The following is a 57671-nucleotide window of genomic DNA, read 5'->3' as shown; positions in this document are numbered from 1 at the left end:
CCGGCCGGTGGACCTCCCACCCGCGGTACGGCCGCCAGTTCGAGGTGTGGAACTACACGACGGTGCTGCCCGCGACCATCGTCGGCATCGAGCGCTACCTCGGCTCCGGCCTGGTCAAGGGCATCGGCCCGCGGCTGGCCGAGCGCATCGTGGCGCACTTCGGCGTGGACACGCTGCGGATCATCGAGGAGGAGCCGCAGCGCCTGATCGAGGTGCCGAAACTGGGCCCGAAGCGCACCAAGCTGATCGCCGCGGCCTGGCTGGAGCAGCAGGCGATCAAAGAGGTCATGATCTTCCTGCAGGGCGTGGGCGTGTCCACCTCGCTCGCGGTGCGCATCTACAAGCAGTACGGCGACGGCTCGATCACCGTCGTCCGCGAGGAGCCGTACCGGCTGGCCGCCGACGTGTGGGGGATCGGCTTCCGCACCGCCGACACCATCGCCCGCGCGGTCGGCATCGCGTACGACAGCCCGCAGCGCGTCAAGGCCGGCCTGCAGCACACCCTCAGCGAGGCCGCCGACAACGGCCACTGCTTCCTGCCCGCCCCGAACCTCACCACCGCCGCCGCGAAGATCCTCGCCGTCACCGACAAGGACGGCAACGACCTGGGCGTGCCCGCCGACCTCATCACGACCTGCCTGCGCGAGTTGATCGACGAGGAGGGCGTGGTCCGCGAGGACGTGCCCGGCGCCGACGGACCGGTGCCCGCGATCTACCTGGTGCCGTTCCACCGCGCCGAGCGTGGTCTCGCCGGCAGCCTGCTGAGCCTGCTCAACACCTCGCGGGACCGGCTGGCCGCGTTCGACGGCGTCGACTGGACCAAGGCCCTGGCCTGGTTGAAGGCCCGCACCGGCCACGAGCTGGCCCCCGAGCAGGAGCAGGCGGTGCGGCTCGCGCTCACCGAGCGGGTCGCGGTGCTCACCGGCGGTCCGGGCTGCGGCAAGAGCTTCACCGTACGCTCGATCGTCGAGCTGGCCCGCGCCAAGCGCGCGAAGATCGTGCTGGCCGCGCCGACCGGCCGCGCCGCGAAACGGCTCGCCGAGCTGACCGGCCACGAGGCCACCACCGTGCACCGGCTGCTGAAACTCCAGCCCGGCGGCGACCCCAGCTACGACCGGGACAACCCGCTGGACGCGGACCTGGTCGTCGTCGACGAGGCCTCCATGCTCGACCTGATCCTCGCCAACAAGCTGGTCAAGGCCGTCGCGCCCGGGGCGCACCTGCTGCTGGTCGGCGACGTCGACCAGCTGCCCTCGGTCGGGGCCGGCGAGGTGCTGCGGGACCTGCTCAACGCCGACGTCGTGCCCCGCGTACGGCTGACCCAGATCTTCCGCCAGGCGCAGCAGTCCGGTGTCGTGGTCAACGCGCACCGCGTCAACGCCGGGGAGTTCCCGCAGCTCAAAGGCTTCCCCGATTTCTTCTTCTTCGAGTGCGACGACAGCGAGGCGACCGCGCCCCTGGTCGTGGACCTGGTGTCGCAGCGCATCCCGAAGAAGTTCGGCCTCGACGCGCGCCGCGACATCCAGGTGCTCACCCCGATGCACCGTGGCCCGGCCGGCGCGGGCAACCTCAACCAGCTGCTCCAGCAGGCGCTGACCCCGGCGGTCGAGGGCCGGCCCGAGCGCCGCTACGGCGGGCGGGTCTACCGGGTCGGCGACAAGGTCACCCAGATCCGCAACAACTACGACAAGGGCGCGGCCGGGGTGTTCAACGGCACCGTCGGCGTGGTCACCGGCATGGCCCCCGACGACCACAAGCTGATCGTGCGCACCGACGAGGACGAGGACGTCGAGTACGGCTTCGACGAGCTCGACGAGCTGGTCCACGCGTACGCCATCAGCATCCACCGCTCGCAGGGCTCGGAGTATCCGGCCGTGGTCGTGCCGCTGACCACCAGCGCCTGGATGATGCTGCAGCGCAACCTGCTCTACACCGCGATCACCCGGGCCAAGAAGCTGGTCGTGCTCGCCGGTTCCACCCGGGCGCTCGCGGTCGCCGTACGCACCCTCGGCGCGGGCCGCCGCCACACCGCCCTCGACCACCGCCTCATCCCACCCTCCTGACCCAGCGACGATCTTGGCCGCCGAACGGGCATGGCGCGACCGGCATGGCGCGATTGGCACGACGCGACTGGCGCGGCGCGGCACGGCCCGACCCCCGGGCCTGGGCGTGTCCCGTGAGCCCGGCGGCGGGTACGCCGATGGCGAACGGGTGTGCGAATCGTGCGCCGGGTCGGGGATGCTGACGCCCATGCGACTGCTCGTACTCGGCGGCAATGTCTTCCTCGGGCGTGCGGTGGCCGCCCACGCGCTGGCCTCCGGCCACGACGTCACCTGCGTCACCCGTGGTGTGTCCGGCGCGATCCCGGCCGGAGCCACGGCCGTGACCGCCGACCGCGACGACCCCAACGGCCTGGCCGGCCTCGACGGCGACTTCGACGCCGTGATCGACGTGGCCCGGCGGCCCAGCCACGTCCGCCACGCCGCCGCCGCGCTCGGCGCGCGCATCCCGCACTGGGTGTACGTCTCCAGCTGCTCCGTCTACGCCGACCAGGGCACCCCCGGCCAGCGCGCCGCGCAGGCCCCGCTCCTCGCGCCGCTGCCCCTGGAGACCGACGACGCGACCGGGGAGAACTACGGCCCGGCCAAGGTCTCCTGCGAGCAGGCGCTGCTCGACGCCGTCGGGCCCGAGCGCGCGATGCTGTGCCGGGCCGGGCTCATCGTCGGTCCCGAGGACCCGACGGGGCGCTTCGACTACTGGGTGTCCCGGCTGGCCGAGGGCGGCGAAGTGCTGGCCCCGGGCACTCCTGCCGACCCGGTGCAGTGGATCGACGTGCGCGACCTGGCCGCCTGGCTGGTACAGGCCGCCGAGCAGCGGCTGGCCGGCGTGTACGACGGCATCGGCGCGCCGGTCGGCCGGGGGGCGATGCTCGCCGGCATCGCGGAGGGGGTCGGCACCACACCCCGGCTGACCTGGGTCGACCAGGAGTTCCTCACCGAGCAGGGGGTTGAGACGTGGGCGGGCGAGCGCTCGCTGCCGATGTGGCTGCCCCTGCCGGAGTGGGCCGGTTTCCTGTCCCGCGACGTCAGCGACGCGCTCGCGGCAGGCCTGTCGCCGCGCCCGGTCGGCGACACCGCCCGCGACACCCTCGCCTGGCTTGCCACCGGCCCGACCCGCAAACCCTGGGCCGGCATCACCCGTGACGACGAGTCCGCCCTCCTCGCCACCTGGAAATCCACCCACCCCGCCTGACCCACCCGACGCCTAGGGTTCCTGGTCTCGGGTTCCGGGTTCCGCAGCCCGGCGCGGCCCGGCACGGCCCGGGGCGGGGCGGTGTCAGGGGCGGGGCTGGGCTTGGCGTTGGGGTTTGGTGCGTTGCCAGGCTTCGAAGGGGTCCTGGGCCTGAGCGATGGAGATCTTGCCGACGGGCACGGTCCACTTGTGCTGTGGGTCCTCGAACAGGTCGTACAGCTCGACCTGCGGGAATCCGGCCGCGGCGGCCTCGTGGCGGTCGACGGCGTACACGATGCGGCCGACGTCGGCCCACAGCGCCGCGGTCAGGCACATCGGGCACGGCTCACAGGTGGAGACCAGCACCGCCCCGGGCAGGCGGAAGTGCAGGGCCTGCCGGCACGCGGCGCGGATGGCCACGATCTCGGAGTGCGCGGTGGGGTCCAGGTCGCGGATGACCCGGTTCACGCCGCGGCCGATGACCTCGCCGCTGCGTACGATGATCGACGCGAAGGGCCCGCCGCCGCCCGATTCCACGTTGGCGACAGCGAACTTCACCGCGAGGGCCAGCCATTTCTCGGCTTCCTCGCCCGACATGTCCACGCTGGCCAGGGGCTCCGTCGCCACGGGTCCAGCGTAAGGCGCGAGGCCGCGCGCGGCAGTCGCTCTGGACACACAACCCCTGTTAATTCGGCAGAAAAGAGGGTAAGTCGGCTTAAAACAAGCCGGGGACCGTGATTCTCCCCTCAGCACGGGATGGGGCGGATGCTGCCGTCGAGTGCTTACCCTGAAACTTAACTTTTGGTAAGACAAGCTCCCGATAAAGCGAGGGAAGTCGTGGCGGATGTGAACCTGGAAACCCCGGGTGGACACCTCTCCCTGGAAGTGCAGCCGGCCGTCGAGGGCCCGTCCGGGCTCGACATCGGCAAGGTGCTGAAGGAAACCGGATACGTCACGTACGACCCGGGCTTCGTCAACACCGCCGCCTGCACCTCCGCGATCACGTACATCGACGGTGACGAGGGCATTCTCCGTTACCGCGGGTACCCGATCGAGCAGCTGGCCGAGCACTCCACCTTCCTGGAGGTCTCGTACCTGCTGATGTACGGAGAGCTGCCCACCGCTGTGCAGCTGTCGGAGTTCACCGAGCGGGTGCGCATGCACACGCTGCTGCACGAGGACATGAAGCGGTTCTTCGAGGGCTTCCCGCGTGACGCCCACCCGATGGCCGTGCTGTCCGCCGCGGTGAGCGCCCTGGGCACCTTCTACCAGGACAGCCAGGACCCGTTCGACAACGAGCAGGTCGAGATCTCGACCGTGCGCATGCTGGCCAAGCTGCCGACCATCGCGTCGTACGCGTACAAGAAGTCCATCGGCCAGCCGATGCTCTACCCGGACAACTCCCTCGGGTACGTGGAGAACTTCCTGCGGATGACCTTCGGCGTGCCGGCCACCGGCTACGAGGTCGACCCGGTCTTCGCCAAGGCGCTGGACCTGCTGCTCATCCTGCACGCCGACCACGAGCAGAACTGCTCCACGTCGACGGTGCGCCTGGTCGGCTCGGCCCAGGCCAGCCTGTTCGCCTCGGTGTCCTCCGGCGTGAACGCGCTGTCCGGCCCGCTGCACGGCGGCGCCAACGAGGCCGTGCTGTCGATGCTGGAGCGCATCCGCGCCGAGGGCGGCGACGTGCAGGCGTTCGTGAAGAAGGTCAAGGACCGCGAGGACGGCGTACGCCTGATGGGCTTCGGCCACCGGGTGTACAAGAACTACGACCCCCGCGCGGCGATCGTGAAGAACATGGCGCAGGACGTGCTCGGCCGCATGGCCAAGCCGGACCCGCTGCTGGACCTCGCGATGCAGCTCGAGGAGATCGCGCTGGCCGACGACTTCTTCGTGTCGCGCAAGCTCTACCCGAACGTGGACTTCTACACCGGCCTGATCTACAAGGCCATGGGCTTCCCCACGAAGATGTTCACGGTGCTGTTCGCCCTGGGCCGCCTGCCCGGCTGGATCGCCCAGTGGCGCGAGATGATGAGCGACCCGGCCACCAAGATCGGCCGTCCGCGCCAGGTGTACACCGGCGCCCCCGAGCGCGACTTCATCCCGGTCGCCAACCGCTGACCCGCACCACCCCGCTCCACCGAAAGGCGCGCCCGCACCCGCGGGCGCGCCTTCGCTTTGTTGACCATGAAGTCGTTGATCATGAAGTTGTGGCAGGGACACGCCGTCGAGCCGTGCCATAAGTTCATGATCAACGCGGCGAAGGGGGTGGCGGGGCGGGGGTGGGGTGGTAGTTGTGGGGGTATGGGTGGGATTGTGTCGCCGGGGTTTCGGGGGCGGCGGGGGACTGAGGGCGGTGAGGTGCGGCTGCCGCCGGGGCAGTACCTGACCGAGGACTTCCCGGTGCTGACAGCGGGTCCGACGCTGCGGGTGCCCACGGACACGTGGGAGTTCGTGATCGTCACCGAGGCCGGGGAGAAGCACCGGTGGGACTGGCAGCAGCTGATGGCGCTGCCCAGCGAGCGGCCGACGGTCGACCTGCACTGCGTGACCAAGTGGTCGAAGCTGCACACCCGCTGGCAGGGCGTCAGCCTGGACGTGCTGCTGGAGGGCGTGGACACCGCGGCCGACTACGCGATGGTCCACTCGTACGGCGGCTACACCACGAACCTGCCGTACGAGGACCTGCTGCACGGGCAGGCCTGGATCGCGTACAAGTTCGACGGCGAGGACCTGACGCCGGAGCACGGCGGCCCGGCCCGGCTGCTGGTGCCGCACCTCTACCTGTGGAAGTCGGCGAAGTGGGTGCGCGGCATCACGCTGATGGACGAGGACGAGCCGGGCTTCTGGGAGAGCGCCGGCTACCACGACTACGGTGACCCATGGCGCGAGCAGCGGTACCAGGGGGACTGAGCCCGCGGCTGGTCTGGCGGGCGGCCAGGCTGGTCGAGTTCCGGGACGAGACGCCCAGCGCGCGGACCCTGGTGTTCGACGTGCCGGACTGGCCGGGACACCTGCCCGGGCAGCACGTCGACGTGCGGCTGACCGCCGAGGACGGGTACAGCACCGAACGCAGCTACTCCATCGCCACGCCCGCCGACGGCACCCGCGTGGCGCTGACCGTGCAGCTGGTCGAGGACGGGGAGGTCTCGCCGTACCTCACCCAGACCCTGTCCGTCGGGGATGTGATCGAGCTGCGCGGGCCGGTCGGCGGCTGGTTCGTCTGGCGGTCCGCGGACCAGGCGCCGGTGCTGCTGATCGGGGGCGGCTCGGGCATCGTGCCGCTGATGGCGATGATCCGGGCCCGGCGGGCGGCGGGCAGCAAGGCCCTGTTCCGCCTGCTCTACTCGGTGCGCACGCCGGAGGACCGGTACTACGCCGACGAGCTGCGCACCCGGGCGCGCGACGACTTCGGGCTGGACGTCGGCTACGTGTACACCCGCAAGACGCCCGAGGGCTGGCCGCTGCCGCCGCGGCGGCTGGGTGTGGCCGACGTGAACAACGGCGGTTGGCCGCCGGACTTCCAGCCGGCCTGCTTCGTGTGCGGGCCGACCGGCTTCGTCGAGGCGGTCGCCGACATCCTGATCGCGCTGGGCCACGACGCCCGCCGGGTGAAGACCGAGCGCTTCGGCCCGAGCGGCACCTGACGGAGGCTGTGATGGAACTCTTCTCCGACGACTTCACCGACGGCAACGCGCTGGCCGGGCCGCTGCGCGAGATCTTCGCGATGGACATGACCCAGGCCATGGGGCGCTGCGTCAACTGCGGCGACGAGGGGCCGGTGGCGGGCCTGAAGGTGTACACCCACGCGCCCGGCCTGGTCGCCCGCTGCCCGTCCTGCGAAGAGGTGGTCATGCGGCTGGTCCGCAGCCCGAGCAGCGCGTGGCTCGACCTGCGCGGCACGATGTCCCTGCGTATCCCGATGCCCGTGGAGTGACCGTTTCCGCCCCGGCTCGGCGGGTAGATTGCGCATTATGACTATTTTGACCGCAGAGGACGTCGCGCTGCTCAACGAACCCCAGCTCGCCCACGTCGGCGTGGTCGACTTCGACGGCTCGCCGCACGTCACGCCGGTGTGGATCGACACCGACGGGGAGCACATCCTGTTCAACACCGCCAAGGGCCGAGTGAAGTACAACGCGATGGTCCGGGACCCGCGGGTCGGCATCTCCATCGTGGACAAGGCCAACGACTACCGCACGCTGTGGGTGAAGGGCGACGTCGAGTTCATCGAGGAGGGCGCGGACGCGCACATCGACAAGCTCGCGTACAAGTACCTCGGCAAGGACAGCTACCCGTGGCGCAAGGCCGACGAGGTACGCGTGATCGTCAAGGTCACCCCGACCGTCCGGCTCGCCCAGGCCTGACCGTCCCGCAGCTCGGCACCATCGCAGCTCAGCGCCCATCGCGCGAAAGGAAGGGCACCTTCACAACGCATAGCGTTGTGAAGGTGCCCTTCCTTCGTGGCGGAGTGCCGAGGAGGTGGTTCGGTGCCGGGGGGTTGCCGGATGGCTCGGTGGCGGCAAGTCGACAGACGCCCATCCATGGGTGCGGGCGGGTCCGAAGTTCCGGCAACAGACGCGGTCGGCGCGTCTGCCCCTCAGTACCGGAGGACCCGACCATGAGACTCACCCCGCGCCACCTGGTCCGCCACCTGGTCCGCCGCCGGACCGGCGCCGCGCTCGCCGTCGCGGCGTGCCTGGCCGTCTCCGGCGGGCTGTACGCGCTCGGGCCCGGCACGGCCGGCGCGTCCAGCCACCGCGAGGCGCCCCTCATCGCGCTCGACCCCGCCGTCGACGCGACCGACCTGTACGCCTTCGTCAGCCCGGACCGCCCCGGCTTCGTCACGTTCGTGGCGAACTGGGTCCCGTTCCAGGAGCCGAACGGCGGCCCCAACTTCCACCCGTTCGCGACCGACGCGCAGTACCTGATCAATGTGGACAGCGACGGGGACGCGCGGCCCGACGCCCGATTCCGGTGGACGTTCAAGAACGTCGACAAGCGCGGCAACTCCACCTTCCTGCTCAACAGCGGTCCGGTGACCTCACTCGACGACGAGAACCTGCTGTTCAAGCAGACGTACACGCTGGAGTCCTCGTTCAACGGCGAGGCCTTCCGCACCCGGGCCAGCAACGTCGCTGTCGCGCCCTCGCGGGTGGGCCCGGCGTCCATGCCGGACTACGGAGCACTGCGCGAGCAGGCCACCGTCAAGCTGCCCGGCGGCTGGCGCATCTTCGCCGGGCAGGCCGACGACCCGTTCTTCCTGGACCTGCGGGTGTTCGACCTGCTCTACGGCGGCGACCTCAGCGAGACCGGGCAGGACACGCTGGCCGGATACAACGTCAACACGATCGCGCTGGAGGTGCCGTTCAAGGACGTCGCGCTGCGCGGCGACGGCGCCCGCAACCCCGTGATCGGCGTGTGGACCACCACCGAGCGGCCCCGGGTGCGCATCACCGGACGCACCGGCGACCCGCGCAGCGTGGACCGGGTGCAGGTCTCGCGGCTGGGCAACCCGCTGGTCAACGAGGTCGTCGTGCCCGCCGGGCTCAAGGACGCGTTCAACGCCTCCCGGCCCGACGGCGACGCGAAGATCCCGCAGCTGGTCAAGCGGGTCACCGAACCCGAGGTGCCCAAGCTGATCGAGGCGATCTACAACATCCCCGCGCCGGCCACCCCGCGCAACGACCTGGTCGAGATCTTCCTGACCGGGATCACCACCAAGGCCGACGGCCCGATCAAGGCGGACCTCAACTCGCAGCTCAACAACGCCGACGTGAACCCGGCGAAGTTCCGCCCGTCGGAGATGCTGCGGCTGAACCTGTCCGTGCCGGTCACCGCCGACCCGAACCGCCTCGGCGTCATCGGCGGCGACCTGCAGGGCTTCCCGAACGGGCGGCGGCTGGCCGACGACGTCGTCGACATCGAGCTGCAGGCCCTGGTCGGCGCGGCGCAGACCGGCCAGATCGTGGACGCGCTGGCCGCCGGTGACGCGGTCGACGCCAACGAGAACGCCTTCGGTGACACGTTCCCGTACGTCGCCCTGCCCAACGCGGTAGCGGTCAACACGGCCGGCAAGGGCGGCGGCAACCCGACCGCACCGGGCTCGGTCGACGCCTCCCCGGCTTCGGCGTCCTCCGGCGTCGAGGAGGGCATGTCCACCGGCGGCGCCATGGCGATGGTCGGCTCCTCCGTCGCCGGCGGCCTCGGCCTGCTCCTCTTCGCCGGCTGGTGGATGCGCCGCCGCAACCGCACCCCCCACACCCACGGCCCCGACGAGCCCGCCCACACCCACTGAGGAAAGGAAGGGCACCTTCTACAACGCATAGCGTTGTGAAGGTGCCCTTCCCATCGCTGATCTTGCGAAAGGGGAGGTAGACATGTGGCGACGGATCATCGCGGTGGGCGTCACCGCCGCGGCGCTGCTCGGGCTCGGGAGCGCGTTCGGCGCCGGGTCCGAACCGTGGACCGCCGAGGCCGGGTACGCCCAGGGCGACCCGCTGGCCGCGTCGATCGAGCAGGCGCAGGCGCGGCTGCGGGACGTGCCCGGCGACTGGACCACCTGGGCGGCGCTGGGCAGCGCGTACGTCGAGCGGGCCCGGATCACCGGGGACCCCGGCTACTACACCCGGGCCGAGGGCGCGCTGCGCGAGTCGCTGCGCCTGCACCCCGGCCCGTCCGCCGACGTGGCGCTCGCCGGGCTCGGCGCGCTGGCCAACGCGCGGCACGACTTCGCGCGGGCCGAGCGGCTGGCCCGGCAGGCGCTCGCGGGCAACCCGTTCAGCGCCGACGCGTACGGGGTGCTCACCGACGCGCTGACCCAGCTCGGCCGGCCCGCCGAGGCGACGGAGGCGGCGCAGCGCATGCTCGACCTGCGGCCGGGCCTGCCCGCACTGTCCCGGGCGGCGTACGACCTCGAACAGCACGGCCGCGTCGACGAGGCCCGGGCGCTGTGGACGCAGGCGCTCGCCACCGCGATCGCGCCCGCCGACCTGGCCTTCGTCCACCACCAGCTCGGCGACCTGGCCTGGCACGGCGGCGACCTGGTCGCGGCCCGCGCCGCGTACGAGGCCGGGCTGGCCGCGGACGCCGGCTACCTGCCGCTGCGCCATGGGCTCGCCCGCGTCGACGCGGCGAACGGCCGCACCGCCGAGGCGCTGGCCGGGTACGCCGCGCTCACCGCCGCCGCGCCGACCCCGTCCCTGCTGGTCGAGTACGCGCTGCTGCTGCGCTCACTCGGCCGCGCCGCCGAAGCCGAGGCGCAGCTCGCGCTGGCGCAGGCCGCCCTGGACCTGCTCGCGGCCGGGGGAGGCGGGGACGCCCTCGCCGCCGCCGAACTGGCCCTGGCCCGCGGCGACCACGCCAGCGCGGTGCGCCTGGCCACGGACGAGTGGCGGCGGCGCAAGCACACCGACGTCGCCGACACTCTCGCCTGGGCGCTGCACCAGGCCGGACGGCACCGCGAGGCGCTGCCCCTGGCCCGTGCCGCGGCGGCGCTCGGCGCGCGCAGCGCGCTCCACGCGTACCACCTGGGAATGATCGAACTCGCCCTCGGCGACCGCGCCGCCGCCCGCCGCGACCTCGCCCGGGCGCTGCGGTTCAACCCCCACTTCTCCCCGGTCGACGCGCCCGCCGCGGCGCGCGCCCTCGCCTCGGCAGGTGCCTGATGAACCGTTCGATCCGCCGTACGCTGCCGGTCGTGGTGCTGGCCGGAGCCGCGCTCGCGCTGCTGCCCGCCCCCGCGGCGGCGCACCCGCTCGGCAACCTCTCCATCAACCAGTTGGTCGCGCTGACCCTGCGTCCGGACGCCGTCGACGCCACCACGATCCTCGACGTCGCCGAGCTGCCCACGCTGCAGCGGCGCGGCGCGGTCGACACCTCCGGCGACGGCGTCGCCGACGCGCCCGAGCTGCGCGCGCACGCGGCGGCCGCCTGCGACGCCTTCGCCCGGGAGCTGGCGGTACGCGTCGACGACCGTGCCCTGAGCTGGACTGTCCGCTCGGCCGACATGACCCTCGAACCGGGCTCCGCCCGCCTGCCCACCAGCCGGATCACCTGCACCTTGACCGCCCCCGCCCGGCTGGACCGCCCTGCCGTGCTCACCGTCCACAACGGCCACCTCGCCGACCGCGTCGGCTGGCGCGAGATCACCGCCACCGGCGCCGGCGTCGACCTGCCCGGCTCACCCGTGCCCACCCGCAGCACCACCGACGAGCTGCGCGACTACCCCGTCGACCTGCTCGGCTCCCCGCTCGACGTCCGCGACGCCAGCCTGTCCGCCCGTCCCGCCGCAGCCTCACCGGGCTCACCGGCGAACAGCCTCGCCCCGGCAGGCGCACCGGACCTGGGCGCGCCCGCCCGGCCCGACGACCCCGCGCCGCTGCGCTGGGCTGCCTGGGCGCAGCAGCAGGTCCTCGACACCGTCGGCGCCGACCGGCTCACCCCGCTGGTCGGGCTGCTAGCGGTGCTGCTTGCCCTGGTGCTCGGGGCAGGCCACGCGCTGCTCCCCGGGCACGGCAAGACCGTGATGGCGGTATACCTCGCCGGCCGCGCGGGCCGCCCCCGCGACGCGCTGACCGTCGGCGCGACCGTCACCGCCACCCACACCGGCGGCGTCATCGCCCTGGGCCTCCTGCTCACCGCCGTCTCCGGCCTGACCGGCCAGACCGTTCTCGGCTGGCTCGGCCTGGCCAGCGGCACCATCGTGATCACCGTGGGCCTCGCCATGCTGCTGGCCACGGTGCGCCGCAGGCCCACGCACAGCCACTCCCACGAGGTGCATGAACACGGCTCGCATGGGCACGGCTCGCATGGGCACGGCTCGCATGGGCACGGCTCGCATGAACAGGGCTCGCATGGGCACGAGCATGTGCACCGGCACGGTCTGTTCGGCCAGGCGCACTCCCACGACGGCGGCGATGCGGCAGAGGGCACGGGACGCGGGCGATTCGGGTTCGGTGCGATCGGAGTGGCGGCGGGCCTGGTGCCGAGCCCTTCCGCGCTGGTGGTGTTGCTGGGCGCGATCGCACTGGGCCGGACGGGCTTCGGCATCCTGCTCGTGCTCGCCTACGGGCTGGGCATGGCGGGCACGCTCACCGCAGCGGGGCTGCTGCTGCTCAAGGTTCGCGATCGCTGGGCGGGCCGGTTCGACCGGTTCCGTCGGGTCCGCCTGGCCGGGCCGTACGCCGCGAGCGCGATGGTGCTGCTCGTCGGCGTCGGCCTCGCCGCCCGCGCCGCGACGCTGGTGGTCTGATGGCGGCAGCTCACGCATAGCTGGCCGGGCAGGTCGCGGAGCGGAAGCCGCTCGTCTGCTCGGGCGGTTGGCGGTTCTCCGAGTGGAAACCCGGCTCGGCCCGGTGTGATCGGCGATCAGGTGCGGTCTAGGGCCGCAGGTGGAAGTTGTTGCGGCGGGGAAGGCGGGTGGCGTCCACGTAGCTCGGAGGGATGAACTCGGGCCGCCGGTCGTGGCCCAGCCGGACCTGCCAGTCGTCGCGGTGGACGACGCGGTGGTGGTGTCCGCACAGCAGCACCGCGTTGTCGAGGTCGGTGGGGCCGCCGTCGGCCCAGTGCCGGATGTGGTGCCCCTGGCACCAGCGGGGTGGGCGGTCGCAGCCGGGGAACGCGCAGCCCCGGTCGCGGAGCACGAGCGCTCGGCGCAGGGCTCCCGTGATCAGGCGGCGGGTCCGGCCGAGGTCGAGCAGCTGCCCGTCGCCGCCGAGCACGGCGGGAATGACCTGTGCGTCGCAGGCGATGCGCCGGACGGTCTCGGGAGTGAGTGTCGCGCCGTTGTCGAGCAGCCCTGCGCCGGTGCGTGCGGCGAGGCCGTCGTAGTCGACGGTGATCACGAGTTGTGGGCGGTCGCCGCCGTTGTCAGGCAGTTCGCCCGCGGCGAGGACACGGCGGCAGATCTCGGTGAGGGCGTCGGCCCGCCGTTGACCCGCGGTTCGCATGTCATGGGTGTTCTCGGCCGGGCGGTGCCCCGCGGGGTCGAGCGCGCCAGGGCGGGTGAGGGGATCGAGGGCGGCGGTGACCACGGCGGCGGCTTCCGTGTCGAGCCAGCCGGTCACCCGCACTCGCCCGCTCCGGTCGGCGACCAGCGTCAGTATGCGTGTGGCGTGCGCGCGCTCTTCCTGCGCGGCCAGTGCTTCGCGCTCGTGCTCCTCGGCGGTGTCGGGGGCGACGTGGGTGAGGATGCGCTCGCCGAAGCGGCGGAGCACGGACGGTTCGAACTGGGCCGCGAATCCGATCAGTGCGGTTTCGGCCTTCGCGGCCGTCTCCAGACCCACCTCGGCCGGGAGCGCTTCGAGAGCCTGGGCGATGACGGCGGCCTGCTCGGTGTTCACGGTCCCGGCGGCGAGGGCGTCGGCGGTGGTGGGGAGCCGGTCGAGCGTTCTGGCGAGTTCCACGGCCTGTTTGGCGGCGCGTATTCCGATACGCCAGTGTTCGCGCAGCCAGACCGCCGTGCTGGCGGCGCCGTGGGCGACAGGGACGGCGCGGGCGTCGAGTTCGCGGACCAGCGACAGTTCGACGGCCGCCAGCCGTTCCCGCAATCCTCGCGCCGAGTCGAGCGTGGTGATCAGCTCGGAGTCGGTGAACGACCATGCAGGCGAGTCGAAGCAGGTGGCGACCATTCGCCCTGCCTGCGTCAACCTCTCCTGCATGGCTCCATTTTAGAACCGGTGTACGACAGAAATCAGCGAAGATGATCGATCAACTAATGGCCTTCGTGGCGAGGCGGAGGCTGCGGCGGAGCCACGGCGGCAGGTTCGGGTCGGCGTCGGCCTCGTCGAAGGTCAGGTGGACGATTGCGGCGACCTCGTCGGGCGAGGCGGGGAAGGGCTCGGCGTCGGTCGGGAGCGGGGCGGCGAAGACGACGTTGACGACGAGGTCCCCGTCGTCGGTGGTGAACAGGCTGCTCTCGATGTACGTCAGCGGGACGCCGGTGAGGTCGACGCCGATCTCCTCGGCCACCTCGCGCCGCGCGGTCTGCTCCAGGACGTCGGGGATCACGGAGCCGGCCGGCAGGTCGACCTTGCCGCCCACGCCGGCCAGCAGGCCCGCGGCGTGCGCCTCGTGTTCGCTGCGTCTGATGAGCAGCCAGCGGCCGTCGCAGTGGAGGTGGACCTCGACGTTGACGACGAACGCGGGCCGTCCGCCGGGGGTGAGCTGCTCGATCATCCAGGCACTCTATGGCACTTCGACCGGCGCGGCGGGCCCGTGCCGGTCGCGCCTGCGGCGCAGGGCGAAGCCGATCCAGGAGGTCAGCACGACCAGGCCGGCCAGCACCTGCAGCGGCACGGTGAACCGTTCGGGGTAGACCACCCCGGTCAGGTAGGTGTCGATGAAGCCGCGGGACAGGCCCTGCTCACCGGCTTCGCGGCGGGCCCAGTCCTCGACGTACGTCAGGGGGCAGTCGAGGCCGAGGGCGACCGTGGCGAAACCCCAGCCGGCGGCGATCAGGTGGGGCCAGATCAGCCACGGCCGCCACCAGGCGAGGAAACCGCCCGTGACGACGTACACGAGGAACGCGAAGTGCACCACCATGGTGGCGCCGGCGAGCCACTGATAGGCCATGCTCCATTATCTGCCGCTAGGATCGCTCTCGGCGGCAGGGAGGAACTCGGGGAAGAGCCGAGACGGTCCCGCCACTGTGACCGGGGAGCCCGTCCCCACCCCATCGGAGTGATCCGAGGCCACCGCAAGGGAAGGCCCGGGGCCGGGCGTCGATCCGGGAGTCAGGAGACTCCGGCCGCCGCATCGACTCTGCTACCGGGGCGCGGACCCCGACAGGAGGTACGCGGCCATGACGGCTGTCCAAGGTCTGCTGCTGTCCACTGCGGACACCGAGCTGCTCGCCGCCCGGGCGTCGGGTGCGCCCTGGCGCATCGGCAACCCGGCCCGGCTGGACGCCGGGGACGTCCCGGAGCTGCTGCAGGGCGTCGGCTTCGCGGTGGTGCGCCTGCTCGGCGGCCGCCGGACCTGGCCGGACGGGCTCGACGCGATGCTCGCCGCGGGCCTGCCGGTGGTGGTGCTGGGCGGGGAGGCGCTGCCGGACGCCGCGCTGCAGGCCGAGTCGACGGCGCCGGCCGGGGTGGCCGGGGAGGCGCTGGCCTACCTGGTCGAGGGTGGCGCGGACAACCTGCGCGAGCTGCACCGGTTCCTGTCGGACACGCTGCTGATGACCGGCGAGGGCTTCGACGCACCGCAGGCCACTCCCGAGTACGGCGTACGCCCCGGCCCGGCGCGCGAGGCGGGACGCCCGACCGTCGGGATCGTCTACTACCGGGCGCACGAGCTGGCCGGGAACACGGACTTCGTGGACACCTTGGCCCGGGCGCTGCACGACGCGGGCGCGAACGCGCTGCCGGTGTACTGCGGCTCGCTGCGCGGGGTGTCCGACGGGCTGCGTGACCTGCTGCGCGGCTGCGACGCGCTGATCGTGACGGTGCTGGCCGCGGGCGGCACCACCCCGGCGGACGCGAGCGGCGGCGGGGACGACGAGGCCTGGTCGGTGGCGGCGCTGTCCGAGCTGGACGTGCCGGTGCTGCAGGCGCTGTGCCTGACGTCGTCGCGGGCGGTGTGGCAGGACTCGGACGCGGCGCTGAGCCCGATGGACGCGGCGATGCAGGTGGCGATCCCGGAGTTCGACGGCCGCCTGATCACGGTGCCGTTCTCGTTCAAGGAGCCGGGCCCGGACGGCATCGGCGTGTACGCCGCCGACCCGGAGCGGGCGGCCCGGGTCGCGGGTATCGCGGTGCGCCAGGCCCGGCTGCGGCACGTGCCGAACGAGCGCAAGAAGCTCGCGATCGTGCTGTCCAGCTACCCGACCCGGCACTCGCGGGTCGGCAACGCGGTCGGCCTGGACACCCCGGCCAGCGCGGTGGTGCTGCTGCGGGCGCTCCGCGAGGCGGGGTACGACCTCGGGGACGGCTTCCCAGAGGACGGGGACGCGCTGATTCACACACTGATCGCGGCGGGTGGCCACGACGTGGAGTGGCTGACCGAGGAGCAGCTCGCGGCGGCTCCGGCCCGGGTGCCGCTGCGCGAGCACACCCGCTGGCTGGCGGCGCTGCCCGCGAGCCTGCGCGACGGCATCGTGGCGGCGTGGGGCGAGCCGCCGGGCGAGCTGTACGTGGACCGGGGCGAGATCGTGCTGGCCGCGCTGCGTTTCGGCAACGTGCTGCTGATGATCCAGCCGCCGCGCGGCTTCGGGGAGAACCCGGTCGCCATCTACCACGACCCGGACCTCGCGCCGAGCCACCACTACCTGGCCGCGTACCGGTGGCTGGACGAGAGCTTCGGCGCGGACGCGGTGGTGCACCTGGGCAAGCACGGCACCCTGGAGTGGCTGCCGGGCAAGGGGCTCGGCCTGTCGCGCGAGTGCGCGCCGGACGCGGTGCTGGGTGACATCCCGCTGGTGTACCCGTTCATCGTCAACGACCCGGGCGAGGGCACCCAGGCCAAGCGGCGCGGGCACGCGGTGATCGTGGACCACCTGGTGCCGCCGATGGCCCGCGCGGAGACGTACGGCGAGATGGCCAAGCTGGAGCAGCTGCTCGACGAGTACGCCACCGTGCAGGCGCTCGACCCGACGAAGCTGCCCGCCGTACGCGCCCAGATCTGGACCCTGATCCAGGCCGCGCAGCTGCACCACGACCTGCACCAGGCCGACATGCCCGGCGCGGACGACTTCGACGACTTCATCCTGCACGTCGACGGCTACCTGTGCGAGGTCAAGGACTCGCAGATCCGCGACGGCCTGCACATCCTCGGCGGCGCGCCGCAGGGCGAGGCGCGGATCAACCTGGTGCTCGCGGTGCTGCGCGCGAACCAGGTGTGGGGCGGCGTGCGCGGGGCGCTGCCGGGGCTGCGGGCGGCGCTGTGCCGCCGGTACGGGCTGGACGAGCGCGCGCTGCTCGCCGAGCCGGGAGCCGTGGCGGCCGTGCCCGCCGACCTGACCGACGTCGTGGACGGCCCCGCCCGCACCGGGGCGGACGCCGTCGACCTGATCGAGGGCGTGGCCCGGCGGCTGGTGATCGGCAACGAGACGCTGGGCTGGGAGCCGTCGAAGGTCCCGGCGGTGGTCGCCGAGGTGCTGGGCGGGCCGGACGACGCCGTCGAGGCGGTGCTGCTGTTCGCCGCGACCGAGGTGGTGCCGCGGCTGGACGCCACCGTGGACGAGGTGACCGCGGTGCTGAAGGCGCTCGACGGGCGCTACGTCGCGGCGGGGCCGTCCGGCTCGCCGACCCGCGGCCTGGTCAACGTGCTGCCGACCGGGCGCAACTTCTACTCCGTCGACCCGAAGGCGATCCCGTCGCGCAACGCGTGGGACGTCGGGGTGGCGCTGGCGGACTCGCTGCTGGCCCGGCACCGGCAGGACACCGGCGAGTGGCCGCGCACGGTCGGGCTGACGGTGTGGGGCACGTCGGCGATGCGTACCCAGGGTGACGACATCGCCGAGGTGCTGGCCCTGCTGGGCTGCCGCCCGACCTGGGACGACGCGTCGCGGCGGGTGACCGGGTTCGCCGTGGTGCCGCTGTCCGAGCTGGGCCGGCCGCGGGTGGACGTGACGGTGCGCATCTCCGGGTTCTTCCGGGACGCGTTCCCGCATGCGGTCGCGCTGATCGACGACGCGGTGCGGGCGGTGGCCGAGCTGGACGAGGCAGACGAGGACAACTTCGTGCGCGCGCACGCCCGCGCCGACGAGGCCGAGCACGGCGACCGGCGGCGGGCCACCACCCGCATCTTCGGCTCCAAGCCGGGGGCGTACGGGGCCGGCCTGCTCCCGCTGATCGACGCCCGGAACTGGCGCGACGACAAGGACCTGGCCGAGGTGTACGCGGTCTGGGGCGGCTACGCGTACGGCCGGGACCTGGACGGCCGGGCGGCCCGGGAGGACCTGGAACGGGTCTACCGCCGGGTCAGCGTCGCCGCGAAGAACGTGGACACCCGCGAGCACGACATCGTCGACTCCGACGACTACTTCCAGTACCACGGCGGCATGATCGCGATGGTGCGCTCGCTGACCGGCACGTCGCCGACCGCGGTGATAGGCGACTCGCACCTGCCCGACAGCGTGAAGACGCGCACCCTCGGCGAGGAGACCAAGCGCGTGTTCCGGGCCCGGGTGGTCAACCCGCGCTGGATCGCCGCGATGCGCCGGCACGGCTACAAGGGCGCGTTCGAGCTGGCCGCGACCGTGGACTACCTGTTCGGCTACGACGCCACGGCCGGGGTCGTCGACGACTGGATGTACGAGAAGCTGGCGGCGGCGTACGTCTTCGACCCGGAGGTGCGCGAGTTCCTGGAGCGGTCCAACCCGTGGGCGCTGCGCGGCATCAGCGAGCGCCTCATCGAGGCCGCCGACCGGGGCCTGTGGGCCGAACCGGACCCGGCCACCCTGGACGCGTTGCGCCAGGCGTACCTGGAAGCGGAGGGCAGCCTCGAAGGCTGACCGGGCAGTGGCAGGACGTCGGGTGATCGGGTGATTCACGACGGTCCGATGGATCACTACCGTGGCGGCGACGCGTCGCCGAACGGGGAGATCATCCCGGTGCGCCGCGCGGCGCGCAGGCGTAGCGGAAGAGGCGGTGGGATCGTGGCGAAACCCAAGCGAGGCGTCGTCATCGGCGCGTCGGCGCTGGCCCTGATCGGCGCGGTCTTCTTCGTGGTCGCCGCGATCAATGTCGGCGACGAGGTGTACTGCGACGCCAAACCGATGCGGCCGAGCGACGTGTGCCTGGAGGTGGCCGAGGACGGCCGCAAGACCTACAACACCTACCCGGAGCTCAAGGCCGAGCAGGACGCCCTGCGCCCCGTCCTGCTCGGTGCCTTGAGTGGGGTCGGCGGGTTGTTCCTGCTGGCCGCGGGCGGATTCCTCGTGGCGGGTTCGCGCGAGAACAGGAAGGAGCGGGCGCAGATCGAGGCCGCGGCGGCGTGGATGAGGGCAGGCTGACATGACGTGGCTGGTGGAATCCGCGCTCGTCGTTCCCCCCGACGTCACGGTGGCGGCCTCGATGCGCAACCTGGGCAGGCACTGCGAGAGCTATCCGGCCGTGACCCCCAAGCCGCTGCTGGTCTCCTCGGCGATGTTCACGGTGCTGTTCGGGCTGCTCGCCGTCGCCGCGACCTGGGGGGCGACCATCGGTGAAGCGACCGTCTGGAAAGTCGCCATCATCCTGTGGACGCTCACCGCGCCGTGCCTGGTCGGCTTCCTGTGGGTGCTGTTGCGCAGCCCGGCCGTGTCCCGGCGCGCCCGGCAGTTCCGGGTGCACGTGTACGAGCACGGCTGGGTGTGGGCACGCCGGAGCGGCACGGAGGCGTACCGCTGGGACGAGGTGCAGGCGCTGTTCGCCAACCTGGCCGTCTTCACCGCGCCCGTCACCAGCAGGACGCCCTACGGCATCCGGATCACCACGGTCGACGGCCGCCGGGTGGAGATCTGGCACGTGCACGTCGACATGGCCCGGTTCGGGGCAGTGCTGACGGCGCAGGTCACGGACGCCCAGTTGCCCAAGGCGATGGCCTACTTCGACAAGGGCAACCCGATCACCTTCGGCGACCTGACGGTGACCGACGACGGTGTCGCCTACCAGGGGATCCTGATGCCCTGGTCGGAGATCGGCGGCACCGAGATCGTCCACATCGACCAGAGTTACCTGTTCTTCGTGGACAACGCCGGCAGGCAGCGGGGTGCGCGGGTGAACTTCGGCCTGATGGCGAACGGGTACACGTTCATGCGGATGGTCCGGACGATCCTCGCGAGGCGGCGCGCCGGCGGGCACTGAGCCCGTCAGTCGGCGAGCTGCTTGAGGTAGGAGTGCTCGCTGGCGAAGGGCTGGTAGCCGAGCCAGTCGTTGACCGCGATCATCGGCGCGTTGGTGTAGTCGTTGCAGGTGATCGCGGTGTGGATGCCGGCCTGCGCGGCCCGGTGCAGGGCGACCGCCTTGGCGATCTTGGCCAGGCCCCGGCCGCGGTACTCGCGCAGCGTGCAGGTGCCGGTGGAGACGCCCTTGCCGAGTGCGAGGTTGGCCTCCATGAAGGTGGCGCTGGCGGCGACGCCGTCGACGAGCACCACGGTGCCGACGTCGAGCTGCTGGTCGGGGCTGTTCCAGTAGCGGGCCAGCCAGGTGTCGTACGGGACGCCGTCGAAGGACACGTCGCCGGGTTCGTCGACGGAGGCGGCCTGGTCCAGGTCGTACACCGCCTGCGGGCCGGCCTCGCGGAAGCTGACCGCCGTCACGCCGGACGGCAGGGGCGGCACGGGCGGCAGGTGGGCGGTGTCCAGCCGGGCGTAGCGGTCGTGGGCGCCCCGCGTGTAACCGCGTGCCTCGCACCAGCGCTGATCGGCGGGGTCGTCGGTGGCGAAGGTGCGCACCCGCCGGGCGCCGATGGCGCGCAGGTGCTCCTCGACGCGGTCGTGCAGCGCGCTGCCCACGCCCCGGCCACGGTGCTCGGGATGCACCTCGACCTGCAGGTAGCTCGCGCCAGGCTCGGAGGTGGAGATGTTGAACCCGCCGACGGCGCAGCCCACGGCCTGCCCGTCCCGCACGGCCAGCAGCCGCAGCAGCCGGGCCTCGGGGCGGCTGGTGCGCCACCACACCTCCTGCTGCGCCACGCTGGAGATGAACCACGGGAAGGCGGCGTAGCGGATGCGCGCCTGCTCCGGCACGTCCTCGATGGTCATCTCGCGGATCAGCAGGTCACTCGTCACGCTCCCTGTCTAGCAGCGGCGGCAAGCGAATTACCGGTGGCGCCCGCGCCGTTGCGGGCGCCACCGGGGGTCTCTGTCGGGGTCCGGCTAGAGGGTCAGTGTCCAGCTGTTGACGTAGCCGACGTCACCGGAGGCGGCGTCCTGCACCCGCAGCCGCCAGGTGCCGTTGGCCGCCTCGCTCGACAGGTTCACGGTGTAGGTGGTGTCGATGTTGTCGGCGCTGCCGCCCGACCGGTTGTGCAGCGTGTACGCGCTGCCGTCCGGCGCGAGCAGCGACACCACCAGGTCGCCCTTGTACGTGTGCACGATGTGCACCTCGGCCGTCGCCGTCGACGACGCGTTGCGGTTGCAGCCCGCGATGGTGATGTCGCTGTACACCGTGGCCACGTCGGCGATGGTCACATCGTTCGGGTTGGTGCCGGTGCAGCCGGGCGCGCCGTTCACGGTCAGCGTGTAGCTGACGGTCCGGGTGGGGCCGCTGCTCGTGGCGATCACCGTGACCGCGTAGCTGCCCGCCGGGGTCGACGCGCTGGTGGCGATCGTCAGCGTCGACGATCCGCCGGTGGTGACCGAGGACGGGCTGAACGTGGCGGTCGCTCCCGCGGGCAGGCCGCTCGCGGTCAGGTTGACCGTCTGCGCGACGCCGTTGGTGACGGCGGTGCTGATGGTCGAGGTCAGCGAGCCGCCCGGGTTGACCGAGCCGAAGGCGGGCGAGGCCGCGATGGAGAAGTCGTTCGCCGCGGTGCAGTACTGCGCCTGCTTGTTGATGGCCCGGTAGGGGCAGTCGGCGTACTCGGACAGCAGCAGCACGGCGCTCTTGTTGCGGGAGGTCTGCGCCGCGATGACCTCGTCCGGCGGGTAGAAGCCGGGGCTGGACGACTTCGGGTACATCTCGAAGGTGTACGTCCAGACGCGCTGGTCGCCCCACAGCCAGTCGGTGATGTCGCCGTCGGTGACGTACAGGTCGCTGCCCTGTTCGGGGGTGTAGGAGTTGGTCGCGGCCATCTGCTGGCCGATGGTGGCGAACGTGTTGCGCTCGTCGGTGGTCATGCCCGGGTTCACGGTGTCGGCGGTGGTGTAGCCGAACGGCCACAGGATTAGCTCGCCGTACGTGTGGAAGTCGATGTTGGCCTTGATCTGCTGCACGCCGCCGATCCGCCGGGACAGCACGAAGTCGCGCAGCACCGCCGCCTCCGGGGTGGAGAATGCCGACGGGCCGCGGTAGGTCTCCGACGAGGGGCTGCCGGAGGAGCCGCCGCAGCAGCCCCACTTGTAGCCGAAGTTGCGGTTGATGTCGGTGCCGACCGCGGAGCTGCCCGAGTTCGGCTGGCGGTTCTTGCGCCAGGACCGGTAGGAGCCGGTGGCGATGTCGTACTCGCCGCCGTCGGGGTTGAGGTCCGGCACGATCCAGATCTCGCGCGAGTCGACCACGGCCCTGACCCGGCTGTCGGTGGTGTACGCGTCGGTGAACAGGTTCGCCAGGTAGAGCGCCATCTCGACGGTGAGGTGCTCGCGGGCGTGCAGGTGCGCGTTGAACAGGATCTCGGGCTCGTTCTCGTCGGTGGCGACGTTGTCGGAGATCTTCAGCGCGACGATCTGGCGGCCCTCGTACGAGGTGCCGATGACGGACTTGCGGACCAGCGTCGGGTGGTCGGCGACGATCTGGTTGATCTCGGTGTTCATCTCGGCGTAGTTGTGGAAGCCACCGTCGGCCGACGGGAAGTCGAGCGGGACCGCGTTCGGCCCCGTGACCCGCGAGGACGGCGGGGGCAGCAGCTCCAGGCCGAAGCCCAGGCGGCGGATGCGATCGGCTTCGGTCGTGTTCGCGGTGATGTAGATCTTGCCGTGCTCGATCAGATCGATCGCTGCTCCGGTGCGGGCGACCGCGTCGCGGTCGGCGAACGTCTGCGGGCCGGTGACCAGGTACTGCTGGGAGCCGGCGACGGTGAAGCCGTCGGCGGGGGCGCCGCCGGCCGGGCCGGGCAGGGTCAGGGCGAGGCCGGTGGCCAGGGTGGTGAGGACGAGCGCGAGTCTGCGCACGGGATACCTCCGAGGGGGTAGGTGGAGGCGGGTCGGGAGGAGGGCCCGGCCCCGCTGGGTCGCGGAGCCGGGCCCGGGGGTGGTGCGACGGACTCAGAGGGTGAGCGTCCAGGAGTTGATGTAGCCGGTGTCGATCGAGGCGGCGTCGCGGGCGCGCAGGCGCCAGGTGCCGTTCTTGACCTCGGTGGACAGGTTCACCGTGTAGATGGTGTCGATGTTGTCGGCGCTGCCGCCCGACCGGTTGTGCAGGTTGTACACCGAGCCGTCCGGCGCGACGAGGTCCACGATCAGGTCACCCTTGTACGTGTGCACGATGTGCACCTCGACCTTGGACGCGGTGCCGCCGTTGCCGGTGCAGCCGGAGATCGTGATGTTGCTGTACACGCCGGTGGTGTTGTTGTCCGGGATGCTCACGTCGGTGCTGTTGGTGGCCGCGGCGCAGCTGCCGACCGGGTTGACCGTCCAGGTGAACGACGCGGTCCCGGTCTTGCTCGCGCTGTCGGTCGCGGTGACGGTCACGGTGTAGGTGCCGGCGGTGGTCGGCGTGCCGGTGATCTGGCCGGTCGAGGAGTTGATCGACGTGCCGGCCGGCAGGCCGCTCGCCGACCAGCTGTACGGCGATGTGCCGCCCGACGCGCTGCTGTTCAGGGTGACCGCGGTGCCGACGACCGTGGACTGGTTGCCGGGGCCGGTGACGGACACGCCGCCCGGAGCCCCGCCGAGGGAGACCGCCGCGTTGTAGATGTCGGTCGAGAAGTAGCGGACCTCGCTGTACACGCCGGGCTTCTGCGCCTGGGCGCAGCCGATGCCCCAGCTGACGATGCCGACCTGGATCCACTCGTTGCTCGCGTTGCGCTTGACCATCGGGCCGCCGGAGTCGCCCTGGCAGGTGTCCACGCCGCCGGAGGCCCAGTTGCCGGCGCAGATCTCCTCGTTGAAGACCAGGCCGGAGTAGTCGCCGCCCGCGCTCTGGCACTGCGTGTCGGTGATGAACGGCACCTTCGCCTTGAGCAGGTAGCGCTGCTGCGCGCCGCCCTGCACGGCCGCGCCCCAGCCCATCACGTCGAATTCGCCGCTGTGCAGCGACGTGTCGGTGGCGATCTTCAGCAGCGGGGCGGTGGTGATCGGGCTGGACAGGCGGATCAGCGCCCAGTCCTTGCCGGTGCCGTTGTAGCCCGGGGCACGGTACACGTAGTTCGAGGTGCGGGTGGTGCGGGTCGGGTCCTGCAGGTCGACGACGCCCCAGGTGGCCGTGATCGAGGTGTTGTTGCCGGTCGCGCCGACGCAGTGCGCGGCGGTCAGCACCAGGCTCGGGGTGTACATCGCGCCGCCGCAGCCCATGGACAGGCGCACCATCCACGGGAACTCGCCCTGCGCGGCCCGGGTCCCGCCGACGACCTGCGGCGTGACCGTGCCGTCCGGGGCCGGCGCGGCCTGCGCCGGGACGGCGGCCGAGCCTAGGGCGAGCATGGCGCCGGCCAGCGCGATCGCGCCGGCGCGCAGCGCCGTTCGTAGTGAATTCCGCACAGGATCCTCCCAAGGTCCACCCGGCGCCGAGCGCTTCTGGCGCCGGATCGCCGGAGAGTTTCCCTGGAAGCTAGCGGAAAGCAGTGATACATAGCAATATCGAAGTTAATTGTTACGTACTGATGTCGGGCCCGCCGCGCCGTGACACAGACCTCCGTACGGGCGACCCGCTTTGACGCGGCGCACCGCTTCCGTCACGATGGCCGGTGAGCGGCAGTGGAGGAACCCGGTGCGAGTCCGGGGCGGTCCCGCCACTGTCACCGGGGAGCGACCCCTCCCGAGCGGCTCCGTCTCACGACGCGCGCCGTTTCGGCACCAGGCCACGGCCGTTGACACGGTTGGAAGGCCGAGGGGAAGCGTCGATCCGGGAGCCAGGACACTCCGGCCGCTCGCGACGCCGCACGGCGTCACCACACCGGATTTCGCGGGCGAGGAAACCCGTGGAGAGGACTCGCGCATGGGCTCGTGCCTGAGCGGGCTTTGACCCCGCTGTACCCGTTCTCCGCCGTCGTCGGCCTGGCCGACCTCAGGCTCGCCCTCCTGCTCAACGCCGTCTCGCCCGCCATCGGCGGGGTGCTGGTGCGCGGCGAGAAGGGCACCGCCAAATCCACCGTTGTACGCGCGCTCGCCGGGCTGCTGCCCCGGGTCGAGGTCGTCGCCGGGTGCCGGTTCGGCTGCGACCCGGCGTCGCCGTACGGGGCGTGCCCGGACGGGCCGCACGACGCCGGGCACGACGCCGGGCACGACGCCGGGCACGACGCCGGGCAGGATGCCGGTCAGGACGTCGTGGTCCGGCGCGCCAGGCTGATCGAGCTGCCCGTCGGGGCGACCGAGGACCGGCTGGTCGGCGCGCTGGACCTGGAACGGGCGCTGACCGCCGGGCAGGCCGCGTACTCGCCGGGCCTGCTGGCCGGGGCGCACCGCGGCGTGCTCTACGTCGACGAGGTGAACCTGCTCCACGACCACCTGGTCGACCTGCTGCTCGACGCCGCCGCCATGGGCGAGGCGTACGTGGAGCGCGACGGGGTCTCGGTGCGCCACGCCGCCCGGTTCCTGCTGGTCGGGACCATGAACCCGGAGGAGGGCGAGCTGCGCCCGCAGCTGCTCGACCGGTTCGGGCTGGCGGTGCAGGTGCGCGCCCCGCGCGAGCCGAAGGAGCGGGTGGAGGTGGTGCGGCGGCGGCTGGCGTACGAGGCCGACCCGGCCGGGTTCGCCGCGCGGTGGGCCGACGCCGACGCAGAGCTGGCCGAGCGCATCGACGCCGCCCGGCGGCGGCTGCCCGCGGTGACGCTGCCCGACGCGGAGCTGACCCGCATCGCGCACGTGTGCGCCGCGTTCGAGGTGGACGGGCTGCGCGCCGACCTGGTGGTGGCCCGCGCCGCGCTGGCCCTGGCCGCCTGGCACGGCCGTGACCTGGTCACCGCGCAGGACGTGCGCGACGCGGCCCGGCTGGCCCTGCCGCACCGCCGCCGGCGCGACCCGTTCGACGCCCCCGACCTGGACGAGCAGGCCCTGGAGGACGCGCTGAACAGCGCACCCCCGCCCGCGGACCCGGACGGTCCCGGCGACCGCGAAGCGCCCGGTGACGGCGCGCGGGACGCGAACCCGGGCACCGGGACCGGCGACGGTCCTGACGGCTCCGGCTCGCACGGCGGGCCCGACGATCGGGGCCCGGACGACCGCGGGCCGGATCATGACGGCCCTGACGGCGACGGCCCGGACGGCGATGGCCCGAACGGCGATGGCTCGAACGGCGATGGCCCGGATGACCGCGGCCCGGACGGAGACGGCCCGGACGGCGGGCCGCGGCCGGGTGGTCCCGGTGGCGCGGACCCCGGTAGGGACGGCGTGCCGTCGCGGGCGGGAGCGCCAGGGGAGGCGCGGCAGCGGGACGGGGCCGACGAGGGGCGGTTCGCGGCCGCGGGGCAGCAGCATGCCGAGGCGGCCGCGCCGCGGCGGGCGCGGCTGTTCGCGGTGCAGGGGGTGGGGGAGGGCGCGGCGGGGCGGCGCTCGCCCGCGTACACCCGGATGGGCCGGACCGTCGGCGCGCGGGTGCCCGGCGGCGCGCTGGCCGCACTGCACCTGGCGGCGACCGTGCGAGCAGCGGCCGGGCGGCAGCACGCCCGGGGCCGGGTGGCCGGCGGCCCGCTGCGGCTGGTCGCGGCCGACCTGCGCGAGCCGGTGCGGCAGGGGCGCGAGTCCAACCTGGTGCTGTTCTGCGTGGACGCCTCCGGGTCGATGGCGGCCCGGCAGCGCATGGGCGCGGTGAAGGGCGCGGTGCTGTCGCTGCTGCTCGACGCGTACCAGCGGCGCGACAAGGTCGGCCTGGTCACCTTCCGGGGCAGCGAGGCGGAGCTGGCGCTGCCGCCGACGTCCAGCGTGGAGGCCGGCGCGGCGCGGCTGCGCGAGCTGCCCACCGGCGGGCGTACCCCGCTGGCCGCGGGCCTGCGCCGGGCGGCGCACACGCTGCGGGTCGAGCGGCTGCGCGACCCGCACCGGCGCGCGCTGCTGGTGGTGGTGACCGACGGGCGGGCCACAGCCGGGGCCACCGCCGGGGGCACAGCCGGGGGCACCGCCGGCACCGACCCGGTCGGTGAGGCCATGCGCATCGCGGGCGGGCTCGCCGCGACCGGGGTGTCGTCCGTGGTCGTGGACTGCGAGTCGGGCGTGGTACGGCTCGGGCTGGCCGCCCGGCTGGCGGCGCGACTCGGCGCGGAACACGTGCCGCTGGCCGAGGTCACCGCGCAGGGACTGGCCGGGGTGGCCCGCCGCGACCGGCGGCGGGCGGCATGACGCAGACGAACGGAGGCCGCTGATGCCGCAGGGCAGACCGGAGACCGTGCCCGACGACGGGCTCACCACGCGGCAGCGCCGGAAGTCCCCGGTGCTGGCCGTGCACACCGGGATCGGCAAGGGAAAGTCGACCGCGGCGTTCGGCATGGCGCTGCGGGCCTGGAACGTGGGCTGGCCGATCGCGGTCTTCCAATTCGTGAAGAGCCCCAAGTGGCGGGTCGGCGAGGAGGCCGCGTTCCGGGCGCTGGGCCGCGCGTACGACGAGTCCGGCACGGGCGCGCCGGTGACCTGGCACAAGATGGGCGAGGGCTGGTCGTGGCTGGCCCGGCCCGGCGACGAGCGTGACCACGCCGCCGAGGCGGCCGAGGGCTGGGCACAGGTCAAACGCGACCTGCTGGCGCAGCGGTACGGCTTCTACGTGCTCGACGAGTTCACCTACCCGATGCACTGGGGCTGGGTGGACACCGCGGACGTGGTCGAGACCCTGCGTACCCGGCCCGGCTCCCAGCACGTCGTGATCACTGGCCGGTACGCCGCGCCGCCGCTGCTGGAGCTGGCCGACCTGGTCACCGAGATGGGCAAGGTGAAGCACCCGATGGACGCGGGACGCAAGGGCCAGGCGGGGATCGAATGGTGAGACGTGAGGAGGGCTCGGCCGCGGGGGTGCTGCGGGTGCCTCGGATCGTGGTGGCCGCGGCGGCGTCGGGGCACGGGAAGACGACCGTGGCGACGGGGCTGCTGGCGGCGTTGACGGCGCGGGGCATGACCGCGGCGGGGTTCAAGGTCGGGCCGGACTACATCGACCCGACTTATCACTCGCTGGCGTGCGGGCGGCCCGGTCGCAACCTGGACCCGTCGCTGGTCGGCGAGGACCTGGTCGCGCCGCTGTTCGCGCACGGGGCCACCGGCGTGCAGGTGGCGGTCGTAGAGGGCGTGATGGGCCTGTACGACGGCCGGTCGGGGGAGGGCGACTTCGGCTCGACCGCGCACGTGGCGCGGCTGCTGGACGCGCCGGTGGTGTTCGTGGTGGACGCGACCGGCCAGGGCCGCTCGGTCGCCGCGCTGCTGCACGGGTTCCGCTCGTTCGGCTCGGCACGGCTGGCCGGGGTGGTGCTCAACCGGGTCGGCTCGGACCGGCACGAGGAGATCCTGCGCGAGGCCTGCGAGGAGGTCGGCACGCCGGTGCTCGGCGTGCTGCGGCGCGCCGGCGCGGTCGCGGTGCCCTCCCGGCACCTCGGCCTGGTGCCCGCGGCCGAGCGCAGCGGCGCGGCCGTGGACGCGGTACGGGCGATGGGCGCGCTGGTCGAGGACGGTGTCGACCTGGGCGAGGTGCTGGCGGTGGCACACAGCGCGCCGCCGCTCGCGGTGACGCCCTGGTCGGCAGCGGACGCCGTCCGGGACGCCGCGGAGGCGGCCGGAGCCCGGCGGGCCGGAGCACGAGCGGCTGGAGCAGGGGAGAGCAGCGCGGGCGGCATCGGCGCGGCCGCGCCCGGAACGGATGTGGCCGGGGACCGACCGGTGATCGCGGTCGCGGGTGGGCCGGCCTTCACGTTCGGCTACGCCGAGCAGGCTGAGCTGCTGCGTGCCGCCGGGGCCGAGGTCGTGCACGTCGACCCGCTGCGCGACGAGGCGCTGCCGCGGGGCACCGCCGGGCTGGTGGTGGGCGGCGGCTTCCCCGAGGTGTACGGCGACGAGCTGGCCGCCAACAAGCCGCTGCGCGACGCGGTACGCGGGCTGGCCGCCGCGGGCGGGCCGGTGGCCGCCGAGTGCGCCGGGCTGCTGTGGCTGGCCAGGTCCCTGGACGGGCGGGAGATGTGCGGGGTGCTCGACGCCGAGGCGGTCATGACCGAGCGGCTCACCCTGGGCTACCGCGACGCGGTCGCGGTGTCCGGCAGCGTGCTCGCCGACGCGGGCACCCGGGTCACCGGGCACGAGTTCCACCGCACCGCGGTGGCGCCCGAGGCCGGGCCGTCGCCCGCGTGGGCGTGGCGCGGCCGGCCCGCCGAGGGCTTCGTCCAGGGCGGGGTGCACGCGTCATACCTGCACCTGCACTGGGCCGGGCACCCGGGCTTCGCGAGCCGGATGGTGCGTGCCGCATGCGCCTGATCGGGGTGGGGGTCGGGCCCGGCGACCCGGAACTGGTGACGCTGCAGGCGGTGCGCCTGCTTCGGGAGGCCGGCCGGGTGTTCGTGCCCGTCATGGACGTGGCCGAGCAGGGCCGGGCCGAGGCGACGGTACGCGCGCACGCCGGCCACGACCGCGTCGAGCGGCTCGTGTTCGCCCTCAACGAGCGCGACGACGCGCGCCGCCGCGAGTCCCACTGGGACGCCGCGGGTGAGCGCGTCGCCGGCTGGCTGCGCGAGACCGGCGGCACCGCCGCGTTCGCCACCATCGGCGACCCCAACGTGTACTCGACCTTCGGCTACCTGGCCGCGACGGTCCGCGCCCTGCTGCCCGAGGTGCGGGTGCAGACAGCGCCGGGGATCACCGCGATGCAGGCGCTCGCCGCCGCCGCCGGGGTGCCGCTCGCCGAGGGCGTGGAGCCGCTGGTGCTGGTGCCGCTGGCCCGGGGCGCGACGGCCCTGCCGGCCGCGCTGGCGTACGCGCAGGACGGGACGGTGGTGGCGTACAAGGGCGGCCGCCACCTGGCGGACGTGGTCACCGCCGTGAAGGAGGCCGGGCGGCTGGACGAGGCGGTGCTCGGCACCCGGCTCGGGCTGCCCGGGGAGAGCGTGACGCCGCTGGCCGAGGCGGCCGAGGCGCCGTACCTGTCGGCGGTGCTGGTGCCGGGCCGCCGGGACGCACGAGGGGGAAAGCTGTGAAGGTCGTCTTCATCGGAGCCGGGCCCGGCGCGGCCGACCTGCTGACCCTGCGCGGGGCGGCCGCGATCGCCGCCGCCGACGTGGTGGTCTGGGCGGCCAGCCTGGTCCACCCGGACGTGCTCGGGCACGCGAGGCCGGACGCGCGGATCGTGGACTCGGCGGCGCTGACCCTGGAGCAGACGCTCGACCTGTACCGCGAGGCCGCCGAGCACGACCTGGTCGTCGCGCGGATCCACTCCGGTGACCCGGCGCTGTGGGGGGCGCTCGGCGAGCAGCTCGACGCGTGCCGTGAGCTGGGGCTGCCCACCGAGGTGATTCCCGGGGTGTCCTCGTTCACGGCGGCGGCCGCGGCGGTGCAGCGGGAGCTGACCGTGCCGGAGGTGGCGCAGTCCGTGGTGCTGACCCGGCTGGAGGGCGGCAAGACTCCGATGCCGGAGCGGGAGTCGGTACGCGCGTTCGCCGCGCACGGCGCGACGATGGCGGTGTTCCTGTCCGCGGCCCGATCCGGGCAGCTCGCCACCGAACTGCTGGCGGGCGGGTACGCGGCCGATACGCCGGTAGTGGTGGCCTACCGGGTGACCTGGCCGGAGGAGCTGATCGTGCGCTGCACGGTCGGCACCCTGGAGGCGGCGGTCAAGGAGCACAAGCTCTGGAAGCACACGCTGTTCCTGGTCGGGCCCGCGCTCGGCGAGGCCGGCGGCACCCGGAGCCACCTCTACCACCCCGGCCACTTCCACGGCTTCCGCCGGGCCGACCCGGCCGCCCGCGCTGCCCTGCGAGCCGGCCGTGACTGAGCCGCCCGCTCCGGCCGAGCCCGACGTTCCTGCCGTGGCTGAGCCGGCCGCCGCGGGTGCGTCCGGCGTTCCGGCCGCGACGAAGCGGCACGGAGCGGAGCCGCCGGTCGGCGCGCGGCCGGCTTCTCGTGGCCGGACCCGCCGCGTCGCCGCCGAGACCGGAACGGATGTGCCGGAGCTGCGGGAACCCGATCTCCCCCGGACCGCGAAAGATCGCCCGAAGGCGCTGCGGACCGGCTGGACGACCGGCACCTGCGCGTCGGCGGCCGCGAAGGCGGCGACGGAGCTGCTGGTCGGTGGGGTGCCGCCGCGGTGGGTGGAGGTGGCGCTGCCGTCGGGGCGGCGGGTCACGTTCGCGGTGGCGGAGTCGGTGCTGGACGGTGACACGGCTCGCGCGGTCGTGGTCAAGGACGCCGGGGACGACCCGGACGTGACGCACGGGGCGCGGCTGACGGCGACCGTGCGCTGGCAGGACGGGGTGGGCGTCGCGCTGCGCGGCGGGGACGGCGTCGGCACGGTGACCAGGCCGGGGCTCGGGCTGGACGTGGGCGGGCCGGCGATCAACCCGGTGCCGCGTCAGATGATCACCCAGGCGGTGGCCGAGGTCGCCGGGGGACGCGGGATCGAGGTCGTGATCTCGGTGCCCGACGGCGAACGCATGGCCCGCAAGACGACCAACCGGCGGCTCGGCATCCTCGGCGGCATCTCGATCCTGGGCACCACCGGCATCGTACGGCCGTTCTCCACCGCCTCGTGGCGGGCCAGCGTGATGCAGGCCGTGCAGGTCGCCGCCGCGCAGGGCGAGCAGACGATCGTGCTGTGCACCGGCGGGCGCACCGAGGCGGGCGCGATGGCGCTGCTGCCGGACCTGCCCGAGGTGTGCTTCGTCGAGGTCGGCGACTTCACCGGGGCCGCGCTGCGGACCGCCGCCGAGCGGGGCATGACCGGGGTGGTCTTCGTCGGCATGGCCGGCAAGCTCACCAAACTCGCCGCCGGGGTGCTGATGACGCACTACACGCGCTCGGCGGTGGACACCGCGCTGCTGGGGCAGGTGACGACGGCGGTGGGCGGTTCGGCGGAGCTGGCCGAGCAGGTCGGGGTCGCGAACACGGCGCGGCACGCGTACGAGCTGTGGGAGGCGGCGGGGCTGCTGCGCGCGGCGGGTGACGTGCTGTGCGGGCGGGTGCGCGACGTGCTGGCGCGGTTCGGCAAGGGCGCGCTGCGGGCCGACGTCGCGATGGTGGACTTCACGGGCAAGGTGGTCGTCGCGGCGACCAGGCCGGAGTGGGTCACATGCGCCGGATGACGGCAGTGCCGCGCGGGCGGCGTCCCGCCGGGCGCGCGGGTGGCCGGCATGCGCCGGCCGTGGAGCCGATCGCGAGGTCCCTGGCATGCGGCGGGTGACGGTCGTGGGCCATGACGGCGGCGGGCTGAGCGCGGCCGCCGGGGCGGCGCTGGCACGGGCGACGCTGGTCGCCGGGGGTGCGCGGCATCTGTCCGGGCTGGACGTCGCCGCGGAGTGCCTGGTCATGGGACCGGTCGCGCCGGTGGTGGCGCGGGTGGCCGCGCACGAGGGCGAGGCGGTGGTGCTGGCCAGCGGCGATCCGGGGTTCTTCGGCATCGTCGCGGCGCTGCGCCGGGCCGGGGTCGAGCCGGTGGTGATCCCGGCGGTGTCCAGCGTCGCGGCCGCCTTCGGCCGGGCGGGCCTGCCCTGGGACGACGCGCTCGTGGTCTCCGCCCACGGCCGCGACCACACCTCGGCCGCTGCCGGGCTGCGGCGGGCGGCCAACGTCTGCCGGGCGTACCCGAAGGTGGCGGTGCTGACCGCGCCCGGCGGCGGCCCGGCCGAGCTGGGCGCGGCCCTGGACGGCTGGGCGCGCACGCTGGTGGTGGCGGAACGGCTGGGCACGCCGCAGGAACGGCTGGTCACCGTCGACGCGGCGGAGGCGGTCGCAGGCACCTGGGCCGATCCGAACGTCGTGCTCGTGCTGGACCCGGCCCGGCCGCAGCGCGGTCCACGCCCCGGCTGGATCGCCGGGGCCGGCCCCGGGCCCGCCGGGTGGGCGCTGCCGGAGGCCGCCTACGCCCACCGCGACTCGATGATCACCAAGGCGGAGGTACGCGCGTACGTCCTGGCCCGGCTCGGTCCGCGCCTCGGCGAGCTGGTCTGGGACGTGGGAGCCGGGTCCGGTTCGGTCGCCGCCGAGTGCGCCCGGTTCGGCGCGGCGGTGCTCGCCGTCGAACGCGACCCGGCGGCGCTGCCGCTGATCACCGCCAACACGGCCGGTCTCGGCGTACGCCTCGTCGCCGGTGACGCGCCCGACTGCCTGGCCGGGCTGCCCGAGCCCGATGCGGTCTTCGTCGGCGGTGGCGGCCCTGCCGTGCTCGCGGCGTGCGTCGCGCGGCGGCCGAGTCGGATCGTGACCGCGCTGGCCGGGCTCGAACGCGTCGGCCCGGTGCTGGGCGTGCTGGACGGCGCCGGTTACCGGGCGGACGGCGTACAGCTGCAGGCCTCGCGCCTGAGCCCGCTGCCCGGCGGCAGTCACCGGCTCGCCGCGACCAATCCCGTCTTCGTCGTCTCCGGGGAGTTGCCATGACCATCGGCCTGATCTGGGCCACCGCCGCCGGCCGCGCAGCCGCGACCCGGCTGGCCGCCGCGTGGCCGGACGAGTGCACCGTCCACGAGGGAACCGTCCGCGACCAGCTCACCCGCGCCTGGTCCGACTCCGTCGCGATTGTCGCCTTCCTCGCGACCGGCGCCACCGTCCGCCTCCTCGCCCCCCTGCTCACCACGGACTCGGGCGGGAAGCAGACGCAGCCGGGTGTGGTGTGTGTGGACGAGGCGGGGCAGTGGGCCGTGGCGCTGCTCGGCGGGCATGGAGGTGGGGCGAATGCGCTGGCCGCGCGGGTGTCCGAGGTGCTGGGGGCGTCGCCTGTCGTGACCACGGGCACCGATGCCACCGGGCTGCCGGGCCTGGACACGCTCGGGTTCGCCGTCGCGAACCCCGACGCCGTCGCGCCGGTGTCTCGGGCGCTCCTCGACGGCGAGCCCGTGCACCTGCGGTCCGAGCAGGTCTGGCCGCTGCCGGCGCTGCCCGCGAACCTCGGTGACCATCCCGGCGCGACGCCGACGGTGCTGATCACCGACCACCGGGTGGCACCCGCCGCTGACCGGTCGGTGCTGGTGTTGCATCCGCCGTCGCTGGTGCTGGGGATCGGGGCGAGTCGCGGCGTGTCCGCTGACGAGATCGCCGAGCTGGTCGGGCGGGTGCTCGTGGGCGCGGGGCTGGCGGCGGAGTCCGTCTGCGCGGTGGCGACCGCCGACGTGAAGGCCGACGAGGCCGGGCTGGTCGAGTTCGCGGTGGGCCGGGGCCTGCCGCTGGTGACGTTCCCCGCGCAACGGCTGGCGGCGGTGGACGTGCCGAACCCGTCCGAGGTGGTCCGGGCCGCCGTCGGCACGCCGAGCGTGGCCGAGGCGGCGGCGCTGCTGGCCGCCGGCGCCCGGGGTCGCGGGGCGGAGCTGGTGGCGGGCAAGACGGCGTCGGCGATGGCGGCCGTGGCGGTGGCCCGGCTGGTGCCGATGGGCCGGCTCGCGGTGATCGGCCTCGGTCCCGGCGCGGCGGACCTGCGCACCCCCCGGGCGACGGAGCGGCTGCGCGCGTCCTCGATCGTCGTCGGCCTCGACCAGTACGTTGACCAGGTCCGGCACCTGCTGCGCCCCGGCACCCGGATCGTCGACTCGGGGCTGGGCGCGGAGGAGGAGCGGGCGCGTTCGGCCGTCGAGCTGGCGCGGCAGGGGCACGCGGTGGCGCTGATCGGCTCCGGCGACGCGGGCGTGTACGCGATGGCCTCCCCGGCGCTGGAGTTCGCCGGGGACGACATCGAGGTGACCGCGGTGCCCGGAGTGACCGCGGCGCTGGCCGCGTCGTCGCTGCTCGGTGCGCCGCTGGGGCATGACCACGTGTACCTGTCGCTGTCAGACCTGCACACCCCGTGGGAGATGATCGAGCGGCGGCTGGAGGCGGCGGCCCGCGCGGACCTCGTGGTCTGCCTGTACAACCCGCGCAGCGCGCGGCGCACCCGGCAGCTGCCGGCGGCGCTGGCGATCCTGGGCGCGCACCGGCCGCCGGACACGCCGATCGGGCTGGTCCGCGACGCGTCCCGGGCCGGCGAGCGGATCGCGCTGACCACCCTCGACACGATCGATCCGGCCGAGGTGGACATGAACACGGTGGTGATCGTCGGGGCCAGCACGACCCGTACGGTCGCCGGGCGCATGGTCACCCCGCGGGGGTACGCGTGGATGGCGCGGTGAGCCCGGTGCGCTTCGACGGCTGCCAGGGCTGCGGCGCGTGCCTGCTGACCTGCCCCACGCACGCCATCCGGCCGATCGGCGGGACGGGCCCGGCGCGGCTGTACGCCCGGCCCGGCCTGTGCACCGGCTGCGGCGAGTGCGTCGAGGTGTGCCCGGTCGACGCGGTGACCCTGGTCGAGCGGGAGGCGCGATGACGATCGTGCGGAGGTCGGTGCACCCGATCGAGGCGGAGTCCTACCGCATCCTGCGGGCAGCCGTGGACACCTCCGGGCTGCCCCGGCACAGCCGGGACGTGGCCGAACGCATCGTGCACACCACCGCCGATCCGGGCTGGGTCGGCGACCTGAGACTGGACGAGGCGGCGCTGGCCGCCGGGGCGGCGGTGCTGGCCGCGGGCGCGCCGCTGGTCGTGGACGTGACCATGGTCGGCGCGGGCATCACCCGCTACCCGTCGCGCTGCCTGGTCGGCTCGGCGCGGGCGGCGGAACTGGCCGCGGCCGAGGGCGTCACCCGGTCGGCGGCGGCGGTGCGGCTGGCCGCGGCGGAACACCCCACCGGCGCGGTATGGGCCGTCGGCAACGCCCCGACCGCGCTGTTCGAGCTGCTGCGGCTGGCGGCGGCCGGACGGGTCGCCCCGGCGCTGGTGGTCGGCCTGCCCGTGGGTTACGTCGGTGCCGCCGAGTCCAAGGCCGCACTGCGCGCGTCGGGGCTGCCCCAGCTGTCCAATCTGAGCGCCCGCGGCGGCTCGGCCGTCGCCGCCGCAGCCGTGAACGCCCTGCTCTACGGCGACCCTTTACCCCTGGAGGAGAGACTGTGACCACCACCCCGCCCGCGCTGCTCATCGCCGGGCACGGCACGTCCGACGCGGACGGCGCCGAGCAGTTCCGCGCGTTCACCGAACGGGTCGGCAAGCGCCTCGCCCCGCGTGGCGTGACCGTCGGTGGCGGCTTCATCGAGCTGTCCCCGCCCCCGCTGGGCGAGGCGGTGGCGGACCTCGTCGCGGGCGGGCACCGCCGGCTGGCCGCCGTACCGCTGATGCTCGTCGCGGCGGGGCACGCGAAGGGTGACATCCCCGCAGCGCTGGCCCGGGAGCAGCTGCGGCATCCCGGCCTGGCGGTGGCGTACGGCCGCCCGCTCGGCGCGCACCCCACGGTGCTCGCCCTGCTGCGCGAGCGGCTGGACCAGGCGGGAGCCGATCAGGACAGCACGGTGCTGCTGGTCGGCCGGGGCTCGACGGACCCCGACGCGAACGCCGAGGTCGCGCGGGCCGCCCGGCTGCTGGCCGAGACGACGAAGACGGCCGGGGTGGAGTACGCCTTCATCTCGCTCGCGGCCCCTGGCGTGCCCGCGGGCCTGGACCGCTGCGCGGCGCTGGGCGCGCGCCGCATCGTGGTGCTGCCGTACTTCCTCTTCACCGGGGTGCTGCCGCGCCGGGTGGCCGAGCAGGCCACGACCTGGGCCATGGCCCACCCGGACGTGCACGTGCGCGGCGCGGACGTGCTCGGGGACACCGACGCCCTGGCCGACCTGGTGATCGAACGCTACGGCGAGGCCCTGGCCGGCGACATCCGGATGAACTGCGACTCCTGTGTGTACCGGATCAGCCTGCCGGGCTTCGAGGACCGGGTCGGCCTGCCGCAGACCCCGCACCATCACCCGGGTGACCCGGGGCACAGCCACGATCATCCGCACGACCACGATCACCCGCACGGCCACGATCACGCACCGCTTCATGCGGATATTCACCGACGTCACCCCTGAGGAGGTTTGACGGCCGGCAAGCGTTGCTGGCATGGTGAGGGCAACAAGTTCACATCAGACGACGGTGCGCAGGAACCCGGTGAGAATCCGGGACGGTCCCGCCACTGTGACCGGGGAGCGCCCCGCACGAGCCACGGCCGCCGCAGCGGCTGGAAGGCGCGGCAAGCGCGACGAAGTTCCATCCACCCGGGAGTCAGGACACTGACCCGTCGTTGTCCAGTTCGGGGCGGTGAACCCCGAGGAGGAGGTATGTCATGGGTGCGTTGTCGACGCCCGCAGTGCCGTCGCAGGAGACGGCCGGAGTCGCGGGGCGGCTGCGGGATCAGGTCATCGCGGGGGTGCTCGTCGCGGTGGCGCTGTTCATCCTCTACGCGGTGTTCCTGGACCAGGGCGCGCTGCTGTCCCCGGTGTACGGGGAACTCTCCCGTAGCGCCAACTACCTGCACGAGCTGTCCCACGACGGGCGGCACCTGTTCGCCGCGAACTGTCACTGAGCGGGGCGGACATGTCCCTGCTCTCGCTGATGGGGCGGGGCGGGCTGGCCGGTGCGTGCGCCGGGGCCCTCTCCGCCGTGGTGTCGCTGGTGCTCGCCGAGCCGGTCATCGACCGGGCGATCGCCCTCGAACACGCGAACGCCGGTGACGGCCACGGCGCGGAGCTGTTCAGCCGCGACACGCAGCACGTCGGCATGCTGGTCTCGGTGATCCTGGCCGGCATGGCGATCGGGCTGCTGTTCGGCCTGGTGTACGCGGTCCTGCACCGCCGCGATCCGGGGGCCGACCCGTGGGGCCGGGCGCTGCGCCTGGCCGGGGCCGGTTTCCTGGGCGTGGTTTTCCTGCCGTTCCTGCGCTTCCCGACGAACCCGCCGGGGGTGGGCAGCGAGGCGACGCAGCAGGCGCGCACGGCGACCTGGCTGGCCGCGATCGCGATCGGGCTGGCCACGGTGTCCGCGGCGGGCCTGCTGGCGGGGCGTCTCGCCGAACGCGGGGCGGCGCTGCCGGTGCGCCAGCTGGCCCCGGTCGGGGTGGTGCTGGTGGGGCTGGCCCTGCTGTTCGCGCTGCCGTCGTCGGGTGACCCGATCAGCACACCGGCCGATCTGCTGTGGTCGTTCCGGCTGCTGTCGCTGCTGGCCTCGGTGGTGCTGTGGGCCGGGATCGGCGTCGGGTTCGGGCTGGCCGGGCTGCGGGCCGGCGCGGTCGCGAACACCGCCGCCGTGCGGGCGGCCGCGTGAAGGCCAGGGTGACGGTGTGCCGCGACTGCTGCTGCGGCACCGCCAAGCACCCCGACACCGATCACGAAGGCCAGCTGCGGCAACTGGAGAAGGCGGGCGTACGGGTGCGTATCGCGCAGTGCCTGGACGTCTGCGAGCACTCGAACGTGATGGTGGTCCACCCGCGCCCGACGGGTCGCCGTGACGGCGGCCGTCCGGTGTGGCTGGGCGGCATCCTCGACGAGGCGACGGTCGAATACGTCGCCTCCTGGGCGGCCGCGGGCGGCCCCGGCTCCGCCGACCTCCCCGTCGCCCTGATCCCGTACGTCATCGAGGCCCCCGGCCAGACCTGACGGCCGTACGGGCGTCCTTGATCGTCCGACTTGCCGGGCACCTGTGCGTATCTTGAGCTCGCTTTCGCCCATGTGCCTGGCAAGTCGAATGACCCTGGTGCGCACCGCGCCCGGCTTGACCGACGCCGGTCCGGCCGGGGCGGCCGGGGCGTGGTCAGGGGCGGCGGGCTGGGGTGGGGAGCCGTTCGAAGGACTGGGCGGGGGCGCCGCGGCGGTACATGACGAGCAGGATGATCGCGAACAGGGGCATCAGGATGTCCGAGGGAAGCGCCCAGACGTTGGCCGGCGCGTGGTTGTCGTGGAACACCCACTGGTTGAAGTGGCCCCAGGCGTCGCCCCAGAAGGAGATGGCCAGCGCGGTCACCGCGGCGGTCAGCCAGGTGCCGCGCAGCCGCCGCCAGGCGCAGCCGATGGCCAGCACGGCCACCGCGATGTCGCCCCAGCCGACCTCCCACTGGAACATCGACTGCGTGTAGCCGATCTGCTCGGCGGTCTGGCCGGAGGTCGGCCCGATGTGGCTGAGCCCGCCGACGAGGCCCCAGATGCCGGCGCCGACCACCATGATCCAGAGCAGGGCCAGCTCGACGGCACGGTGTTTGGTCTTGCGGTCGGGATGCTTGTCCACGGCGGCATGAATCAGCCAGCCGACGACGACGGTGAACCAGATGGCAGCGAAGAACGGCATCACACACCTCCGGACGGCTCCGACGTTACGCCGGGGCCGTCCGGAGGTGGGCCGGTCCTGCGATTCCGTCCCGGCCGGTCAGGACACTCCGTAGAATCGCCGCGCGCCGGGGTGCAGCTCCAGCGGCGACACCAGCGGGGCGATGTCGCGGCCGAAGTTGCCGCCCTCCGGGTGCACCGCGGCCAGCTCCGACTGGTGGTCGAAGAGCAGCTGGGTGAGGCGGTAGGCGATGTCGTCGGGCATGTCGACCGGCACCACGATCAAATTCGGCACCGCGATCGTGTCCACCTCGTCGGCCAGTCCGTACATGCCCTTGGGGATGCTGCCGGGGGCGTAGATGTCGGGATGCGCCTTGCTGATGGCCTGGCCCATCTTGTCGAGCGGGACCAGGGTGAACACGCCCGGCGACTGGTCGAACAGGCCCTGGATGCCGGTGGTCGGCAGGCCCGCCGAGTAGAACATGGCGTCCAGGTCGCCGGACCGCATCGAGGACGTCATCTGCGACAGCGACGCCGACACCTGGGTGATGTCGCGCTTGAGGTCCAGGCCGGCGACGGTCAGCAGCCGGACGGCCACCTCCTCGCTGCCGGAGTTCTGCGGGCCGGTGCCGACCTTCTTCCCGCGCAGGTCCTCGATCGACTTGATGCCCGCGTTGCGGCGGACCACGAGGTGCGTCTGGCCGTTGAAGATCCGGGCCAGCGCCCGGAACTGCACCGGCTTGCCCTCGAACAGGCCCTTGCCCGCGGCGGCGTCCGCGGCCACGTCGGCGAAGGTGAACGCGATCTGCACGTCGTCGATGGCCAGCCGCTGCAGGTTCTCGCCCGCGCCGTTGGTCGGCGGGGCGAGCGCCTCGTAGCCGGGCAGGTAGCGGTTGATCAGGTCGGCATAACCGCCACCCACCTGGTTGAACACCCCGTTGGTGGGGCCGGTGCCGATGGTCAGGGTGCCGCCGTGCCAGGCCGGTGCGGCCTCTTCGGCGTCCGCCGTGCAGGCGGCGAGCGCCGGCCCGAGCAGCACGCAGAGCAGCAGGGCCAGCCGGCGGCGCCTCACCACTGGCCGTCCACCCGCGCCTCCGGCTCCAGGGCGTACGCGACCCGGTGCGCCAGCAGCGCCGTCTCGTAGCCGATCTGGCCGAGGTCGCAGCCCGGCGCGGCCACCACGGCGAGGAACGCGCGGTCGCGGACCGCCATGATCAGGAGCACGCCCTCGTCCATGTCCACCACGGTCTGGCGCACCTGGCCGCTGCTCAGGCAGCGTGCCGCGCCGATGGTGAGGCTGGCCATCCCGCTCGTGATGGCAGAGAGCTGGTCCGACAGGTCCTGACGAAGCCCGTCCGAGTGGGCGATCGTCAGGCCGTCCACAGAGACGGCCAGCACGTAGGTGACGTCGGCGATCCGTTGGGCGAAGGAGGTCAGCAGCCAGTCGAGGCCGCCGATCTCGTCGGCGCCGGCGAGCTGCGCGGGGTTCTGAGTCATCGAGTGCTTTCCTTCGTTGCTGGCGGGGCTGACAGGCGCTGCTCACGGGCCAGTTCGCGGTGAGCGGCCGCGATACCGCCGGCCAGACCGGACAGCCGGGCCCGGACCGCTTCGGGGTCCAGCAGGCCGGAGCTGTCGGTCCGGGAGGGGGTGATGGCTGCGTCGCCTGGCGTCGAGAGGTTGCCGGGGCGGCGCTGGGGCAGGCCGGAGGGGAGGAGTCGGGGTCGGTCGGCGGACGCCTGCCGGACCTCGGGGATCACCTGGGTCGGCGCGTCGGCGGCCGCCGCGAAGGTGGCGACGGGCGCGACAGGCGTGGACGGGGTGGGGGACTGGACGGCAGGGGGATGGGCGACAGGGGGATGGGCGACAGGGGGATGGAGGGCGGACGGCTGGACAGTGGACGCCTGTGCGGAGGACGGCTGTCCGGTCGGGACGGGCACGGACGGTGGTGCGGGGATGGGCGGTCTGGCGGACGCCGGGGCGTCGGCCGGGCGGGTGCCGGGCCGGCGGGTGCGCAGTGTCTCGCCGTCGGGCAGGGAGCCGTTGGACGACACCGTCAGCCTGCTCACCGCGCTGTGCGACGGGGCGAGCAGAGCGGTCGGCAGCAGCACCAGCGCCACGGTACCTCCACCGGGGCTGCTGCGCAGTTGCACCGTGATCCCGCGGCGGGCGGCGATCCGGGCGACCACCAGCAGACCCATGGTGCGGGCCAGCTCGCTGGTCAGCATGGACGGCCGGATCAGCCGCTCGTTGATCTCCTGCAGCTGTCCGGGCGGCATGCCGATGCCGGCGTCGAAGATGTTGATGGTGAGACCGTCCACGCCGCGCCGGGTGGTGACCAGCACGCGGCTGTTCGGCGGGGAGAAGTCGGTCGCGTTCTCCAGCAGCTCGGCCAGCAGGTGCACCACGTCGCCGACGGCGTGCGCCACGACGCACAGGTCCGCGATGGAGTTGGTCTCCACCCGGGCGTACTGGTCGATCTCCGCGGCGGCCGCGTGCACGACGTCGACCAGCAGCTCGGCGTTGACGAAGCGGCGGCCCGGCTCGCCGCCGGCCAGCACCAGCAGGTTCTCCTCGTTGCGGCGCATGCGGGCGGCGAGGTGGTCCAGCGCGAACAGCTTGGCCAGCGACTGGGGGTCGGTCTCGCCGCGCTCGAACTCGTCGATCAGGTGGAGCTGGCGCTGCACCAGGGTCTGGCCGCGGCGGGACAGGTTCACGAACATCTGCGAGATGTCGTGGCGCAGCATGGCCTGGTCGGCGGCGAGGCGCAGCGCCTGCTGGTGCAGGTTGGCCAGCGCCGCGCCGACCTCGCCGATCTCGTCGTTGGGGCCGGCCAGCGCCTTGGCCGCCTGCTCGTTGGAGGCGCGCACCAGGCGGCGCACCGTGTCCACCCCGGGCGCGGAGGAGACCTCGGCGATCGCGGCGGGCAGCTCACCGCTGGCGATGTCCATCGCGGACCGGCTCAGCCGGCGCAGGCCGCGGCTGGTGCGTACGGACAGCAGCACCGCCACACCCAGCGAGACCAGGATGACCAGGGCGGACGCGCCACCGCTGGCCAGCGCGTCCTGCTGCGCCGCGGTGTGCTGGCGGGCGGCCTCGGCCTCCAGCGAGTCGATGACCTGCAGTTCGAACAGGTAGAGCCGGCGCAGGGCGTTGGACTTGGCGATGAACCAGGCGTCGGGGTCGACGCGCAGGCCCACAGGCGTGCTGTCGGCGGTGAGCGCTCCCTCGAGCAGCGCGCGGGCCTTGTCCACGTCGGCGCCGCGGACGACCTCGCGGTAGCGGGCCACCAGCTGCGGTCCGGCCACCCGCTCGAACTGCGCCACGCGCTCGGTCTCGGCGCCGTGCAGCTCGCCGAGCTCGGCCAGCTCGCCGTGCTCGAACCGGCCCCGGGCGAAGACGGTGCGCAGCAGCCCACGCTGCTCGGCGGAGTGGTGCTCCATCGCGTTCAGCGCCGCGACCGTCTCGGTCAGCGCGCTGAGCCGGGCGTCGGCGGGCGCGGCGGCCAGCGCCTCGCCGACCGCGAACATGCTGTGGGTCAGCTCGTCGTAGACGGCCTCCGGGGACGTCTTCACCGCCGGCTGGCCCTCGGGCGGGAACTGGGCCAGCTCACGCAGCCGGGGCAGCTCGGCGAGCGCGGCGTCGGCCTGCTCGACCAGGCCGCGGATCTCCGGCGCGACCTGCGTGGCGACGGGCACCGTGGCCCGGTAGCGGGCCACCGCCTCGTCGGTGCGCCGCCGCTGCGCGGTGAGCAGCAGTTCGCCGGCCTTGCCGCCGCGCTGCAGCAGCGCCTCGGTCTCCGACAGCTCCTGTTCGAGCTGGTGGTTCAGCTTGACCGTGGCGGTCAGCGCCTGGGCGACCGAGCCGGAGGACTCGGCCTCACGCGCGGCGTCCAGGGCCGACGACGTCTGCACGCCGCCCAGCACACCGACGCCGATCGTGGCGACGGCGATGGGCAGCAGCAAGCGGAAGCCGATGGAACGACGGGGACGGCGCCGTGCCGTGGCCATCGGAACATCGGCTTCCTGGACGTATTGAGGTGCCCACGGCGGTGCTCCGCCGCCGGTGACTGCCATCGCCTGTGCCTCTCGACTGTTCGGTGGGACTCCCATGAGAGTTACGGGCAACAACCTTCACCACAACCCCCGAAACGTCCACCGGATGGACACATAGGTGTCACACAACGACACGTTCAGCCCTCGACAGCCGTTGTCGGACGTCGTTGCAGGTTCAACTTAGTTACCTCCGAATTGGATTCATATCCACCGTATGGGCGTGTTCTGGCGCGTTTCACGGATGGAAAGTCGCCTGGTCATTACGCTTTGTGACAATGTCGGATCCGCTGACGGGGTGGCACCAATGTTTCTACGCCGGTTCGCTCTGCTCGCCGCCGTGATCACCGCAGGAGCCCTCGGGGCCTGCGCCGAGAGCACCGCCCCGCCCGTGGATACGAAGGCCGCCGGTCCGGCCGCCTCGCCGGTGGCCGCCTCGCCGTCGGCCGCCCGGGCCGCGGTGCGGATCGCCAACGTGGGCGGCCGCAAGGCTCTGGTCGATCAGGAGGGCCGCACCCTCTACGTCTTCCTCCGCGACGCCAAGGGCAGGAGCGCGTGCCTGGACAAGTGCGCGGTGACCTGGCCGCCGATGGTCGGCGACGCGGTCAACGGGGACGGCGTCGACGGCTTCCTGCTGTCCACCCACGTCCGGCCCGACGGGACCCTGCAGACGACCTACCGTGACCTGCCGCTCTACCGGTTCGGCACCGACAAGCCGGGCGACGCCAACGGGCAGGGCATGGACGGGGCCTGGTTCATGCTCGACGAGAACGGCGACATGTACCAGTGGTGACGGCCTGCCCGTCGCTGTGAACCCGCTGCCAACCGGCGCGACCCCGGGCGTGTAACACCTGCCGCCCGGCGTCGCGCCGGTAGTCTTGCCCGGATTCGCCGACTTGTCTGCGATGTGGGGAAGAGATGAAGAACAGACGTTTTCTGATAACCGCGACCGTGGTGGCCGTCGTGCTGGGCGGCATCGGGTACCTCTCCTTCCGGCAGGCGTACAGCAGCGGGGCTCCCGCGCAGCCCGCCCGGCCGGTGCGCACGCTCGGGGCGGCCCTGCCCGGCGCGCCCGCCGTCACCGAGCCACGGGCCGACGGGCACCTGGTCAGCGGTGCCGACGTGCACATGGAGAGCGCGCCGATGCCGACCCGCAAGGACGGCAAGAAGGTCAAGCACGTCTGCACCGAGTGGGAGCTCTGGTCCGTCGAGCCCGCCGAGCGGGTCTGGCACTCGCCCTGCGTGGACGGCCCGCAGCTGGTCCACGCCCATCTCGGCGACGGCGAGTTCGAGAACTCCTTCGCCGCCCGCCGCGACCTGGCCCCCGACCGCGAGTACGACCTGCGGGTCCGCTACCGGGACGACACCAAGGACAAGGCGAAGCGCTGGAGTCCCTGGGGCTACCGCGCGTTCCGCACCCTGCCGCAGCGCGCCCCGCTGGCCGGGGCCGGCACCTGGCACGTACGCCAGGACGGCTACCGCGTCGAGGAGGTGGCCGGCGGCTTCCAGCTGCCCGTGCACCTCGCCATGGCCCCCGGGCACACCGGCGACCCGGCGCAGCCCATGTTCTACGTGACCGAGCTGTACGGCCAGATCAAGGTGGTCAGGGGCGACCTGAGCACCGGCGTCTACGCGAAGAACCTGCTCAACTTCGACCCGCGCGGCACCTTCCCGGGCACCGGGGAGAAGGGCGTCACCGGCATCGTCGTCGACCCGGCCAGCGGCGACGTGCTCGCCTCGGTGCTCTACGAGCGCGGTGGCGTGCACTACCCGAAGGTGGTGCGCTTCTCCAGCAAGGACGGCGGGCTGACGGCGGCGAAGCAGACGACGCTGCTGGACATGCCGAACGAGCCGCAGTCGGCCGCGCACCAGATCTCGCAGCTGACCATCGGCCCGGACGGCAAGCTCTACGTGCACATGGGCGACGCCATGCTGGCGTACACGGCCAAGGACCTGAACTCGTTCCGGGGCAAGATCCTGCGGGTGAACCTGGACGGCAGCGCGCCGGCCGACAACCCGTTCTACGACGCCGAGGACGGCATCACCGCCCGCGACTACGTGTACGCCTCGGGCTTCCGCAACCCGTTCGGCGGGGCGTGGCGCGCCGACGGCAGCTACTACCAGGTCGAGAACGGCACCGCGATCGACCGGCTGTCCCGGGTGGACAAGGGCGTCGACTACGGCTGGGACGGCACCCGCGACAGCATGCTCAAGCCGAAGCTCTACATCTGGTCGCCCTCGACCGCGCCGACCTCGATCGCCTTCGTCGATCCGGACGTGCACCACGGATCGGGCTTCCCGAAGAGCAAGTACGGGCACATGTTCGTGGCGGAGAGCGGCCCGACCTTCGCCAGCGGCCCGCAGGACAACGGCAAGCGCATCGTCGAGTTCACCTTCGACGGCAACAAGGTCGGCAAGCCGAAGACGCTGCTGGAGTACAACGGCACCGGCAAGGCCAGCGTCGTCGGCCTGGCCGCCGGCCCCGACGGCCTCTACTTCACCGCCCTGTACCCCGACTCCGACACCACGTCCCCCGACACCCCCGCCGCCAAGGTCTACCGACTCCGCTACACCAGCGCGGAATGAGAAAGAAAGGGCGCCTGCACCACGCTCGGCGTGGTGCAGGCGCCCTTTCTTTCATGCATCAGGGCAGGACGATGAACTCCACGCGGCGGTTGACCGCCTGGTTCGCCTCGCTGGTGTTGGGGCGGGCGGGGCGGCTCTCGCCGTAACCCTGGGCGGTCAGCCGGTCGGCCGCGACACCCTGCTTGACCAGGTAGTCCAGCACCGTCTTGGCGCGGGCCCGGCTCAGCGCCAGGTTGTCCGCGGCCGTGCCGTTGCTGTCGGTGTGGCCCTCGATCCGCACCTTGACCTGCGGGTTGGCGGTCAGGATGCGGGCCGCCTGGCCGAGCGCGGCCCGGCCCGCCGCGGTGAGCGTGGTGCTGTTGTCGAGGAAGGTCACCGCGGGCAGCTTGACCAGCTCCTGCTGGACCTTCGCCACCTCGGTGCGGTCGACCACGACCGAGCCCGACTGGGCCGCGGCGGTGGCCACGGCGTCCTTGGCCGCCTGCGAGGCCAGCGTGCCCGCCAGCGACAGGTTGCCGCCGCGCAGCTCCACCGACACGTCCTTGGCGCCCTGGCCGTATGCGGAGACCACGTTCGCCAGGCCGTCGAGCCCGGCGTCGGTCACGCTCGGGTCGATCTTCAGCTGGTCGTCCACCGGGCCGGTGCCGGCCACGAAGGTCGCCGCCTCGACGAGCCGCTTGCGGGCGGCCTCGGTGGGCACCGTGCCGGTCAGTGCGGCCCGCCCGCCGGACAGCGTGAGCAGCACCGTCGGCGGGGTCGCCGTGGCGGTCGGGGAGGGTGACGGAGCCGGTGCGGCCACCTCGGGCACCTCGGCCACGGCGACGCGTACGCCCTCCAGCCTGCGCACGATCGCCAGCGCCTGGTCGGCCTCGGCGGCCGAGGCGGCCTTCAGCGTGCCGTCGCGCCCGATGAAGTCGACCTCCACCGCGGACAGTCCCGCAGCGGCCAGCGCCTGCTCGGAGCGGGTCGTGAGATCGTCCTGGACGGTCTCCCGGATGGGCAGGTGCTGCGCGGTGACGATGCCGGCCAGGCCGAGCACCGCGACCGCCAGCCCGACCACCGGGTGGAACCTGCGAGCGTTGTCCGCCATGCTCATTCCCGTCCCGTGTCGCGGCCGGCGACGAGGCGGCGCTGCAGGTCGGCCAGCCCCTCCTCGTCCCCGTCGGCGAGCAGCTGGGCCTGCTGCGCCCAGGTGAGCAGGGCCGGCGCGAAGCTGAGCCCGCCGTCCTCGATGGCCTTGCGCAGGGCGGCGTTGTCGGCGGCGGCGACCGCGGCGTACGTGCCCATGCCGGCGGCCGTCAGCGCGGCCTCCATCTTGGGCCCGATGCCCTCGATGCGCTGCAGGTTGTCACCCGCGGCGACCAGCATGTTCTCGATCGGGGTGAGCGTCGACGCCTCGACCTTGAAGGCCTTGTCCTGGGCGGCCTCGACCGCGGCCTCCACGGCGTCGTCGGGCTCGTCGGCGGCCACGGCCACCGGCTCCGGCGTGGGCTCGGTGACCGGCTCCGCGACCGGCTCCGCGGCGGCGACCGGCTCCGGCTCTGCTGCCGGTTCCGGCTTGGCGATCGGGGCGACCAGCGACACGGGCCGCTGCTGCACCTCGATCTCGTCGTCGGCGGGCGCGGCCGGGGCGGGCACGGCCTTCTTCGACGACTTCTTGGCGGGCTTGGCCTTGTCCGCGGCCTTCTCCGCCTTGGCTTCGACGGCCACGGGGGCCGCGGCGACCGGGGTGGCCGGCGCGGCGGCCGCGGCCGGCTGCTCCGCCGGGGTGGACTTGCCGCGCCTGCTGAACAGCAGCCAGCCCACCAGCAGGCCGAGCAGGAACGCTGTCAGGATCATGAGGAGCGACTGGCCGATGAACCAGGCCACGAAGACCTCCAAAAAGAACGCGCGAGGGAAACGCGCTGTCGGCAGGATTGCTGCTCGTCACGCTGACGCGAGCCGACGAGCTCGAGGCAGCTTCGCACACGCGGTGGACATCCGACTCAGCGCATCGGCCGGTTGTGCCTCCTGCACCGGTCACAAAAGGCCGGATGTCCGCATAGGATCGCGAGCGTGCCGGAGACCGTGACGCATGTGCGCGACCTAGCCGACGTGGTCGGCAGCTTCCTGGGACACAGCGCCTGGCACGAGATCACTCAGCGCCAGGTCGACCTGTTCGCCGAGGCGACCTGGGACGACCAGTGGATCCACACCGACCCGGAGCGGGCCGCGGCCGGGCCGTACGGCGGCACCATCGCGCACGGCTTCCTCACCATGTCGCTGACGCCGACCCTGCTGGCCGAGATCTGGCGGGTCGAGGGCGTGGACATGACCGTCAACCAGGGGCTGGACAACCTGCGGCTGCGGGCCCCGGTGCCGGTGGGCGCGCAGGTGCGGATGGGGGCCGACCTGCTGTCCACGCGCACCCGGCCGAAGGGCTTCGCCGAGGTCGTGGTGCGGCTGACCTTCGAACTGGAGCACGCCGGCCGGCGGCAGCGCGCGGCCACCGCCGACCTGACCATCCTGCTCCGCGAGGCGGCGGCCGTCCCGCGCTGATCAGCGCCTCAGGAGGGGTCGCCCTGCCAGCGGGCGTCCTCCTCCTCCCACTCCTCGTTGCGCTCCTTGACCTTGGCCAGCGCCTGCTCGGCGTCGGCGGGGGAGGGGTACGGCCCGAGCAGGAACTTGGCCGCGCACTTGCCGTCGCCGCTCTCGACCCGGTTGTGCTTGATGCACCAGAAGTACTGCGGCGGATCTCCGACGTTCGTCATGCCATCACTGTGCCCGCTCGCGGGCCCGCTACGCCACCGATCTGCGACAAGCCGCCGGACATACGACAAGGGGCGCCTTCCTGTCGGAAGGCGCCCCTTGTCGCGGTCGGTCAGAGCATGGAGAGGTGTACGTGGTTCGTATGGTCCCCGGCGGGGTTGTCACCGCAGTTGGAACCGGCCGAGTCGTAGGTCTTCCAGGCTCCGTTGATCCAGATCTTGCAGTACCAGATCACGTACATGACGCCGAGCCGGCTGGCGTTCTTGATGAAGAACGAGGCCAGGTTGTTGCCATAGGTGCGGTCGCCGCCGCTGGCGGAGTAGTTGGTGAAGCCGCCGGTGGCCGAGGCGAAGTCGCAGGCCCGGCCCTTGGGGTGCTCGCCGCCGCCGCCGGAGCGGTGGCAGGAGACGTAGCGCTTGAAGCCGTTGGCCTTGGCCTGGTTCATCGCCCACAGGGTGCGCGGGGTGATGCAGCCGCTGGTGGTCGGGTCCTTGATCGTGCAGCCCTCGGTGGGCCAGGATCCGTCGGAGTTGCGCGGGGCGGGCTTGGCCAGCGGGGAGTTGGGGTTGATGTAGCCGCTGGAGCTGCGCCCGTCGACCGCGCGCAGGGCCTGGTCGGCGGCCTTCTTGCGCTTCTCCATCTCCTTGACCGATTCCTGCTGCAGCTTCAGCTGGATGTCGATCGCGGCCTTCTTCGCGGTGACCTCCTGCTTGCGCGTCCGGAAGTCGCGCATGCGGGCCTCGTCGCGCTGGGTCATCCGGTCCATGGCGTTGGCCTTGGCCAGCAGGGAGCCCGGGTCGGTGCCGTTGACCATGAGGCTGACCATGCCGAGCCGGCCGGTCTTGTAGGCCTCCGACGCGTACTGGCCGACGAACACGCGCAGCCGCTCCAGGTCGGCCTCGGCCGTGAGCAGTTCGGCGTTCAGCGCCTTCTGCGAGGCCTCGGCCGCCTCCAGCGCCGCCTGCGCCTCCAGGTAGCCCTTGGCCGCGACCTCCAGGTTCTCGCGCAGCTGCTTGAGCGACTTGGAGCTGCCCTCGTTGGGCTCCGCGAACGCGGGCGCCGCCGGCGACAGCCCGCTCACCACCAGGAACACGGCGGCCAGCAGCAGCGTGAGGTGGGCGGCGCGGCGTCGTCGTTGTCGGGGGCGGGGCGCGGTGGGGGTCACGGAGGTGCTTCCTTCCGTCGTTGCCGCGCGGACGGACCGGCGTGCCGCGGCGCTGCTGGGGGAGCAGCGGGCCGGGCGGCCGTGCCGTCGTCGGGGATGCGCGACGGTGGCTTCGGCAGATCTTTATGTGAGACAGCCTCGGTGCCGTGGGGGCAGGCGGTCAGAGTACCCGGTCGCGCCGGGGGCGCTCAAAACGATCGACGATCGTGCGCCGCTTTGCCCGAATCGTTGGTTTTCGCGTTGCCCCGTCAGGGAACCAGCCGCGTAATAGTGTTATTCGGAGGGAATTGTGTCGTCTCGCGCCGTTTCAGTGCTCTTCACAGCCTGGATGGTGCTGCTTGGCGTGCTTTATTACGTCATCAGGCCGTGGCAGGTGGGATTGTGGGCCGCGCTCGGGCTGAGCGGTGCGGCCGCGATCGCCTACGGCGTGCGCCGCAACCGGCCCCGCCGGCCCCGCCCCTGGTACCTGCTCTCCGGGGCGCTGGTGCTGTTCGCCGTCGGGGACTTCTTCTCCGCGGTGCTCAACAGCAACTACATGGCGCCGTACGACGTGCCCCTCATCATCGACCTGATCTACCTGGTCATGTTCGTCGTGATGAGCATGGGCCTGATGGGCCTGGCCCGATCCGGCTGGGCGATGCGCGACCGGGCCGGCGTGCTCGACGCGGTGACCCTGATCCTGGGCCTGGGGCTGCTCGCCTGGATGTTCATCATCGAGCCGCGCTTCCGTACGCCCGGATTGACGGCGCTGGACCAGGTCGCCGCCGTCGCCTACCCGCTGGCCGACCTGCTGCTGCTGGCCATGGTGGTGCGGATCGTCCTGGTCGCGCGCTGGAGCGCGCCGGTGGCACTGCTGGCGGTGGGCGGCCTCGGCATGTTCGTCAGCGACAACCTGCACCTGTTCGCCCGGCTCGACGGGTTCTGGCACATCGGCGGCTCGCTCGACATCGGCTGGATGCTGCTCTACTGGGGCTGGGGCCTGGCCGCGCTGCTGCCCTCGATGGTCTGGCTGACCGAACCCCGGCCCGCGCCGACCGCCGAGCTCAGCGGCCGCCGGGTGGTGGTGCTGGGCCTGTCCTCGTTCATCCCGCCGATGGTGCTGCTCTTCCAGGCGCTGCGCGGCCCGGTGCGCAACGCCGAGGGCATCGCGCTGCTCTGCATCGCCATGTTCGTCCTGGTGCTGATCCGGCTGCTGGACGCCATGCGCATCCACCGGCAGGCGCTGGCCCGCGAGCGGCTGCTGCGCGAGGCGGGGGTGAGCATGGTGGCGGCCACCGACATCGCCCAGGTCTCCGACGTCGTACGCGACACCGCCACCAACCTGATGCCCAGCCACGCCGAGCACCGGGTGATCCTGGCGGTCGAGGAGAACGAGCAGGCCCCGGTCGGGGAGCCGCCGCGCGACGGCCCCCGGCCGGCGGTGCTGTGCCGCACCGGCGAGCTGCCCCCGGAGCACGCCGACGAGCTGGCGGGCTTCGACACCGTGCTGAGCTGCCCGCTCGCGCCGGCCGACGGCACCTCGGGCGGGCACAGCATCGGCACGCTGCTGATCGCGGCCGAGGAGGACGTGCTGCAGACGCTGCAGGGCACGATGGAGGTGCTCGCCCTGCAGGCGGCGCTGGCGCTGTCCCGGATCATGCTGAACGACGAGGTCAACCGGCGCGACAGCGAGGCGTACTTCCGGGCGCTGGTGCACAACACCGCCGACGTGATCATGATCGTGGGCGGTGACGACGAGATCCGCTACTGCAGCCCGTCCGCGGCGGCGATGTTCGGCCGCGAGGCCCTCGAAGGCAACCACCTGCTCGACCTCGTCGTGCCGGAGGAGCGCGAGCGCAGCGCGGGCTTCCTCACCCGGGCCCGCCAGGAGCGGCGCGGCGAGACCACCGACTGGACCGTCTGGGGCTTCGGGGACCGGCGGCTGCAGGTCGAGGTCTCCAGCCGGGACCTGCGCGAGGACCCCGCCGTCGCCGGGCTGGTGATCACCCTGCGGGACGTGACGCAGCGCCGGCGGCTGGAGCGGGAGCTGACCCACCGGGCGTTCCACGACTCGCTGACCGGGCTGGCCAACCGCGCCCTGTTCATCGACCGGGTGACGCTCGCGGTGGACCGGGCCCGCCGCAACGGGTCCATCGCCGGCGTGCTCTTCATCGACCTCGACGACTTCAAGGACGTCAACGACACCATGGGCCACCCGGTCGGGGACGAGCTGCTGACCGCGGTCGCCGAACGGCTCAAGGGCGTGCTGCGCCCGCACGACACCGCCGCCCGCCTGGGCGGCGACGAGTTCGCGGCGCTGATCGAGGACTCCACCGGCACCGGGGCGATCGAGGCGGTGGCCGAACGGGTGGTGCGGGTGCTGTCGGTGCCCGTGCCGGTGGGCGACCAGCGGGTGCCCGCCGGGGCCAGCGTCGGCGTGGCCACCACCAAACACGCCCACGACGGTGACGAGCTGTTGCGCCACGCGGATCTGGCGCTGTACTCGGCCAAGGGCGAGGGCAAGGGGCAGTGGCGGCGCTACCAGCCGGCCCTGCACGAGGCGCTGGTCGAACGGCTCCAGCTGAAGGCCGACCTGGACCGGGCCGTCGCCGAGGAGGAGTTCAGCCTGCGCTTCCAGCCGGTCGTCGGGCTGACCGGCGGCGGCACGGTCGGCTTCGAGGCGCTGGTGCGCTGGGAACATCCCAGCCGGGGCACCCTGGCGCCCGGCGAGTTCATCGGGCTGGCCGAGGAGTCCGGGCTGATCGTGCCGATCGGCACCCAGGTGGTGCGCCAGGCGCTGGCCACGGCCGCCCGCTGGCCCACCCGGGCCGGGCTGAGCCCGTACGTCAGCATCAACATCTCGGCCCGCCAGTTCCGCACCCCCGGCGTGGTCGCCGACCTGCTGCGCGAGCTGGACGAGGCGGGCCTGCCCGCGCACCGGATGATGCTGGAGATCGTCGAGACGCTGCTGCTGCACGAGGACGAGGAGGTCTGGGCCGACCTGGCCGAGCTGCGCGAAGCGGGCGTACGGGTGGCCATCGACGACTTCGGCACCGGCTACTCGTCGCTGAGCTACCTGCGGCAGATGTCACTGGACGTGGTGAAACTGGACAAGTCCTTCGTCGGCGAGATCGCCGTCTCGGCCCAGCAGCGGGCGCTGGTCGAGGGCATCGTGCAGCTGGCCAACACGCTCGGCCTGGAGGTCATCGCCGAGGGCATCGAGACGCAGGAGCAGCGCGACATCCTCGCCGACATCGGCTGCCCCTACGGCCAGGGCTACCTGTTCAGCAAGCCCCTGCCCGGCGGCGAGACCTTCCCCTGGCTGGTCGAAGACCTCGAACATCCCGCCGCGCACTAGGGTCGGGCGGATGCGGATCGTCTCCCTGGTGCCGTCGCTGACCGAGGCCGTCGCGGCGACGCTGCCCGGGGCACTGGTGGGCGCCACCGACTGGTGCACCCACCCGGCCGGGCTCGACGTGGCGCGAGTGGGCGGCAGCAAGTATCCCGACCTCGACCGCGTGCTGGCGCTGCGCCCGGACGTGGTGCTGGTCAACGTCGAGGAGAACCGTGCGCAGGACGCCGACGCGCTCCGCGCCGCGGGCGTCGAGCTGTACGTCACCTACCCGCGCACCGTCGACGAGGCCCTCGACGAGCTGGGCCGCATGCTCACCGCACTCGGTGCGCCAGGCGAGCCGGACTGGCTGACCACGGCCCGCGCCGCCTGGGCGGCTCTGCCGGCCTCGGCGACGCCCCGCCGCGCCGTGGTCCCGGTGTGGCGACGTCCGTGGATCGTGCTCGGCGGCGGCACCTTCGCCGGTGACGTGCTCCACCGCCTCGGCGTGGCCAACGTGTACGCCGACGACCCCGAGCGCTACCCCCGCCCGTCCCTCGCCGATCTGCACGCACAGGCCGCCGACCTGATCGTGCTGCCCGACGAGCCCTACGCCTTCACCCGCGACGACGGCCCCGAAGCCTTCCCCGGTACCCCCTGCGCCCTCATCTCCGGCCGCCACCTCACCTGGTACGGCCCCTCCCTCACCGAAGCCCCCACCCTCCTCACCACCCAACTCACCACCACCTGACACCCACCGGCCCACCAGCCGCCCCCAAGATCGCGACGATCTTGCGCGAACTGTTGGGGATATGCCTGATCGGGGCGTGTCATCCCCACGACCCACGCAAGATCGTCACGATCTTGGGGGGGTCAGGTCCAGGAGTGGAGTTCGTCGTCGTTGGGGGCGTGGACTAGGAGGGAGGTGGGGGCGTCGAAGCGCATGACGGGGCGGGAGGGGGTCCAGCGGGGCCAGCCGGGGTCGCCGGTGGTGGCGAAGGCGATCCAGGCGCGGTGCATGGTGTCGGCCAGTTCCTGCGGTGGGTTGGGGCCGGACAGGGGTAGGCCGTCGGGGGTGCCGAGGGTGTCGAAGACGAAGCCGATCTCCAGGGCGTGGCATGCGCCCAGGCGCTCCACGGGCGACGGCCAGGCGAACTCGTACAGCCAGGTGGCGCCCGGCAGCCGGGCGTCGGCCAGCAGGTTGAGCGGCCGGCGGAGCAGCCGGTCGGTGGCGATGACGCCGAGCAGCTCGCCGGGGGTGGCTTCGGGCCGGGCCGCCCGGTAGGCGCGTGCGGTGCGCGCCCGCACCCGGAACTTGGCCAGGGCCAGGCGCAGCGTGAGGCGGTTGATCCGGTCCACCAGGCCGGTCGGCACGAACCACAGCCGGTACTCCTCGGCGTTGTAGCCCAGCAGCACCGGGATGTCGGCGGCCGCGCCGCCGTGCAGGGCGACCATCGGGTCGCGGGGCAGCACGTCGCCGTCGACGGTCAGGGTGAAGCCGTTGCCGTTGCCGATCGGCGGCCCGCCCCGGGTGATCGAGACCTGCGCGGCGAGCAGCCGGGCCCGGTCGACCTTCGCGAACGCCTCGGCGGTCGCCGGGACCTTCAGCCGCTTCGCGATGAGCCGGGTGGACCGGCCCGCGGCCTCGGGCGGCTGCGCGGCCGGGGCCCCGCTCTGCAGCACCGCCCGGTGGAACAGGCCCTGCGCGTACGGGCTGGTCAGCAGCGCTCCGATGGAGATCGAGCCGGCCGACTCGCCGAACACGGTCACGTTGCCCGGGTCGCCGCCGAACGCCGCGATGTTGTCGCGTACCCAGGTCAGCGCCGCGATCTGGTCACGGAGGCCGAGGTTGGCCGGGGCGTCGGGGAACACGCCGAAGCCCTCGATGCCGAGCCGGTAGTTGATCGACACGAGCACCACGCCGTCCCGGGCGAAGTGGTGCCCGGAGTACGCGGGCAGGCAGCTCGACCCGTTGCGCAGGGAGCCGCCGTGGATCCACACCATGACCGGACGGCCGGCCGCGCCCGCCGGGGCCCACACGTTCAGGTTCAGGCACTCGTCACCGGGGATGGACGGGTCGGCCAGCAGCCGGTCCATCGGCGGCGGGAACGGCGCCTTCGGCGCGGTCGGCCCGTACGCCAGCGCGTCGCGCACCCCCGTCCACGCCGTCACCGGCGCGGGGGCCTGGAACCGGTGCTCCCCGAACGGCGCCGCCGCGTACGGAATCCCCAGGAACACCGCGACCCCGTCGTCGACCCGCCCCCGCACCCGCCCGCTCCGGGTCGCGACCACGACCCCCACCGCAGTCTCCGTCACCCCCGCATTCTCCCGCCCGAAAGAAAGCAAGGGCACCTTCTTAACGCTTTGCGTAGAAGAAGGTGCCCTTCTTAACGCTCCATGGTGCGGGAGCAGGGGGCCGTGGCCGGGTGTGGTCGGCCACGGCCCGGTCACACGGCCGCGGCGGCGGCGCGGCCCGCCTGGCGGCCGGAGAAGATGCAGCCGCCGAGGAAAGTGCCCTCCAGCGAGCGGTACCCGTGCACGCCGCCGCCGCCGAACCCGGACACCTCGCCGGCCGCGTACACCCCGGGCAGGGGCGTGCCGTCGGCCCGCAGCACCCGGCCGGCCAGGTCGGTCTCCAGCCCGCCCAGGGTCTTGCGGGTGAGGATGTTGAGCCGGACCGCGATCAGCGGCCCCGCCTTCGGGTCCAGCAGCCGGTGCGGCGTCGCCACCCGGATCAGCTTGTCCCCGCGGTAGTTGCGTGCCCCGCGGATCGCGGTGATCTGGAGGTCCTTGGTGAAGGTGTTGGTCAGCTCGCGGTCGCGCGCCTCGATCTGCCGGCGTACCTCGGCGAGGTCGAGCAGGCCCTCGCCGGTCACCTTGTTCATGCCCGCGACCAGCTCGTCCAGGGTGTCCGCGACGACGAAGTCGGCCCCGTTGCGCTTGAACGCCTCGACCGGGCCGGGCGCGCCGGGCAGCGCCCGCTTGAGCACCTGCCGCACGCTCTTGCCGGTCAGGTCGGGGTTCTGCTCGGAGCCCGACAGCGCGAACTCCTTCTCGATGATCTTCTGGGTGAGCACGAACCAGGTGTACTCGTGCCCGGTGCCCATGATGTGCTCCAGCGTGCCGAGCGTGTCGAAGCCGGGGAACAGCGGCACGGGCAGCCGCTTGCCGGTCGCGTCCAGCCACAACGACGACGGGCCGGGCAGGATCCGGATGCCGTGCCTGTCCCAGATCGGGGCCCAGTTCTCGATGCCCTCGGTGTAGTGCCACATCCGGTCGCGGTTGATCAGGTTGCCGCCCGCGTCCTCGGTGATGCCGAGCATCCGCCCGTCGACGTGCGCGGGCACGCCGGACAGCAGCCGCTGCGGCGGGGTGCCCAGCCGCTGCGGCCAGTTGCGCCGGACCAGGTCGTGGTTGCCGCCGATGCCGCCGGAGGTCACGACCACCGCCTGCGCGCGGTAGGAGAATTCCCCCACCTCGGTACGCGAACTCGCCTCGCCGCGAGCGGCCGCGCTGGGCTCCAGCACCGCGCCGCGTACGCCGTCCACCGCCCCGGCGGTCATCGTCAGCCCGTCGACCCGGTGCCGGAACGCGAGCGTGACCAGGCCCTTGTCCACCGCGGCGCGGACCCGGCGGACGAACGGCGCCAGCACGCCCGGCCCGGTGCCCCAGGTGATGTGGAACCGCGGCACCGAGTTGCCGTGCCCGTCGGCGAGGTAACCGCCCCGCTCGGCCCAGCCGACCACGGGGAACAGGCGCAAGCCCTGCGCGTGCAGCCAGGACCGCTTCTCCCCGGCGGCGAAGTCGACGTAGGCCTCGGCCCAGCGCCGCGGCCACGCGTCGCACTCGCGGTCGAACCCGGCGCTGCCCAGCCAGTCCTGCAGGGCCAGCTCCCGGGAGTCCTTGATGCCCATGCGCCGCTGCTCGGGCGTGTCGACCAGGAACAGCCCGCCGAACGACCAGAACGCCTGCCCGCCCAGCGAAGCCTCCGGCTCCTGGTCGAGCAGGATGACGCGCTTGCCGGCGTCGGCCAGTTCGGCGGTGGCGACGAGCCCGGCCAGCCCGGCTCCGACCACGATGACGTCTGCGTCCACGCTGCCACTCCCTGCATTCACGGCGATGTGACCGGCAGCATAGCGAACGCGAAACTCTTTCGCCTCGCTCGGCACCGGGGCGCGCCGCACTGCCGGATGATGACCTCCAACCCCCGGCCACGTCGCCGCGTATTGGGGGCGGAGGTGGCGGATGGACAGGTACGACGGGTTCCACGAGTTCGTCGTCGAGCGCGGCGGGGCGCTCTCGCGCACGGCGTTCCTGCTGACGGGTGAGCACCACGCGGCCGAGGATCTCGTGCAGTCCGCGCTGGCCAAGGCGGCGACCCGGTGGCGGCAGATCATGGATTACGGGCAGCCGGAGGCGTACATCCGGCGCACCATGATCAACGAGCAGATCTCGTGGTGGCGCAGGCGGCCCGCGCGGCCGGTCGCGGAGGTGCCCGAGCGGGCCGGTCCCGACGAGCCGGGCCGGGTCGTGGAGCGCGTCGCCCTCGGGCAGGCCCTGGCCACGCTGACCCCGCGGCAGCGGACCGTGG

General features: G+C 73.1%; 47 protein-coding genes, 3 pseudogenes and 3 riboswitches (1 of these 53 running past the window's edge). Of the genes and pseudogenes, 33 read left to right on the top strand and 17 right to left on the bottom strand.

Annotated features, from left to right (window positions below):
• Both recD2 and Cco03nite_RS22675 read left to right on the top strand, forming a co-directional pair.
• A protein-coding gene (recD2, locus tag Cco03nite_RS22680) for an SF1B family DNA helicase RecD2 (protein WP_373314301.1) crosses the window boundary here: on the top strand, positions 1-2063 show its 3' portion. 193 nt of this gene lie to the left of the window's left edge; 2063 of the gene's 2256 nt are visible here — the last part of the coding sequence; the start codon falls outside the window, past its left edge; its stop codon occupies positions 2061-2063.
• Positions 2064-2250: 187 nt separating this feature from the next.
• Positions 2251-3252 (top strand): NAD-dependent epimerase/dehydratase family protein, encoded by a 1002-nt coding sequence (locus tag Cco03nite_RS22675; RefSeq protein WP_203694185.1) that lies wholly within the window; start codon positions 2251-2253, stop codon positions 3250-3252.
• Between the two features lie 84 nt (positions 3253-3336).
• On the opposite strand, the gene Cco03nite_RS22670 is transcribed toward Cco03nite_RS22675, so the two are convergent.
• Complete coding sequence (locus Cco03nite_RS22670) at positions 3337-3858, bottom strand: nucleoside deaminase (protein WP_239167578.1); 522 nt, start codon at positions 3856-3858, stop codon at positions 3337-3339.
• A gap of 210 nt (positions 3859-4068) precedes the next feature.
• On the opposite strand from Cco03nite_RS22670, the gene Cco03nite_RS22665 reads away from it, so the two are divergent.
• From Cco03nite_RS22665 to Cco03nite_RS22630, 8 genes are all read left to right on the top strand, one after another.
• Positions 4069-5352, top strand: coding sequence for a citrate synthase (locus Cco03nite_RS22665; protein ID WP_203694184.1), 1284 nt, complete (start codon positions 4069-4071; stop codon positions 5350-5352).
• A gap of 195 nt (positions 5353-5547) precedes the next feature.
• Complete coding sequence (locus tag Cco03nite_RS22660) at positions 5548-6144, top strand: sulfite oxidase-like oxidoreductase (RefSeq protein ID WP_239167582.1); 597 nt, start codon at positions 5548-5550, stop codon at positions 6142-6144.
• The gene (locus tag Cco03nite_RS22655) at positions 6114-6878 is read left to right on the top strand and encodes a ferredoxin reductase (protein WP_203694182.1); all 765 of its coding nucleotides are present in this window, start codon (positions 6114-6116) and stop codon (positions 6876-6878) included. Before Cco03nite_RS22660 ends, Cco03nite_RS22655 begins: the two co-directional genes overlap by 31 nt.
• A gap of 11 nt (positions 6879-6889) precedes the next feature.
• A complete protein-coding gene (locus Cco03nite_RS22650) occupies positions 6890-7168 on the top strand; it encodes a DUF6510 family protein (RefSeq protein WP_203694181.1) in 279 nt (92 codons plus the stop codon).
• A gap of 37 nt (positions 7169-7205) precedes the next feature.
• Positions 7206-7598 (top strand): PPOX class F420-dependent oxidoreductase, encoded by a 393-nt coding sequence (locus Cco03nite_RS22645; protein ID WP_203694180.1) that lies wholly within the window; start codon positions 7206-7208, stop codon positions 7596-7598.
• Positions 7599-7852: 254 nt separating this feature from the next.
• On the top strand, positions 7853-9529 hold the full coding sequence (locus Cco03nite_RS22640) for a DUF4331 domain-containing protein (protein WP_203694179.1): 1677 nt from the start codon (positions 7853-7855) through the stop codon (positions 9527-9529).
• A gap of 82 nt (positions 9530-9611) precedes the next feature.
• Complete coding sequence (locus Cco03nite_RS22635; protein WP_203694178.1) at positions 9612-10898, top strand: tetratricopeptide repeat protein; 1287 nt, start codon at positions 9612-9614, stop codon at positions 10896-10898.
• Positions 10898-12484 (top strand): nickel/cobalt transporter, encoded by a 1587-nt coding sequence (locus tag Cco03nite_RS22630; protein WP_203694177.1) that lies wholly within the window; start codon positions 10898-10900, stop codon positions 12482-12484. Before Cco03nite_RS22635 ends, Cco03nite_RS22630 begins: the two co-directional genes overlap by 1 nt.
• Before the next feature lie 127 nt (positions 12485-12611).
• Here Cco03nite_RS22630 and Cco03nite_RS22625 read toward each other — a convergent pair whose 3' ends face one another.
• The 3 genes from Cco03nite_RS22625 to Cco03nite_RS22615 are packed head-to-tail and all read right to left on the bottom strand — an operon-like array spanning position 12612 to position 14805.
• Positions 12612-13892 carry an HNH endonuclease signature motif containing protein gene (locus tag Cco03nite_RS22625; protein ID WP_203694176.1) on the bottom strand — a complete coding sequence of 427 codons (1281 nt, stop codon included), beginning with the start codon at positions 13890-13892 and terminating at the stop codon, positions 12612-12614.
• A gap of 49 nt (positions 13893-13941) precedes the next feature.
• Positions 13942-14409 (bottom strand): NUDIX hydrolase, encoded by a 468-nt coding sequence (locus tag Cco03nite_RS22620; RefSeq protein WP_203694175.1) that lies wholly within the window; start codon positions 14407-14409, stop codon positions 13942-13944.
• A gap of 9 nt (positions 14410-14418) precedes the next feature.
• Positions 14419-14805, bottom strand: a complete 387-nt coding sequence (locus Cco03nite_RS22615) for a DUF2784 domain-containing protein (protein ID WP_203694174.1) — start codon at positions 14803-14805, stop codon at positions 14419-14421.
• Positions 14806-14844: 39 nt separating this feature from the next.
• A riboswitch (cobalamin riboswitch) is annotated at positions 14845-14977 on the top strand.
• Between the two features lie 57 nt (positions 14978-15034).
• Between Cco03nite_RS22615 and cobN the strand changes: the two genes are divergently transcribed.
• From cobN to Cco03nite_RS22600, 3 genes are all read left to right on the top strand, one after another.
• Entirely contained in the window at positions 15035-18685 is a 3651-nt protein-coding gene (gene cobN / locus Cco03nite_RS22610; RefSeq protein WP_203694173.1) for a cobaltochelatase subunit CobN, read from the top strand.
• 144 nt (positions 18686-18829) lie between these two features.
• A complete protein-coding gene (locus Cco03nite_RS22605; protein ID WP_203694172.1) occupies positions 18830-19186 on the top strand; it encodes a hypothetical protein in 357 nt (118 codons plus the stop codon).
• Position 19187: 1 nt separating this feature from the next.
• A complete protein-coding gene (locus Cco03nite_RS22600; RefSeq protein ID WP_203694171.1) occupies positions 19188-20018 on the top strand; it encodes a DUF6585 family protein in 831 nt (276 codons plus the stop codon).
• Positions 20019-20023: 5 nt separating this feature from the next.
• Here Cco03nite_RS22600 and Cco03nite_RS22595 read toward each other — a convergent pair whose 3' ends face one another.
• The 3 genes from Cco03nite_RS22595 to Cco03nite_RS22585 form a co-directional block, all read right to left on the bottom strand.
• Complete coding sequence (locus Cco03nite_RS22595) at positions 20024-20944, bottom strand: GNAT family N-acetyltransferase (protein WP_203694170.1); 921 nt, start codon at positions 20942-20944, stop codon at positions 20024-20026.
• 87 nt (positions 20945-21031) lie between these two features.
• Positions 21032-22984: a M14 family metallopeptidase gene (locus tag Cco03nite_RS22590; RefSeq protein ID WP_373314299.1), complete on the bottom strand. Its 1953-nt coding sequence runs from the start codon at positions 22982-22984 to the stop codon at positions 21032-21034.
• A 93-nt stretch (positions 22985-23077) separates the two neighbouring features.
• Entirely contained in the window at positions 23078-24454 is a 1377-nt protein-coding gene (locus tag Cco03nite_RS22585; protein WP_203694213.1) for a trypsin-like serine protease, read from the bottom strand.
• 277 nt (positions 24455-24731) lie between these two features.
• A riboswitch (cobalamin riboswitch) is annotated at positions 24732-24892 on the top strand.
• 84 nt (positions 24893-24976) lie between these two features.
• Here Cco03nite_RS22585 and Cco03nite_RS22580 point away from each other — a divergent pair.
• From Cco03nite_RS22580 to Cco03nite_RS22515, 14 genes and pseudogenes are all read left to right on the top strand, one after another.
• Positions 24977-27304: a VWA domain-containing protein gene (locus tag Cco03nite_RS22580; RefSeq protein ID WP_239167576.1), complete on the top strand. Its 2328-nt coding sequence runs from the start codon at positions 24977-24979 to the stop codon at positions 27302-27304.
• 22 nt (positions 27305-27326) lie between these two features.
• On the top strand, positions 27327-27941 hold the full coding sequence (gene cobO / locus Cco03nite_RS22575; RefSeq protein ID WP_203694169.1) for a cob(I)yrinic acid a,c-diamide adenosyltransferase: 615 nt from the start codon (positions 27327-27329) through the stop codon (positions 27939-27941).
• Positions 27942-27967: 26 nt separating this feature from the next.
• Complete coding sequence (locus Cco03nite_RS22570; RefSeq protein ID WP_239167580.1) at positions 27968-29410, top strand: cobyrinic acid a,c-diamide synthase CobB; 1443 nt, start codon at positions 27968-27970, stop codon at positions 29408-29410.
• Positions 29401-30126, top strand: a complete 726-nt coding sequence (cobI, locus tag Cco03nite_RS22565; protein WP_203694167.1) for a precorrin-2 C(20)-methyltransferase — start codon at positions 29401-29403, stop codon at positions 30124-30126. Before Cco03nite_RS22570 ends, cobI begins: the two co-directional genes overlap by 10 nt.
• The gene (cobM, locus tag Cco03nite_RS22560) at positions 30123-30920 is read left to right on the top strand and encodes a precorrin-4 C(11)-methyltransferase (protein ID WP_203694166.1); all 798 of its coding nucleotides are present in this window, start codon (positions 30123-30125) and stop codon (positions 30918-30920) included. Before cobI ends, cobM begins: the two co-directional genes overlap by 4 nt.
• A gap of 169 nt (positions 30921-31089) precedes the next feature.
• Positions 31090-32226: a cobalt-precorrin-5B (C(1))-methyltransferase gene (locus Cco03nite_RS22555; RefSeq protein WP_203694211.1), complete on the top strand. Its 1137-nt coding sequence runs from the start codon at positions 31090-31092 to the stop codon at positions 32224-32226.
• Positions 32227-32293: 67 nt separating this feature from the next.
• Positions 32294-33517, top strand: a pseudogene (gene cbiE, locus Cco03nite_RS22550) (precorrin-6y C5,15-methyltransferase (decarboxylating) subunit CbiE); the annotation flags it as partial.
• Complete coding sequence (cobJ, locus tag Cco03nite_RS22545; protein WP_203694164.1) at positions 33514-35235, top strand: precorrin-3B C(17)-methyltransferase; 1722 nt, start codon at positions 33514-33516, stop codon at positions 35233-35235. The pseudogene cbiE and the gene cobJ, both read left to right, overlap by 4 nt.
• Positions 35220-35402, top strand: a pseudogene (locus tag Cco03nite_RS22540) (4Fe-4S binding protein); the annotation flags it as partial. The gene cobJ and the pseudogene Cco03nite_RS22540, both read left to right, overlap by 16 nt.
• Before the next feature lie 32 nt (positions 35403-35434).
• The gene (locus Cco03nite_RS22535) at positions 35435-36052 is read left to right on the top strand and encodes a precorrin-8X methylmutase (protein ID WP_203694210.1); all 618 of its coding nucleotides are present in this window, start codon (positions 35435-35437) and stop codon (positions 36050-36052) included.
• A pseudogene (locus Cco03nite_RS22530) lies at positions 36049-36957 on the top strand (sirohydrochlorin chelatase); the annotation flags it as partial. The gene Cco03nite_RS22535 and the pseudogene Cco03nite_RS22530, both read left to right, overlap by 4 nt.
• A gap of 67 nt (positions 36958-37024) precedes the next feature.
• Positions 37025-37220, top strand: a riboswitch (cobalamin riboswitch).
• Between the two features lie 30 nt (positions 37221-37250).
• The gene (locus Cco03nite_RS22525) at positions 37251-37490 is read left to right on the top strand and encodes a CbtB-domain containing protein (protein ID WP_203694161.1); all 240 of its coding nucleotides are present in this window, start codon (positions 37251-37253) and stop codon (positions 37488-37490) included.
• A gap of 11 nt (positions 37491-37501) precedes the next feature.
• Positions 37502-38227, top strand: a complete 726-nt coding sequence (locus tag Cco03nite_RS22520) for a CbtA family protein (RefSeq protein WP_203694160.1) — start codon at positions 37502-37504, stop codon at positions 38225-38227.
• An 8-nt stretch (positions 38228-38235) separates the two neighbouring features.
• Positions 38236-38559: a hypothetical protein gene (locus Cco03nite_RS22515; RefSeq protein WP_203694209.1), complete on the top strand. Its 324-nt coding sequence runs from the start codon at positions 38236-38238 to the stop codon at positions 38557-38559.
• A 154-nt stretch (positions 38560-38713) separates the two neighbouring features.
• On the opposite strand, the gene Cco03nite_RS22510 is transcribed toward Cco03nite_RS22515, so the two are convergent.
• The 4 genes from Cco03nite_RS22510 to Cco03nite_RS22495 all read right to left on the bottom strand — a co-directional run bounded on the left by Cco03nite_RS22510 (position 38714) and on the right by Cco03nite_RS22495 (position 43229).
• The gene (locus Cco03nite_RS22510) at positions 38714-39244 is read right to left on the bottom strand and encodes a DUF6790 family protein (protein WP_203694159.1); all 531 of its coding nucleotides are present in this window, start codon (positions 39242-39244) and stop codon (positions 38714-38716) included.
• A gap of 78 nt (positions 39245-39322) precedes the next feature.
• A complete protein-coding gene (locus Cco03nite_RS22505) occupies positions 39323-40297 on the bottom strand; it encodes a TAXI family TRAP transporter solute-binding subunit (protein WP_203694158.1) in 975 nt (324 codons plus the stop codon).
• Complete coding sequence (locus tag Cco03nite_RS22500) at positions 40291-40719, bottom strand: roadblock/LC7 domain-containing protein (RefSeq protein ID WP_144125048.1); 429 nt, start codon at positions 40717-40719, stop codon at positions 40291-40293. Before Cco03nite_RS22500 ends, Cco03nite_RS22505 begins: the two co-directional genes overlap by 7 nt.
• On the bottom strand, positions 40716-43229 hold the full coding sequence (locus Cco03nite_RS22495) for a sensor histidine kinase (RefSeq protein WP_203694157.1): 2514 nt from the start codon (positions 43227-43229) through the stop codon (positions 40716-40718). The genes Cco03nite_RS22500 and Cco03nite_RS22495 overlap by 4 nt, the downstream gene beginning before the upstream one ends.
• Positions 43230-43578: 349 nt before the next feature.
• On the opposite strand from Cco03nite_RS22495, the gene Cco03nite_RS22490 reads away from it, so the two are divergent.
• A complete protein-coding gene (locus Cco03nite_RS22490; RefSeq protein WP_203694156.1) occupies positions 43579-44064 on the top strand; it encodes a COG4315 family predicted lipoprotein in 486 nt (161 codons plus the stop codon).
• A gap of 125 nt (positions 44065-44189) precedes the next feature.
• Positions 44190-45857: a PQQ-dependent sugar dehydrogenase gene (locus tag Cco03nite_RS22485; RefSeq protein WP_203694155.1), complete on the top strand. Its 1668-nt coding sequence runs from the start codon at positions 44190-44192 to the stop codon at positions 45855-45857.
• A 58-nt stretch (positions 45858-45915) separates the two neighbouring features.
• Here the strand turns inward: Cco03nite_RS22485 and Cco03nite_RS42480 are convergent, their stop codons facing one another.
• Together Cco03nite_RS42480 and Cco03nite_RS22475 are read right to left on the bottom strand one after the other, a co-directional pair.
• Positions 45916-46947 (bottom strand): OmpA family protein, encoded by a 1032-nt coding sequence (locus tag Cco03nite_RS42480; protein ID WP_239167573.1) that lies wholly within the window; start codon positions 46945-46947, stop codon positions 45916-45918.
• A gap of 2 nt (positions 46948-46949) precedes the next feature.
• Positions 46950-47726: a helix-hairpin-helix domain-containing protein gene (locus Cco03nite_RS22475; RefSeq protein WP_203694154.1), complete on the bottom strand. Its 777-nt coding sequence runs from the start codon at positions 47724-47726 to the stop codon at positions 46950-46952.
• Positions 47727-47912: 186 nt separating this feature from the next.
• Here Cco03nite_RS22475 and Cco03nite_RS22470 point away from each other — a divergent pair, with 186 nt between their 5' ends.
• Positions 47913-48395, top strand: coding sequence for a MaoC family dehydratase (locus tag Cco03nite_RS22470; protein WP_239167572.1), 483 nt, complete (start codon positions 47913-47915; stop codon positions 48393-48395).
• Positions 48396-48403: 8 nt separating this feature from the next.
• On the opposite strand, the gene Cco03nite_RS22465 is transcribed toward Cco03nite_RS22470, so the two are convergent.
• Positions 48404-48607 carry a hypothetical protein gene (locus Cco03nite_RS22465; RefSeq protein ID WP_203694153.1) on the bottom strand — a complete coding sequence of 68 codons (204 nt, stop codon included), beginning with the start codon at positions 48605-48607 and terminating at the stop codon, positions 48404-48406.
• 110 nt (positions 48608-48717) lie between these two features.
• The gene (locus Cco03nite_RS22460; RefSeq protein ID WP_239167571.1) at positions 48718-49770 is read right to left on the bottom strand and encodes a coiled-coil domain-containing protein; all 1053 of its coding nucleotides are present in this window, start codon (positions 49768-49770) and stop codon (positions 48718-48720) included.
• 328 nt (positions 49771-50098) lie between these two features.
• Between Cco03nite_RS22460 and Cco03nite_RS22455 the strand changes: the two genes are divergently transcribed.
• Complete coding sequence (locus Cco03nite_RS22455) at positions 50099-53107, top strand: putative bifunctional diguanylate cyclase/phosphodiesterase (RefSeq protein WP_203694152.1); 3009 nt, start codon at positions 50099-50101, stop codon at positions 53105-53107.
• Between the two features lie 10 nt (positions 53108-53117).
• Positions 53118-53831: a helical backbone metal receptor gene (locus tag Cco03nite_RS22450; RefSeq protein ID WP_203694151.1), complete on the top strand. Its 714-nt coding sequence runs from the start codon at positions 53118-53120 to the stop codon at positions 53829-53831.
• A gap of 122 nt (positions 53832-53953) precedes the next feature.
• Here the strand turns inward: Cco03nite_RS22450 and Cco03nite_RS22445 are convergent, their stop codons facing one another.
• Positions 53954-55396 (bottom strand): carboxylesterase/lipase family protein, encoded by a 1443-nt coding sequence (locus Cco03nite_RS22445; protein ID WP_203694150.1) that lies wholly within the window; start codon positions 55394-55396, stop codon positions 53954-53956.
• A gap of 131 nt (positions 55397-55527) precedes the next feature.
• Positions 55528-57174, bottom strand: coding sequence for an FAD-binding dehydrogenase (locus Cco03nite_RS22440; RefSeq protein ID WP_203694149.1), 1647 nt, complete (start codon positions 57172-57174; stop codon positions 55528-55530).
• A 151-nt stretch (positions 57175-57325) separates the two neighbouring features.
• Between Cco03nite_RS22440 and Cco03nite_RS22435 the strand changes: the two genes are divergently transcribed.
• Positions 57326-57671: sigma factor (locus tag Cco03nite_RS22435; RefSeq protein WP_275412070.1), on the top strand; the 346-nt coding region annotated here is incomplete at its 3' end.

Source organism: Catellatospora coxensis, assembly GCF_016862635.1.
GTDB classification, from domain to species: domain Bacteria; phylum Actinomycetota; class Actinomycetes; order Mycobacteriales; family Micromonosporaceae; genus Catellatospora; species Catellatospora coxensis.
This window is presented reverse-complemented; position numbering and strand designations above follow the sequence as displayed.

Excerpts from the sequence above, each read along its gene's own strand:
- Cco03nite_RS22450 (WP_203694151.1), top strand. The coding sequence starts at position 53,118 with ATGCGGATCGTCTCCCTGGTGCCGTCGCTGACCGAGGCCGTCGCGGCG.
- cobI (WP_203694167.1), top strand. The coding sequence starts at position 29,401 with ATGCGCCTGATCGGGGTGGGGGTCGGGCCCGGCGACCCGGAACTGGTG.
- Cco03nite_RS22675 (WP_203694185.1), top strand. The coding sequence starts at position 2,251 with ATGCGACTGCTCGTACTCGGCGGCAATGTCTTCCTCGGGCGTGCGGTG.
- Cco03nite_RS22655 (WP_203694182.1), top strand. The coding sequence starts at position 6,114 with ATGGCGCGAGCAGCGGTACCAGGGGGACTGAGCCCGCGGCTGGTCTGG.
- Cco03nite_RS42480 (WP_239167573.1), bottom strand. The coding sequence starts at position 46,947 with ATGGCGGACAACGCTCGCAGGTTCCACCCGGTGGTCGGGCTGGCGGTC.
- Cco03nite_RS22640 (WP_203694179.1), top strand. The coding sequence starts at position 7,853 with ATGAGACTCACCCCGCGCCACCTGGTCCGCCACCTGGTCCGCCGCCGG.
- Cco03nite_RS22635 (WP_203694178.1), top strand. The coding sequence starts at position 9,612 with ATGTGGCGACGGATCATCGCGGTGGGCGTCACCGCCGCGGCGCTGCTC.
- Cco03nite_RS22620 (WP_203694175.1), bottom strand. The coding sequence starts at position 14,409 with ATGATCGAGCAGCTCACCCCCGGCGGACGGCCCGCGTTCGTCGTCAAC.
- cobN (WP_203694173.1), top strand. The coding sequence starts at position 15,035 with ATGACGGCTGTCCAAGGTCTGCTGCTGTCCACTGCGGACACCGAGCTG.
- Cco03nite_RS22495 (WP_203694157.1), bottom strand. The coding sequence starts at position 43,229 with ATGGCCACGGCACGGCGCCGTCCCCGTCGTTCCATCGGCTTCCGCTTG.
- Cco03nite_RS22520 (WP_203694160.1), top strand. The coding sequence starts at position 37,502 with ATGTCCCTGCTCTCGCTGATGGGGCGGGGCGGGCTGGCCGGTGCGTGC.
- cobJ (WP_203694164.1), top strand. The coding sequence starts at position 33,514 with ATGACCATCGGCCTGATCTGGGCCACCGCCGCCGGCCGCGCAGCCGCG.
- Cco03nite_RS22585 (WP_203694213.1), bottom strand. The coding sequence starts at position 24,454 with ATGCTCGCCCTAGGCTCGGCCGCCGTCCCGGCGCAGGCCGCGCCGGCC.
- Cco03nite_RS22485 (WP_203694155.1), top strand. The coding sequence starts at position 44,190 with ATGAAGAACAGACGTTTTCTGATAACCGCGACCGTGGTGGCCGTCGTG.
- Cco03nite_RS22645 (WP_203694180.1), top strand. The coding sequence starts at position 7,206 with ATGACTATTTTGACCGCAGAGGACGTCGCGCTGCTCAACGAACCCCAG.
- Cco03nite_RS22615 (WP_203694174.1), bottom strand. The coding sequence starts at position 14,805 with ATGGCCTATCAGTGGCTCGCCGGCGCCACCATGGTGGTGCACTTCGCG.
- Cco03nite_RS22630 (WP_203694177.1), top strand. The coding sequence starts at position 10,898 with ATGAACCGTTCGATCCGCCGTACGCTGCCGGTCGTGGTGCTGGCCGGA.
- cobO (WP_203694169.1), top strand. The coding sequence starts at position 27,327 with ATGCCGCAGGGCAGACCGGAGACCGTGCCCGACGACGGGCTCACCACG.
- Cco03nite_RS22490 (WP_203694156.1), top strand. The coding sequence starts at position 43,579 with ATGTTTCTACGCCGGTTCGCTCTGCTCGCCGCCGTGATCACCGCAGGA.
- Cco03nite_RS22510 (WP_203694159.1), bottom strand. The coding sequence starts at position 39,244 with ATGCCGTTCTTCGCTGCCATCTGGTTCACCGTCGTCGTCGGCTGGCTG.
- Cco03nite_RS22625 (WP_203694176.1), bottom strand. The coding sequence starts at position 13,892 with ATGCAGGAGAGGTTGACGCAGGCAGGGCGAATGGTCGCCACCTGCTTC.
- Cco03nite_RS22455 (WP_203694152.1), top strand. The coding sequence starts at position 50,099 with ATGGTGCTGCTTGGCGTGCTTTATTACGTCATCAGGCCGTGGCAGGTG.
- Cco03nite_RS22465 (WP_203694153.1), bottom strand. The coding sequence starts at position 48,607 with ATGACGAACGTCGGAGATCCGCCGCAGTACTTCTGGTGCATCAAGCAC.
- Cco03nite_RS22500 (WP_144125048.1), bottom strand. The coding sequence starts at position 40,719 with ATGACTCAGAACCCCGCGCAGCTCGCCGGCGCCGACGAGATCGGCGGC.
- Cco03nite_RS22525 (WP_203694161.1), top strand. The coding sequence starts at position 37,251 with ATGGGTGCGTTGTCGACGCCCGCAGTGCCGTCGCAGGAGACGGCCGGA.
- Cco03nite_RS22650 (WP_203694181.1), top strand. The coding sequence starts at position 6,890 with ATGGAACTCTTCTCCGACGACTTCACCGACGGCAACGCGCTGGCCGGG.
- Cco03nite_RS22600 (WP_203694171.1), top strand. The coding sequence starts at position 19,188 with ATGACGTGGCTGGTGGAATCCGCGCTCGTCGTTCCCCCCGACGTCACG.